This is a genomic window from Pseudomonas sp. GM25, from assembly GCF_000282255.1.
In the GTDB taxonomy this organism is placed as follows: Bacteria; Pseudomonadota; Gammaproteobacteria; order Pseudomonadales; family Pseudomonadaceae; genus Aquipseudomonas; species Aquipseudomonas aphyarum.
This window is the reverse complement of record NZ_AKJQ01000004.1, coordinates 56,797-103,356: the sequence shown is the minus strand read 5'-3', so window position 1 is coordinate 103,356 and position 46,560 is coordinate 56,797. Positions and strand designations below refer to the sequence as shown.

32 protein-coding genes and 2 tRNA genes (1 of these 34 only partly in view) are annotated in these 46,560 nt (G+C 60.6%); 28 read left to right on the top strand and 6 right to left on the bottom strand.

From position 1 onward, the window contains the following. Positions 1–37 precede the first annotated feature (37 nt). Positions 38–1,069 (bottom strand): small ribosomal subunit biogenesis GTPase RsgA, encoded by a 1,032-nt coding sequence (gene rsgA, locus PMI24_RS01420; protein WP_007950741.1) that lies wholly within the window; start codon positions 1,067–1,069, stop codon positions 38–40. Between the two features lie 107 nt (positions 1,070–1,176). Here rsgA and orn point away from each other — a divergent pair, with 107 nt between their 5' ends. The 5 genes from orn (at position 1,177) to PMI24_RS01395 (ending at position 10,556) form a co-directional block, all read left to right on the top strand. Next, positions 1,177–1,719 (top strand): oligoribonuclease, encoded by a 543-nt coding sequence (orn, locus tag PMI24_RS01415; protein WP_007950739.1) that lies wholly within the window; start codon positions 1,177–1,179, stop codon positions 1,717–1,719. Between the two features lie 83 nt (positions 1,720–1,802). Continuing rightward, positions 1,803–2,414 carry a trimeric intracellular cation channel family protein gene (locus PMI24_RS01410; protein ID WP_007950737.1) on the top strand — a complete coding sequence of 204 codons (612 nt, stop codon included), beginning with the start codon at positions 1,803–1,805 and terminating at the stop codon, positions 2,412–2,414. 298 nt (positions 2,415–2,712) lie between these two features. Beyond that, complete coding sequence (locus PMI24_RS01405) at positions 2,713–3,723, top strand: hypothetical protein (RefSeq protein ID WP_007950736.1); 1,011 nt, start codon at positions 2,713–2,715, stop codon at positions 3,721–3,723. Between the two features lie 453 nt (positions 3,724–4,176). Beyond that, positions 4,177–8,727, top strand: a complete 4,551-nt coding sequence (locus PMI24_RS01400) for an RHS repeat domain-containing protein (protein ID WP_238553803.1) — start codon at positions 4,177–4,179, stop codon at positions 8,725–8,727. Between the two features lie 338 nt (positions 8,728–9,065). Further along, the gene (locus tag PMI24_RS01395) at positions 9,066–10,556 is read left to right on the top strand and encodes a leucine-rich repeat domain-containing protein (RefSeq protein WP_045121625.1); all 1,491 of its coding nucleotides are present in this window, start codon (positions 9,066–9,068) and stop codon (positions 10,554–10,556) included. Positions 10,557–10,565: 9 nt separating this feature from the next. Here PMI24_RS01395 and queG read toward each other — a convergent pair whose 3' ends face one another. Further along, a complete protein-coding gene (gene queG, locus PMI24_RS01390; RefSeq protein WP_007950731.1) occupies positions 10,566–11,636 on the bottom strand; it encodes a tRNA epoxyqueuosine(34) reductase QueG in 1,071 nt (356 codons plus the stop codon). 63 nt (positions 11,637–11,699) lie between these two features. Between queG and PMI24_RS01385 the strand changes: the two genes are divergently transcribed. The 12 genes from PMI24_RS01385 to PMI24_RS01330 all read left to right on the top strand — a co-directional run bounded on the left by PMI24_RS01385 (position 11,700) and on the right by PMI24_RS01330 (position 26,692). Continuing rightward, the gene (locus tag PMI24_RS01385) at positions 11,700–13,199 is read left to right on the top strand and encodes a bifunctional ADP-dependent NAD(P)H-hydrate dehydratase/NAD(P)H-hydrate epimerase (RefSeq protein ID WP_007950730.1); all 1,500 of its coding nucleotides are present in this window, start codon (positions 11,700–11,702) and stop codon (positions 13,197–13,199) included. Continuing rightward, the gene (gene tsaE, locus PMI24_RS01380; RefSeq protein ID WP_007950729.1) at positions 13,187–13,657 is read left to right on the top strand and encodes a tRNA (adenosine(37)-N6)-threonylcarbamoyltransferase complex ATPase subunit type 1 TsaE; all 471 of its coding nucleotides are present in this window, start codon (positions 13,187–13,189) and stop codon (positions 13,655–13,657) included. The genes PMI24_RS01385 and tsaE overlap by 13 nt, the downstream gene beginning before the upstream one ends. A 51-nt stretch (positions 13,658–13,708) precedes the next feature. After that, positions 13,709–15,094 (top strand): N-acetylmuramoyl-L-alanine amidase, encoded by a 1,386-nt coding sequence (locus tag PMI24_RS01375; RefSeq protein ID WP_371915873.1) that lies wholly within the window; start codon positions 13,709–13,711, stop codon positions 15,092–15,094. After that, complete coding sequence (mutL, locus tag PMI24_RS01370) at positions 15,091–16,998, top strand: DNA mismatch repair endonuclease MutL (RefSeq protein ID WP_007950727.1); 1,908 nt, start codon at positions 15,091–15,093, stop codon at positions 16,996–16,998. The genes PMI24_RS01375 and mutL overlap by 4 nt, the downstream gene beginning before the upstream one ends. Beyond that, positions 16,998–17,969 (top strand): tRNA (adenosine(37)-N6)-dimethylallyltransferase MiaA, encoded by a 972-nt coding sequence (miaA, locus tag PMI24_RS01365; protein ID WP_007950726.1) that lies wholly within the window; start codon positions 16,998–17,000, stop codon positions 17,967–17,969. The genes mutL and miaA overlap by 1 nt, the downstream gene beginning before the upstream one ends. Positions 17,970–18,062: 93 nt before the next feature. Next, positions 18,063–18,323: an RNA chaperone Hfq gene (hfq, locus tag PMI24_RS01360; protein ID WP_007902656.1), complete on the top strand. Its 261-nt coding sequence runs from the start codon at positions 18,063–18,065 to the stop codon at positions 18,321–18,323. Positions 18,324–18,335: 12 nt separating this feature from the next. Further along, on the top strand, positions 18,336–19,637 hold the full coding sequence (hflX, locus tag PMI24_RS01355; protein ID WP_007950725.1) for a ribosome rescue GTPase HflX: 1,302 nt from the start codon (positions 18,336–18,338) through the stop codon (positions 19,635–19,637). A gap of 96 nt (positions 19,638–19,733) precedes the next feature. After that, positions 19,734–20,903 (top strand): FtsH protease activity modulator HflK, encoded by a 1,170-nt coding sequence (gene hflK / locus PMI24_RS01350; RefSeq protein WP_007950724.1) that lies wholly within the window; start codon positions 19,734–19,736, stop codon positions 20,901–20,903. Then, positions 20,903–21,772 (top strand): protease modulator HflC, encoded by an 870-nt coding sequence (gene hflC / locus PMI24_RS01345; protein WP_007950723.1) that lies wholly within the window; start codon positions 20,903–20,905, stop codon positions 21,770–21,772. Before hflK ends, hflC begins: the two co-directional genes overlap by 1 nt. A 313-nt stretch (positions 21,773–22,085) precedes the next feature. Beyond that, complete coding sequence (locus PMI24_RS01340; RefSeq protein ID WP_007950716.1) at positions 22,086–23,273, top strand: ATP phosphoribosyltransferase regulatory subunit; 1,188 nt, start codon at positions 22,086–22,088, stop codon at positions 23,271–23,273. A 54-nt stretch (positions 23,274–23,327) separates the two neighbouring features. Then, positions 23,328–24,617: an adenylosuccinate synthase gene (locus tag PMI24_RS01335; protein ID WP_007950715.1), complete on the top strand. Its 1,290-nt coding sequence runs from the start codon at positions 23,328–23,330 to the stop codon at positions 24,615–24,617. Between the two features lie 140 nt (positions 24,618–24,757). Continuing rightward, positions 24,758–26,692 (top strand): methyl-accepting chemotaxis protein, encoded by a 1,935-nt coding sequence (locus tag PMI24_RS01330; RefSeq protein WP_007950714.1) that lies wholly within the window; start codon positions 24,758–24,760, stop codon positions 26,690–26,692. A gap of 40 nt (positions 26,693–26,732) precedes the next feature. On the opposite strand, the gene PMI24_RS01325 is transcribed toward PMI24_RS01330, so the two are convergent. The 4 genes from PMI24_RS01325 to PMI24_RS01310 form a co-directional block, all read right to left on the bottom strand. Further along, positions 26,733–28,298, bottom strand: a complete 1,566-nt coding sequence (locus PMI24_RS01325) for an ABC transporter permease (protein ID WP_007950711.1) — start codon at positions 28,296–28,298, stop codon at positions 26,733–26,735. Next, entirely contained in the window at positions 28,298–29,308 is a 1,011-nt protein-coding gene (locus PMI24_RS01320; protein WP_007950708.1) for an extracellular solute-binding protein, read from the bottom strand. The genes PMI24_RS01325 and PMI24_RS01320 overlap by 1 nt, the downstream gene beginning before the upstream one ends. Before the next feature lie 192 nt (positions 29,309–29,500). Further along, a tRNA-Leu gene (locus tag PMI24_RS01315) sits at positions 29,501–29,587 on the bottom strand. A 181-nt stretch (positions 29,588–29,768) separates the two neighbouring features. Continuing rightward, positions 29,769–29,855, bottom strand: a tRNA-Leu gene (locus PMI24_RS01310). A gap of 225 nt (positions 29,856–30,080) precedes the next feature. Between PMI24_RS01310 and rnr the strand changes: the two genes are divergently transcribed. The 11 genes from rnr to PMI24_RS01255 form a co-directional block, all read left to right on the top strand. Beyond that, the gene (gene rnr, locus PMI24_RS01305) at positions 30,081–32,711 is read left to right on the top strand and encodes a ribonuclease R (protein ID WP_007950706.1); all 2,631 of its coding nucleotides are present in this window, start codon (positions 30,081–30,083) and stop codon (positions 32,709–32,711) included. After that, on the top strand, positions 32,708–33,475 hold the full coding sequence (gene rlmB, locus PMI24_RS01300; RefSeq protein WP_007950704.1) for a 23S rRNA (guanosine(2251)-2'-O)-methyltransferase RlmB: 768 nt from the start codon (positions 32,708–32,710) through the stop codon (positions 33,473–33,475). The genes rnr and rlmB overlap by 4 nt, the downstream gene beginning before the upstream one ends. Positions 33,476–33,781: 306 nt before the next feature. Next, positions 33,782–34,210, top strand: coding sequence for a 30S ribosomal protein S6 (gene rpsF, locus PMI24_RS01295; RefSeq protein ID WP_007950702.1), 429 nt, complete (start codon positions 33,782–33,784; stop codon positions 34,208–34,210). A gap of 28 nt (positions 34,211–34,238) precedes the next feature. Next, positions 34,239–34,469 (top strand): 30S ribosomal protein S18, encoded by a 231-nt coding sequence (rpsR, locus tag PMI24_RS01290; RefSeq protein WP_002551829.1) that lies wholly within the window; start codon positions 34,239–34,241, stop codon positions 34,467–34,469. Between the two features lie 36 nt (positions 34,470–34,505). After that, positions 34,506–35,396, top strand: a complete 891-nt coding sequence (locus tag PMI24_RS01285; protein WP_007950701.1) for a hypothetical protein — start codon at positions 34,506–34,508, stop codon at positions 35,394–35,396. 19 nt (positions 35,397–35,415) lie between these two features. Next, positions 35,416–35,862, top strand: a complete 447-nt coding sequence (gene rplI, locus PMI24_RS01280) for a 50S ribosomal protein L9 (protein ID WP_003186385.1) — start codon at positions 35,416–35,418, stop codon at positions 35,860–35,862. Positions 35,863–35,982: 120 nt separating this feature from the next. Then, complete coding sequence (gene dnaB / locus PMI24_RS01275; RefSeq protein WP_007950700.1) at positions 35,983–37,380, top strand: replicative DNA helicase; 1,398 nt, start codon at positions 35,983–35,985, stop codon at positions 37,378–37,380. 112 nt (positions 37,381–37,492) lie between these two features. Continuing rightward, positions 37,493–39,796: a YgiQ family radical SAM protein gene (locus PMI24_RS01270; RefSeq protein ID WP_007950699.1), complete on the top strand. Its 2,304-nt coding sequence runs from the start codon at positions 37,493–37,495 to the stop codon at positions 39,794–39,796. A gap of 212 nt (positions 39,797–40,008) precedes the next feature. After that, positions 40,009–43,284, top strand: a complete 3,276-nt coding sequence (locus tag PMI24_RS01265; protein WP_007950697.1) for a transglutaminase family protein — start codon at positions 40,009–40,011, stop codon at positions 43,282–43,284. An 88-nt stretch (positions 43,285–43,372) separates the two neighbouring features. After that, positions 43,373–45,859, top strand: coding sequence for a circularly permuted type 2 ATP-grasp protein (locus tag PMI24_RS01260; RefSeq protein WP_007950696.1), 2,487 nt, complete (start codon positions 43,373–43,375; stop codon positions 45,857–45,859). Continuing rightward, positions 45,859–46,560 carry the 5' portion of a transglutaminase family protein gene (locus PMI24_RS01255; RefSeq protein ID WP_007950695.1) on the top strand. It continues 189 nt past the right edge of the window, so only the first 702 of its 891 coding nucleotides appear in the window; its start codon is at positions 45,859–45,861; its stop codon lies beyond the right edge, outside the window. Before PMI24_RS01260 ends, PMI24_RS01255 begins: the two co-directional genes overlap by 1 nt.

Sequence of the window (46,560 nt, the reverse complement as noted above, 5' to 3'; positions counted from 1 at the left end):
AAACCTATTTCAGGACTAGACATGGCTATTTTAAAGCCTAGTAACCGTTTTCCGGCAGGCTGGCGATGATCGAGCGGTAGCTGTTCATTCGCTGCTGCTGCACGCGGCCGTCTTCCAGGGCCTTGAGCAGTGCGCATCCCGGTTCGCGGTCGTGTTTGCAGTCGCGGAAGCGGCAGGTGCCGAGCAGGTCGTTGAACTCGATGAAGCCGGCTTCGACGTCGGCGCGGCTGACGTGGCCGAGGCCGAATTCACGGATGCCCGGGGAGTCGATCAGTTCGCCGCCGCCGGGGAAGTGGAACAGGCGTGCGGTGGTCGTGGTGTGCGTGCCCTGACCCGACAGCTCGGACAGCGGGCCGACGCGGGTTTCGACTTCCGGCAGCAGGCTGTTGACCAGCGACGACTTGCCGACACCGGACTGGCCGACGAACACGCTGATGCGCCCGTCGAGCTGCTTCTGCAATTGCTCCATGCCGTTGCCGTGGTGCGCCGAGACTTCCAGCACCGGGTAACCCAGCGTGCGATAGACCGCCAGCAGGGCATTCAGCGCCGGGGCGTTCTGTTCGTCGATCAGGTCGAATTTGTTCAGCAGCAGCAACGGGCGGATGCCGGCGTGCTCGGCGGCGACCAGATAGCGGTCGATCAGGTTCGCATGGGGCTCGGGCAGCGGGGCGAACACGATGACGATCATGTCGACGTTGGCGGCCACCGGTTTGAGCTGGCCACGGCTGTCTGGACGGCACAGCTCGGTGGTGCGCGGCAGTTGCGCGACGATCACGCCGATGCCCTGGTTGCCGGCCCGCCAGACCACTTGGTCGCCAGTCACCAGCGCCGGCAGGTTGGCGCGCAAGTGGCAGCGGAAGACCTGGCCGGCCAGTTCGCCGTCAACGGCCTCGACCTCGACCTGCACACCGAAGTGGGCGATCACCAGGCCGTGCTGTTCCGGGCCCAGATCGCCGCCTTCGAGCGCCTCGACAGCCGAGGACTCGCGTTTGGCGGCGCGGGCGGCGCGTTCGCCCTGAATCTTTTCGATGCGCCAGTTTTGACGACGATTGAGTTGGCGTTTGGCCATGGGTGTTCCGTCTGAAGAATGCAGCGATTAGGTAAAACGGCCGCGAGTTTAGCACGCCCGGCAGGCTGCCTAGGCTAAACTGCGCAGCATTGCTCAGGAGCCGAAATATGCAAAACCCGCAGAATCTGATCTGGATCGACCTCGAAATGACCGGTCTGGATCCGGAAAACGACGTGATCATCGAAATGGCCACCATCGTCACCGACAGTGACCTGAACACCCTGGCCGAAGGCCCGGTGATCGCCATTCACCACAGCGACGAAGTCCTCGCCCGCATGGACGAGTGGAACACCCGCACTCACGGCAACTCGGGCCTGACCCAGCGCGTGCGCGACAGCCGCGTAAGCATGGCCGAGGCTGAAGCCGAAACCATCGCCTTCCTCGAAAAGTGGGTGCCGAAGGGCAAGTCGCCGATCTGTGGCAACAGCATCTGTCAGGATCGCCGCTTCCTTTATACCCACATGAAGTCGCTGGAAAGCTACTTCCACTACCGTAACCTCGACGTTTCCACGCTCAAGGAATTGGCCGCGCGCTGGGCGCCGGACGTGCGTGACAGCTTCAAGAAGGGCAGCACTCACCTGGCGCTGGACGACATCCGCGAATCCATCGCCGAGCTGCAGCACTACCGCAAGCATTTCATCAAGTTCTGAGATCGGCACCCACACCGAGGCGCCCTCTTTTGGTGCCTCGGCGAAGTGAGTAGACTGCGCGCCTTCCTGCCAGGATCGCCACCATGTTGCTGATGCTCTACCTCGTCGCCATTACTGCCGAAGCCATGACCGGCGCCCTGTCTGCGGGCCGTCGCGGCATGGACTGGTTCGGCGTGGTGCTGATCGCCTGCGTCACGGCTTTGGGCGGCGGCTCGGTGCGCGATGTGCTGCTCGGGCATTATCCGCTGACCTGGGTCAAACACCCGGAATACCTGGTGCTGACGACCATTGCGGCGATGATAACCGTGTTCACCGCACGCTGGATGCGTCACCTGCGTTCGCTGTTTCTGGTGCTCGACGCGGTCGGTCTGGTGGCATTTACCCTGATCGGCTGCATGACCGCCCTGGAAATGGGCCACGGCATGCTGGTGGCCTCGGTCAGCGGCGTGATCACGGGTGTATTCGGCGGCATCCTGCGCGATATCTTCTGCAACGACATCCCGTTGATCTTCCGTCGCGAACTGTACGCCAGCGTCTCGTTCGCTGCGGCGTGGTGCTACATGCTCTGTCTGTTTCTGAACGTGCCGAGCGAGCAGGCGATTCTGATCACGCTGTTTGGTGGCTTCCTGTTGCGTCTTCTGGCGATTCGTTTTCATTGGGAAATGCCAAAGTTCGTCTATAACGACGAGCATTGAAACCTTGCGCAAATGAACCCATAGCTGGTCTGCCAGCAAATGACTTCTTTGCTATCTGGATTGTCCGAGGCGGCCGCGTTACGTTCTTCGTGAGCTTTTTTCTTTGGATTTACATTTTATGATGAATGTATCTCGAAGTTAATATGGCCGCTTTTTTAGAATTGCCGATTCTGTATTGGTTTTAGCTACAGGTTCTTACACTTAACTTTTTGCCGGTTTGGGGTTGCATGTTATTCATGGCTTACTTCGTTTTTGCTTTGCGAGGTATGGAATGACATCAAGCACAAGGAGTAAAAGTATGAGTGAGCTTAACGAAGTATCAGGAAATCAGTTGGCCGGTCCTGGAAGATTGGACAGTATTGACTTGAAAGTGAAGTTGAATTCTTCCTCGTCCACGCGAAATAAAGTGCTGTACGGCAACGGCCGTATGCAAGTAAAGGTTCAGGTGCTGGTGTCAGGTTATGATGAAAACGGGGATCGCATTCTGGTTCCAGAAGAAGTCATGAATACGGTTGAGCTTATTCACTACAACACCGGGAGAGCCTTGCGCGACGGCTGGAGTGCCAGTATCGATCAAGGTCGATATACGCTGGAAGCGCCAGTGATTAAGGATGAGCCGGATAACGGTATCCATCCGCAAGTGCGCACATTCTGGGTATCGTCCTCGGGTAGCGGCTCGACGCAAATCGCGGCAAGCGTTTTTTTGAACGGAGTGACTATCCGAAGCAATGCAACCGGTCTTTCCGGTTTTCAGGACAGCAGTGTCACTCTGGACGCTCAGGTGCCGGTTACCTATTCGGTCGACCAGTTTCGCTGGACTTCGACCAGGCGCGGCAATGAGGAGCCGGGAAACCGGATCTGGAACTACTATCTCGGACTTGTTTATCAGGGACAGCAGATCAATCTGGTGGACTGGGTTGCTTCAAAAGGTACGGATGATGTCATGTTTGCCTATGGTAACTGGGTACATGCGTGGAAAACCAACTATCTGAAGGGAGTCATGGTAAGGCCGAACAAGACTGATATCACTGTGGCGCTACCTGTTAATGACAATACTTTTGTGAATTATACATTTCGAGATCACGCTCTGGATTCTTCGTCAAAGACCAAAGAGTATGTCGTGATAGTCAATGATCGTCACGGCGAGTTGACCGTCGTGCAGGCGCTTTCCGAGTTTGCGTACACTGCGGCGGATTCCAGCGCCGATGGCGTGTTTCCGTTTGCCGTAATCGATCAATATGGAACAGAGCACAAGTTGGCCATTCGGACCGACTCTGAAAAGCGTGAGTTCTTTCTGGAACGGGGATAAGTCCGCGGCGAGTGCAGTCACTGCTTGAGTTCTTTTCGTCGAGACCTTGCCGATTAAAAATACAACGGTGTCGACTCCTGTATTGGTTGATGGTGAGCGTGGCAGCGTGCACGTCTGATGTCGCCCGATTTGTTTTACGGTTAATGCAGCCGTTTTTTCGCAGTTTTAAATGATTGCGGAAAAGCGGTTCTTTATTGTGCGTAATTGATTCGATTTTGAAACAAATGACAGGATGTTATTTATGAGTAACCACTCTCCGGAATCCGTGCATTCGAATGCGTTCAATTTTGGTGATTTTGTAGCCGGCGGGTCGATCCCAGAACCGGCGTTTATACCTGTTCGTTATCCCTTGGGTCTATTCAGTCCGTCGATCTGAATGGCCCTTCATTCAATCTTGCGCTGAATTTCAATCCCTTGAATTCACACAATGCCGGTTATGGCGCTGGCTGGTCCTTGTCGATCACCCGTTATGACTTGCGCAGCAGAGTCATGACGTTCTCCAGCGGCGAGAGCTACAAAGCTGTGGAGTCGCGGGGATCCTTGCATTTCAAGGAAATGAAGCTGGAAAGTGCCAAGGTTCTGAAAACTGCTGATGGACGATACGAGATCCGATACAAGGATGGTCGACGTGAAGTGCTCAAGGTCCATGGGGCGACTAACATCGCGGTTCCCGAGACGATATTCGCAGCCAATGGCGTGAGTATTTCCCTGAAGTACAGGACGTTCAATGAGCAGCCGATGCTGATCGAGATCAGCGACTTCCAAAGAACGTTGCTCAAGATCGCCCGCAAAGACACAAGAGTGATTCTGACCCGGCATCCGGATACGCCCTCCAGCGCTGAGTTTGCTCTGACGCTCAGAAACGATCAGGTCAACGCCATCGATTTGCCGGAAGGCGGGGGCTGGAAGCTGCAGTACGCAGACGGTTATCTGACCCGAGTTGAATCGCCCCTGGGTGCCGTGGAGAACATTCGCTACAAGGAAGTCGGCCATCTCTTCCCGACCGTGGAGGGTGATCAAAGCCTGCCGTGCGTCATTGCCCACGATATTTACGCCAGACACGGGCAACCGAAGGTCAGCAAGATTTACACCTACTCGGACCATAATTACCTTGGGCACGGCGTTGCAGCGGATCCCCAGGACGATGGCGATCCTCTTTTCCGCGCCGTGGGTGGCTATCAGTACTCCAGCGAAGAGCGGCTGATTGTCGGGAGCATAGTCCACACCCGTATCAAGCGAACCTACAACAAGTTCCATTTGTTGATTTCCGAGGTGACCACTTGCGGTAATGCGCAAACGTCGGTTTCAACCCGATATTACTGTGACGTAAAGCTACCTTTCACTCAGCAACCTGCGCAGTTCCGGATGCCTCAAGTCCAGACCCTGACTTACGAGGACCTGACGACAAAAGAGAAGCGTTCCGAGACCTCTGTCACTGAATACGATGCCATCGGCAACCTGCTCAAACAGGTTGGGATGGACGGGGTGACAACGCGGTTTGAATACTATCCGGCGACCCAGACTCCGGATTGTCCGGCCGATCCGCTGGAGTTTGTCCGCTTCCTGAAGCAGAAAACCGTGGCCCCCGCGACGGGTGGCGGTGCGTCCACCGTCACACGTTACCGCTATGCCTTACTCCCCATGCTCGAGGGAGGGACGCTGGCCAGTGTGGTGCCTGTGGAGGAAAACTTCTTCGAGTGGGTCGCAGATCGCGAAGTCCATCGTTCGACCATTGCGCTGACTTATCTGGAAACGCCGGACAACCCGCTTACACACGGCCTCCTGAAGCAGCAGAAGGTCACCCGTAACGGCACGACGACTTGTATCAACTATGCCTACGCGACTGACGATTTCTCCCTGAGGCTGAAGACAACCTTGCAGGGTTTCGACGGTACCGCGAGTTCGACCGAGCAAACGCTTTCCACCCTGAGCGGTTTGGCGCTGTCCGAGCGCGATGCCGACGACAGTGTGGTTACATTCGAATACGACAAGCTCGGGCGTCGTGTCCGCAAGACGCTTGTCTCTGGCACGGCGCATGTCGCGTCGTACCAATGGCGTCACGAAACGGCCAAGGTAGACGTGCCGCCCACGGTGGTTCTGACCGATCCGTCGGGAGGTATGCAAAAAGTTACCTACGACGCGTTGGGGAGGGTCATCGGCGTTGAAGAAACGGATTGTGACAACCCGGATCCGGCAGGTGCATTTCCAATGCGAGTGTTCTATGCCGCGCTCCATGATCAGGTCGGACGACTGACTGAGCAGACCCGCACCGATTGGTGGGACGATGTTGCGCGCCCTGTGAAGTCGCAGTTGTTTTACGACAACTGGGGTCAGGTCAAGGAGACTCGCCATGCCGACGGACGAGTCGAGTACAACGAGTTCGATCCGGTGAAGCGCCAGCACAAGCATTGGCAGCAGGGCCTCGGTAAAACCGTCACCGTCTTCAATGCCTTCGGCAAGCCGGACAGCCTTGAAGTCTTCGACCTCAAGGCGCAAAGCCTGGGCAAAACCGTCTTTGAGTACGACGGATTGGGGCGCACCATCAGTCAAACCGATCCGGCGGGGAACAAGACCAGTTATGAGTACGATGCGTACGATCGTCTGTTTCGCAGTGTTTTGCCTGACGGGCATGCGGTACAGACCGAGTTTGCCGTCCATAGCACCGAGGCATTGCCGGTCGCCATCAGGGTCGCCGGGAAACTGTTGGGGCAGCAGGTCTTCGATGGTTTGAACCGGCTGACAGAGCATTCGGTGGGCGGGCGCAAGTCGGTTGCGGTTTATTCGGCCGGCAAGACTCAGCCCGCATCGCACACGAGCGCCGCAGGGGAAACGACCGGGTTTGTCTATTCATCGGGTCCGGGTGGGGCCTTGATTGAGCGCAAAGCGCTACCAGGCAGCGGAGTACTCACCCGTTTCACCTACGATGTACGAAACGGCAGAATGGAAAGTTGCGTCGAGCAAGGACGTGAGAATCTGTTCGAATACTTTCCTTCCGGGCGCCTGAAGTCGGAAACAACCCGCTTTGACGGGCAGCGCCGGACGACCTCCCATACCTACTCGCTGGCGGGGCGCCCTCTGGAACACGTGGACGTGTCGGGCACGCGGCACAGAACCGAGTACGACACCTGGGGGCGCGAAACCTTGCACAGGCAAGGCCCGGTAGAAACTCGATATTTCTATGGCAAGGCTGGGTTGCTCGACCGGATCGAAACCCGGGATACCCTGTCCCGGCATCAGCTCCTCACGCATCTGACTTACGATGATATCGGTCGTGAGCTGACCCGCCGTTTCGAAGTCAACGGATTGCCCTCGCAAACACTGACCTCCAGTTACACCGTGGCAGGCAAACTTGCGCAGAAGGTTCTCAGGCGCGGCTTCATGGTGTTGCGCGATGAGCGGTTCTCTTACGACGCACGCGGGCGAGTCATCCAGTACGACTGTGAAGGGCTCCAGCGACCGCGAGACCCTTATGGCAAGGAAATTATCCAGCAAACATTCACGTTCGATGCGCTGGATAACATTCTCGCCCTGCAAACCACGTTCCCTCTGGGCGTCAACGTGACGACGTTCAGTTTCAGCGAACAGGACCCGGCCCGATTGGTCGGGGTCCAACATTCTCATGCCGACTATCCGGCACCGGTCACCCTGGAATACGACGCCAATGGCCGAATGATCAAGGACGATCAGAACCGCACTCTGGCCTACGACGCCTTTGGCCGCCTGACTCAGGTGATCGATGCACATGGGGAGGTCCTGCGCGGCTACCAATACGACGGCCTCGATCGGCTGGGTGAGTTGTCGCAATCCGGGAAGTCGGCGGTGCAGCGCTTTTATCACCATAGCAAAGTGAGCAGCGAAATCAGTGGTCCTGAATCACGCAGTGTCCTGCGACACGGCCGTCTGATATTGGGACAGCAGCAACTGGGAGCGGGTGCCGGCATTCGGCTTTTCGGGGCTGATCAGCAGCAGAGCGTGCTGACTCGTTCGTACGGCGAGCAATTGCTCGACAGCGCCTACAGTCCCTACGGGCATCGGGCTGTCGAGGGAGGCCTGTTCAGTCAGGCGGGTTTCAACGGCGAGCAACTGGATGAGGTCACCGGTCTGTATCTGCTGGGCAATGGTTACCGGGCCTACAGCCCGACACTGATGCGCTTCACCAGCCCGGACAGCCTGAGTCCGCTCGATGCAGGCGGCTTGAATGCTTACGCGTATTGCCTTGGCGATCCGGTTAACCGAGTGGATCCCACGGGGCATGTTTCCTGGCAGTCGATTGCCGGGATTGCGCTGGGGTTTATCGGGGGTATTGCAAGTATCGCGACACTGGGGGCGGCCACGCCATTGGCATTACTGGCCGTGGGGCTGGGAGTCGCCTCGGGCGTTACGGCCATTGCCAGCGAGTTGGCGCATGAACTGGATCCGCAATCTTCGGTTGGCGATATTCTGGGTTACATCAGTCTGGGGCTTGGGTTGGCATCCCTTGGCGCCGGGCTGGCGGGTCAGGCTATCAAAGGTGCCAGCAGGTTGGCGGGGGCTTTCAAGTCAGGGCTGAGCAATAATCCTCGCGAGGCCGCCAGAGCCATGGCGAGTGGAATGGGGGGGCGAAGCACTTCAGGAACGAGTGCGGGGGCACGACAATGGACATACAAGACCCAAGGCTTCAGGGGGACGGTGGATGGGCAAAAAACAGGAAGAGGCGCCATTGCCGGTTTTGAAGAGCTTGATGATATTTCAAGGGATAAATTCTTCCGTTTCAAGGATGCAATCAAGGACGCAGGAAAGTCTCCAAGCGAAGCTGCCAATGGGCTTGGGGGCAAGACTTATTACAATGAGATGGTCCCTTTCAAGTCTCCCAATCCGCGTCAACTCCGCGACCCAGGTTACTTCAATGACACGGGTTACACAGAAATCAGACTTAACCAGGCCACGCGCCTGTTTTTCTTTGCGAACCATGACACCCGTACGGTGACCATGCATGCGTTTGGTCATACCGTGAGAGGCGCTTGATGGGCTTGGCATGCCATGGCCGGGAGAGCAACGCTCACTCGTGCTTTTGCCGGACATATTCTGAGGAATGATCCGGTCGCGCCTTCAACGGTTCCAGCAGGAATCGCTGAAGGCGCCTTTTCATTTTCTGGTCAGGCAGTCAACGCGCCGCGGGGTGGCGGTCTGGGCATGCAGGCTCATGCGGTAGACATACATACGACAGCCCGCAGCAAGCGCAGCGGTATGATGGTTTTCTCGAGGGCCAGACAATTCAGGTTTGGCTGACTGATCTGCGCGCTCGATACGGTTCGCGTAGAACTCCGTTATCAGTGCAACCCAATCTCAAGGATGAGAGTTTCATGGCTGACAAATCACCCAGGATCAAACCTGGCTCCAGCAAAATAAATGACTCCGCTGCCGATGGTTCTCATCGGGTGCCCAGCGGGGATTCTCCCCCCTCAGCCCTGCCGCATCGTCCGGATCCGCTACCGTCTCTTTTTCTGCCGGATCCTGTCACGAGGGCGCAGATAACCGATCCCAGGCCGAGCCTGGAGCTTTTCGCGATCAATGAAGTAGCGGGAGTTGCCTCGCCCACTTCTTTCGCGGATTACCGGGTGCCCGCCCGAAAAAATCTCGGCGCAGTCGACGCGCAGGGCGTTCGGGTGTTCAAGCAGCGCCAGTATGTAGCTGTTTCCGACGATCATTTCGTCCAGGTAGTTCGGGATGCCGAAAGCGGTCTTTTTCGCGCCACGGTCGCCAGAGAACTCAAGGCTTCCGGTCCGCTGATGGAGCCGGACGCCGAGGGCAGGTACTGGCACCCTATAGCATCAGGGAGCCCGTTGGATCGAGGCGATGCCCCGTCGGGGCTGGCGCGCAGTGTAGATGAGCGTCTGGCAACGTTGTTTCCGACCATGGCCCAGGATGCTCGGACTTCCATGCACCGCGAGCGATTGACGGGTGATCCGCTGCTGGCAGTGGCCCGGCTGGAAGCGCAACACTTCACTCTGGTGAAGGATCTTGGCGCGTGGACCGGGCAGGTGCCGTCCCGACACCCGGTCACGGGTTTGCCTCTGACAAATACCGAAATTGCTGCGCAGACAGCAAGCCGAGAGCGTTTTGCTCAGGAGCTTCAGGACAATTGGTCCCGGAAGGCAACCAGCGCCAATCCGTACACTCCATCGACGCTGGATTACGATCTCGATGTACTTGGCAGCCTGCCTCGTTTGTCGGCGGATTTCAGCCATGTTCGCGAGTTGAGTCTGACCAGCACTGCCCCGTTGGAAGCCAGCGCCTTTCTCGCGAGTTTTCCGGGTGTGCGGTATCTCACCCTGTCCGGCTTTGCGTTGAAATCGTTTCCCGCTGAGGTGTACCAGATGAGGGAACTGGTGACGCTGACCTTGGACAACTGTGACATACGGCTCAGCGAAGCCAGCGTTGAAGGCCTTGCCCACATTGAACAACTGACACTGTTGGACTTGAGCAACAACCCGCTCGGACTGTCGCCCGATCTCAGATTCATGAGGCGCCTGGACAGTCTTTATCTCTCGGATACAGGGCTGAACGAGGTGCCTGTCGGGCTATTTGAAAGCGAAAGTCTGGCATTTGCCGATCTGCGCAATAACGAAATTGCACACTTGCCAGACGAACTCTTCGAGGTGCCGGATGTTCGGCAAGTCAATTTTAACTTTCGAAACAATCCGCTGGATGAGGCTACGCTGCAGCGACTCAGGGTCTATATGGAGGCCGCTGGCCTGGACAGGAAAGTCCTGATTCAAGTTGATGGAGAAGTCCAGATGCAGCCACAAATTGCAGCATTCGAGGGTGAGGACAGTGGTGTGGAGAGCTCGTGAAGGAAAGCTTTAGGGCTTTTTATCCAGATGCTGGCGCAGTGCCCATTCGACATGTTCTCTAACCAACTCTGACGGATGATCCCGTCGCGCCTGCAATGCTTCCAGCACCGGAATCGTTGAGGGCGCATTTCCCAGCCCCACCGCCAGATTGCGCAGCCAGCGCTCATAACCGGCACGGCGCAGCGGCGAACCCTCGGTGCTGCTGAGGAATTTGTCTTCATCCCACAAGAACAGCTCTGCCAGTTCGGCGTTGTCCAGGTTGTGCCGTGGCTTGAAATCGCTTTCGCCGGACGGGCGGGCGAAGCGGTTCCACGGGCAGCAGATCTGGCAGTCGTCGCAGCCGAACACCCGGTTACCGATCAGCGGTCGCAGGTCTTCGGGGATGGCGTTCTTCAGTTCGATGGTCAGGTAAGAAATACAGCGTCGTGCGTCCAGCACATACGGGCCGACGAAGGCGTTGGTCGGGCAGATGTCGAGGCACGCGGTGCAGCGTCCGCAGTGTTCGGTGCTGTGGGGTTCATCCACCGGCAGGGGCAGGTCGACGAACAGTTCGCTGAGAAAGAAGTAACTGCCGGCCTTGCGGTTCAGCACCAGGGTGTTTTTGCCGATCCAGCCCAGCCCGGCCTGTTCGGCGATGGCCTTTTCCAGCACCGGGGCGCTGTCGACGAAGGCGCGGAAACCGAACGGGCCGATCTCGGATTGAATCTTGTCCGCCAGTTGTTGAACGCGTTTACGGATCAACTTGTGATAATCGCGGCCCAAGGCATAGCGCGAGATGTAGGCCTTTTCCGGTTTGGCCAGCAATTGCGCCATTTGCGTGTCGCCCGGCAGGTAGTCCATGCGCAGCGACACCACGCGCAAGGTGCCCGGCACCAGCTCCTCGGGGTGCGAGCGTTTGCTGCCGTGGGCGCCCATATACTCCATTTCGCCGTGGTAGCCGGCCTCGAGCCAGCGTTGCAGGTGCTGCTCGTGCTCGGCCAGGTCCAGACCGCTGATGCCGACTTGCTGGAAGCCCAGCTCGCGGCCCCAGTCCTTGATGGATTGGGCGAGGGCAGGCAGATCTGTGGTGATGGCGGACATGAGGCGAGAGAAACCGGAGCTGAGGTGCGTATAATTCTGCCAGACATCGGAGCCCGAAGACGCATGCCGCACACTAAAGATCAATTACCCGACGCGCTGTACCGTGCCGCGCAGGTGCGTGAACTCGATGCACGGCTGATCGCCGCGGGCACACCGGGCTTCGAATTGATGCAGCGTGCCGCCCATGCCACGTGGCGCGCACTGGTACGCCAATGGCCGGCCGCGAATGAAATGACTGTGCTGGCCGGGCACGGCAACAACGCCGGCGATGGTTATCTGGTGGCGGCGCTGGCCCACCGTGCGGGTTGGCAGGTTCAGGTGCTGGCTGTCGGCGAGCCGCAGCGTTTGAAGGGCGATGCCGCCGTGGCGCACGCCGAAGCCGTGGCTGACGGCGTCTCGATTGCCCAGTGGGATCTGTCCTGCGAGTTGCGCGGCATCGTCGTTGACGCGTTGCTCGGCACCGGCCTGAGCGGCGAGGTGCGTGAGCCTTACGCCGCTGCGATTGCGGCGATCAATGCCAGCGGACTGCCGATGGTGGCGGTCGATATCCCTTCCGGATTGTGCGCCGATACCGGTCATGCGCTGGGTGATGCGGTGCGCGCTGACCTCACCGTGACATTCATCGGCCTGAAACTCGGGCTGTTCACGGGCGCGGCGGCAGATCACGTCGGCGTACTGCTGTTTAACGATCTGCAGGCCTCGGCCGAAAACTTCAGTGACATTCCTGCCGCCGCTCAACGGCTCAACGCGGTTAACCTGCCGCGTCTGGCGGCCCGCGCGCCGGCCGCGCACAAGGGGCGTTTCGGCCATGTGCTGCTGATCGGCGGCGATCACGGCTTTGGCGGGGCAATTCTATTGAGCACCGAAAGTGCTTTGCGCAGTGGCGCCGGTATGGTGTCGCTTGCGACCCGTCCGGAACATGTGCCGGCGGCGCTGAGCCGAGTACCGGAAGCCATGGCGCTGGGCACTTCTTCGGCCAATCAATTGATGGGGCTGCTGGAAAAGGTGTCCGTGCTGGTGGTCGGGCCGGGGCTGGGTCAGGCCGGTTGGGGAAGGGCGCTGCTGTCGGCTGCTGCCAATGCCTCGCTGCCGCAGGTGTGGGATGCCGATGCGCTGAACCTGTTGGCCTCCGGTTTCGTCAGTCTGCCCAAGGATTGCGTGATCACGCCGCATCCGGGTGAGGCGGCGCGGCTGCTAGGGATCAGCACCGCGGAGGTGCAGGCCGATCGTCCGGCGGCGGCAGCAGCATTGAGCAAAAAATATACAGCGGTGGTGGTGCTCAAAGGCGCAGGCAGTCTGATTGCTCATCCCGATGGTCGTCTGGCGCTGTGTCATCAAGGCCATCCGGCCATGGCCACTGCCGGGCTCGGCGATGTATTGGCCGGTCTGATCGGCGCGCTGCTGGCCCAGGGCATGGACGGTTTCGATGCCGCGTGTCTGGCGGTCTGGCTGCACGCCAACGCCGGTCTGCAACAAGGTAAATTCGGCCGTGGGCTGGCGGCCAGTGATCTGATTCCAGCCATTCGTCAGTTGTTGGAGGAGCATGCACCGTGTCTGAAGTAACCCTGTACCTGGCCGATGAACAGGCCATGAGCGACTTTGGCGCACGCATCGCCCGTATCACCCAGGGCCATGGTCTGATCTTTCTCGAAGGCAATCTCGGGATGGGCAAAACCACGCTGTCGCGGGGCATCATTCGCGGTCTGGGGCACGTGGGGGCGGTGAAAAGTCCGACCTTCACCCTGGTCGAGCCCTACGAGATCGGTGACGTCCGGGCGTTTCACTTCGACCTGTATCGTCTGGTCGATCCGGAGGAGCTGGAGTTTCTCGGGATCCGCGACTATTTCGAAGACGACGCCCTGTGCCTGATCGAATGGCCCGATAAAGGTGCAGGCTTTTTGCCAAAGCCTGACCTGACCATTACCATTAGCCCGCAAGACAGCGGACGTTCGCTGACCATTTTATCCCAGGGCTCGCGCGGCGAGGCCTGGTGTGCCGCTTTGGCATTGGAAACCAATTGAATGATGGGGTTAGGTATGCGCTTTCGCGCGTTGGTGGCTGCCGCTGGACTGATGTTGATGGCAGTAACCGTCAACGCTGTGGCCGAGACGAAGGTCAACAGCGTGCGCCTGTGGCGGGCGCCGGACAACACGCGACTGGTGTTCGACCTGACAGGCCCGGTGCAGCACAGCGTCTTTACGCTGACCGCGCCGGATCGTCTGGTGATCGACATCAACGGCGCCACTCTCGGCGCGCCGCTGAATGTGCAGACCGCCAACACGCCGATCACCGCCATGCGCTCGGCCCAACGCACGCCGACCGACCTGCGGGTGGTCATCGACCTGAAAAAAGCCGTCACCCCGAAAAGCTTCTCGCTGGCGCCGAATGCGCAGTACGGCAACCGTCTGGTCGTCGACCTGTTCGACAACCCGGCTGACGCCGCACCAGCGCCGACGCCTGCGCCGACCCCAACGGTTGCGACCGTGCCTGCGGTGCCGGTCACCCCGGCCGAGCCTGCGATCAAACTGCCACCGGCCCCGGCCGGCAAGCGCGACATCATTGTGGTGATCGACGCCGGCCACGGTGGCGAAGACCCGGGTGCGTCCGGTTCTCGCGGTCAGCGCGAGAAAGACGTGGTACTGCAGATCGCCCGCGAGTTGCAGCGTCAGGTCAACGGCATGAAAGGCTTCCGCGCCGAACTGACCCGTACCGGCGACTACTTCATCCCGTTGCGTGGCCGTACCGAAATCGCCCGCAAGAAGGGCGCCGACCTGTTCGTCTCGATCCACGCCGACGCCGCGCCATCTGCAGCCGCGTTCGGTGCGTCGGTGTTTGCCCTGTCCGATCGTGGCGCCACTTCGGAAACCGCCCGTTGGCTGGCCGACAGCGAAAACCGTTCCGACCTGATCGGCGGTGCCGGCAACGTCAGCCTCGACGACAAGGACCGCATGCTGGCCGGCGTTCTGCTCGACCTGTCGATGACCGCCTCGCTGACCTCCAGCCTCAACGTCGGCCAGAAAGTCCTGACCAACATTGGCCGGGTCACCCCGCTGCACAAACAGCGCGTGGAACAGGCCGGATTCATGGTGCTGAAGTCGCCGGACATTCCATCGATCCTGGTGGAAACCGGCTTCATCTCCAACGCCAACGAAGCGAACAAGCTCTCGGCAGCGAGCCACCAGCAGGCGCTGGCGCGCTCGATCAGCAGCGGCGTGCGCCAGTTCTTCCAGCAGAACCCGCCACCGGGCACTTACATCGCCTGGCTGCGTGATTCGGGCAAGATTGCTCAAGGGCCGCGTGATCACCGGGTAGGTCCGGGTGAAACCGTGGCGATGATTGCCGTGCGGTATCAGATCTCGCCGGCCACGTTGCGCAGCGCCAACAATCTGAAAAGCGATGATCTGAAAGTCGGTCAGCACCTGACCATTCCCGGCACCGAACTGGCGTCCAAAGAATGAATCAGGTCCTGAACGCTGCCCGCATTGAACTGCTCAGCCCGCGGCTGGCGAACCAGATCGCCGCCGGTGAGGTAGTCGAACGCCCGGCCTCGGTGATCAAGGAACTGCTGGAAAACAGCCTCGACTCCGGCGCCAAACGTATCGACGTCGATGTTGAACAGGGCGGCGTCAAACTGCTGCGTGTGCGTGACGACGGCAGCGGTATTTCCGCCGATGACCTGCCGCTGGCCCTGGCGCGTCACGCCACCAGCAAGATCCGCAACCTGGAAGACCTTGAGCAGGTAATGAGCCTGGGTTTCCGGGGCGAGGCTTTGGCATCGATCAGCTCCGTGGCACGTCTGACCCTGACCTCGCGCACCCGCGATGCCGATCAGGCCTGGCAGGTCGAGACCGAAGGCCGTGACATGGCGCCCCGCGTGCAGCCGGCGGCGCATCCGGTCGGCACTTCGGTGGAAGTCCGTGACCTGTTCTTCAACACCCCGGCGCGACGCAAATTCCTCAAGACCGAAAAAACCGAATTCGATCACCTGCAAGAAGTGATCAAGCGTCTGGCGCTGGCGCGTTTTGACGTGGCCTTCCACCTGCGCCACAACGGCAAGACCATCCTCAGCCTGCACGAAGCCCATGATGATGCAGCCCGCGCCCGGCGTGTGGCGGCAATCTGTGGTTCGGGCTTCCTTGAGCAGGCGCTGCCGATCGAGATCGAACGCAATGGCCTGCATTTGTGGGGCTGGGTCGGTCTGCCGACCTTCAACCGCAGTCAGGCGGACTTGCAGTATTTCTTCGTCAACGGCCGTGCGGTGCGCGACAAACTGGTGGCCCACGCGGTGCGTCAGGCTTATCGCGATGTGCTGTTCAATGGCCGGCACCCGACGTTCGCGCTGTTTTTCGAGGTCGATCCGGCAGCGGTCGACGTCAACGTGCACCCGACCAAACACGAAGTGCGTTTCCGTGACGGACGCATGGTGCATGACTTCCTGTATGGCACCTTGCACCGTGCCCTCGGCGATGTGCGGCCGGAAGATCAGCTTGCCGGATCGGTCACCACCGCGATCGTCCGGCCAACCGGCCTTGAAGCTGGTGAATTCGGTCCGCAGGGCGAAATGCGTCTGGCGGCCAATGCGCTGCTGGAGCAGCCGCAGGCGCAACCGGTGTTCAATACCTCGTCGGGTGCCAGCGCCGGCGGCGCTTATCAGTATCAATACACGCCGCGTCCGCAATCGACCGTGCCGGTTGCCGAGGCGCAGGCTGCGTACCGCGAGTTTTTTGCGCCGCTGCCCGAAGCGAACGCCAATGCGCTGCCGGCCGGTCAGGAAGACATTCCGCCGCTTGGCTACGCGCTGGCGCAGCTCAAGGGCATCTACATTCTGTCCGAGAACGCCCAAGGCCTGGTTTTGGTGGACATGCACGCCGCTCACGAACGCATCATGTACGAACGTCTGAAGATCGCCATGGCCAGCGAAGGCCTGAGCGGTCAGCCGCTGCTGGTGCCGGAGTCGCTGGCGGTCAGTCAGCGCGAGGCTGATTGCGCTGAAGAACATGCAGCTTGGTTCCAGCGCCTCGGTTTTGAATTGCAGCGCCTTGGCCCGGAAACCCTGGCCATCCGGCAGATCCCGGCCTTGCTCAAACAGGCCGAAGCCAACCGTCTGGTCGGCGATGTGCTGTCGGACTTGATGGAATACGGCACCAGCGACCGGATCCAGGCGCATCTGAACGAACTGCTCGGCACCATGGCCTGCCACGGCGCGATCCGCGCCAACCGGCGCCTGGCCCTGCCGGAAATGAACGGCCTGCTGCGTGACATGGAAAACACCGAGCGCAGCGGTCAATGCAACCATGGCCGGCCGACCTGGACCCAACTGGGCCTGGACGATCTGGACAAACTGTTTCTGCGCGGTCGTTGATGAGCCAGCTTCCTCCAGCGATTTTCCTGATGGGCCCGACCGCTGCGGGCAAGACCGACCTGGCCATCGAGCTGACCAAGGTGCTGCCGTGCGAGCTGATCAGCGTCGATTCGGCGCTGGTCTATCGCGGCATGGACATCGGCACCGCCAAACCGTCCAAAGAACTGCTGGCCGAGTTTCCGCACCGGTTGATCGACATACTCGACCCGGCCGAAGCCTATTCGGCAGCGGATTTCCGCCGCGATGCACTGGAGGCCATGGCCGAGATCACCGCGCGTGGAAAAATTCCGCTGCTGGTGGGCGGCACGATGCTCTATTACAAGGCTTTGATCGACGGTCTGGCGGACATGCCAGCGGCTGATCCCGAAGTTCGCGCGCAGATCGAAGAAGAGGCTGCACGCCTTGGCTGGCAAGCCCTGCACGATCAGCTGGCGGCAATCGATCCAGAGTCGGCGGCGCGCATCCATCCGAACGATCCGCAACGACTGAGTCGTGCGCTGGAAGTTTACCGGGTCAGCGGTCAGAGCATGACTGAACTGCGGCTGAAACAATCTGTACAAAGTACCGAAGCGGCCGCATCGGGACTGCAACAATTGCCCTATACTGTCGCGAACCTGGCGATTGCTCCAACTAATCGGCAGGTACTGCACGAGCGCATTAAACAAAGATTCACAAATATGCTGGAACAGGGATTCATCGACGAGGTCGTAGCCCTGCGTAATAGAAGTGACCTGCATGCCGGGTTGCCGTCTATACGTGCGGTAGGCTACCGCCAGGTCTGGGACTTCCTGGATGGCAAGCTGACTTCGGCCGAGATGCAGGAGCGGGGCATCATCGCCACGCGCCAATTGGCCAAACGCCAGTTCACCTGGCTGCGCAGCTGGAAAGATTTACACTGGCTCGACAGTCTGGATTGCGACAATCTGCCACGCGCCTTGAAATACCTTGGGACGATCTCCATATTGAGCTGAGTCCTTGCAATTGCCGTCTATCCTTGGGGGTGTGGCGGCAAAAGCCATCTGTTTACCTATTTTTTATATTGAATCCTTAAAGGAGTGCGGCACATGTCAAAAGGGCATTCGCTACAAGACCCTTACTTGAATACTTTACGTAAAGAGAAAGTGGGGGTTTCCATCTACCTGGTGAACGGGATCAAACTGCAAGGCACGATCGAGTCGTTCGACCAGTTCGTTATCCTGCTGAAGAACACCGTCAGCCAGATGGTTTACAAACACGCTATCTCTACAGTCGTGCCGGTTCGTCCAATTCGTCTGCCAAGCGCAACCGAATCCGAAGCAGGTGACGCTGAGCCAGGTAACGCCTGATAGGAGTCTCCTTTGTTCTTTGAGCGCCACGGTGGTGGTGAACGAGTCATCCTCGTTCACTTGGATGGACAGGACCCTGAGGCGCGCGAAGATCCGCAGGAGTTTCAGGAACTGGCAAATTCGGCTGGCGCCGAGACCGTTGCGTTTTTTAACGTGCCGCGTCATCGGCCAACCGCCAAATACCTGATTGGCAGCGGCAAGGTCGAGGAACTGCGCGACCTGGTCCACGCCGAAGAAGCCGATCTGGTGATCTTCAATCACGTCCTCACGCCCAGTCAGGAACGTAACCTCGAACGTGTTTTCGAGTGTCGCGTGATCGACCGTACCGGTCTGATTCTCGATATTTTCGCCCAACGCGCCCGTACCCATGAGGGCAAGCTCCAGGTAGAACTGGCCCAGCTTGACCACATGAGCACCCGGCTGGTTCGTGGCTGGACTCACCTTGAGCGTCAGGGTGGCGGTATCGGCATGCGCGGCCCGGGTGAAACCCAGCTCGAAACCGACCGGCGACTGCTGCGGGTACGCCTGCGCCAGATCAAGGGCCGGCTGGAAAAAGTGCGCAGCCAGCGCGAACAGTCGCGTCGCGGCCGCTCGCGTGCGGATATCCCTACCGTGTCTCTGGTGGGATACACCAACGCCGGCAAGTCCACGCTGTTCAATAACGTGACCAAGTCCGACGTGTATGCGGCTGACCAGCTGTTCGCCACGCTCGACCCGACCCTGCGCCGTCTGGATCTGGACGATCTGGGGCCGATTGTCCTGGCCGACACGGTGGGTTTCATCCGCCACTTGCCGCACAAACTGGTCGAGGCATTTCGGTCTACGCTCGAAGAGTCGAGCAACTCCGACCTGCTGTTGCACGTGATCGATGCGGCCGAACCGGATCGCATGTTGCAGATCGAGCAGGTGATGGTGGTGCTGGGCGAGATCGGTGCCCAGGACTTGCCGATCCTCGAGGTCTATAACAAACTCGATTTGCTTGAAGGCGTTGAGCCACAAATCCAGCGCGATGAAAACGGCAAGCCCCAGCGGGTCTGGCTGTCGGCGCGTGATGGCACCGGTCTGGAATTGCTCGAGCAGGCGATTGCCGAGTTGTTGGGCAGTGACCTGTTCGTAGGAACCTTGCGCCTGCCTCAGCGGTTCGCGCGTCTGCGTGCGCAGTTCTTCGAACTGGGCGCGGTACAGAAAGAAGAACACGACGAAGAAGGGGTCAGCTTGCTGGCCGTTCGATTGCCACGCTCGGAGCTCAATCGACTGGTGAGTCGTGAAGGCGTTGTGCCGACGGAGTTCATCGAGCAACACACTTTGCAATAAAAGCCTGGCAAAGCGGTTGTGCCGCAACGGCAGGCATTCTGTAGCATTGGTCGGCGCGCCGTGGGTGCGTCTTTGCTTTATCAGATGGAGAGCGCTATGGCTTGGAATGAGCCGGGTGGCAACTCGAACAATCAGGATCCTTGGGGTGGCAAGCGTCGCAACAACGGCGACCGCAAGGGACCGCCGGATCTCGACGAGGCCTTCCGAAAGCTGCAGGAAAGCCTGAACGGGTTGTTCGGTGGTGGAAAAAAACGCGGTGATGACGGTGGTGGCTCGGGCAAGAGCGGCGGCTTTGGCGGCCTGCTCGGCATCGGCTTGGTCGTGCTGGCGGCCGTCTGGCTGTACAGCGCGGTCTACGTCGTGGACGAGCAGGAGCAGGCCGTGGTGCTGCGCTTCGGCAAGTACTACGAGACTGTCGGCCCCGGCCTGAACATCTACTTCCCGCCGATCGACAAGAAGTACATGGAGAACGTCACGCGTGAGCGTGCCTACACCAAGCAGGGCCAGATGCTGACCGAAGACGAGAACATCGTCGAAGTGCCGCTGACCGTGCAGTACAAGATCAGCAACCTGCAGGACTTCGTGCTGAACGTCGACCAGCCGGAAATCAGCCTGCAGCACGCGACCGACAGTGCGCTGCGCCATGTGGTGGGTTCCACCGCGATGGACCAGGTGCTGACCGAAGGTCGTGAGCTGATGGCCAGCGAGATCAAGGAGCGTCTGCAACGCTTCCTCGATACCTATCGCACCGGTATCACCGTCACCCAGGTCAACGTACAGAGCGCAGCGGCACCGCGTGAAGTGCAGGAAGCCTTCGATGACGTGATCCGCGCCCGTGAAGACGAGCAGCGTTCGCGCAACCAGGCTGAAACCTACGCCAACGGCGTGGTGCCGGAAGCCCGTGGTCAGGCCCAGCGTATCCTCGAAGATGCCAACGGTTACCGTGACGAAACGGTCTCGCGCGCCAAGGGTGAGGCGGATCGCTTCACCAAGCTGGTTGCCGAGTATCGCAAGGCGCCCGAGGTCACTCGCCAGCGTCTGTACCTGGACACCATGCAGGAAGTCTTCAGCAGCACCAGCAAGGTACTCGTGACCGGCAACAAGAACGGCCAGAGCAACCTGCTTTACCTGCCGCTGGACAAGATGATTCAGAACAGTTCGGGCAGCAATGCACCGGTCACCGGTTCGGCTGCCGCCAGCAACAACACGGATGCTACGCCGCATGTCACTGACGTGCCGCAGTCGCGTACAAGGGAGACCCGCTGATGAGCAATAAATCGCTGATCGCCCTGATCGTTGGCGTTGTCGTGGTACTGGTTGGCTGGAACTGCTTCTACATCGTGGCTCAGACCGAGCGTGCGGTGTTGCTGCAATTCGGTCGCGTGGTTCAGGCTGACGTTCAGCCGGGTCTGCACGTGAAGGTTCCTTACGTTAACCAGGTGCGTAAATTCGACGCACGTCTGATGACGCTGGATGCACCGACACAGCGCTTCCTGACGCTGGAAAAGAAAGCCGTGATGGTCGATGCCTACGCCAAGTGGCGCGTGAAAGATGCCGAGCGCTTCTACACCGCAACGTCCGGCCTCAAGCAGATCGCCGACGAGCGTCTGTCCCGTCGTCTGGAATCGGGTCTGCGTGACCAGTTCGGTAAGCGCACCCTGCACGAAGTGGTGTCCGGTGAGCGTGATGCGCTGATGGCCGACATCACGGCGTCGCTGAACAAGATGGCGGAAAAAGAGCTGGGTATCGAAGTGGTCGATGTCCGGGTCAAGGCCATCGATCTGCCGAAAGAAGTGAACCGCAGCGTGTTCGAGCGTATGAGCACCGAGCGTGAGCGTGAAGCTCGCGAGCACCGCGCCAAGGGTAACGAGCTGGCCGAAGGCATCCGTGCCGACGCCGATCGTCAACGCCGCGTGCTGTTGGCTGAAGCCTATCGTGAATCCGAAGAGATTCGCGGTGACGGCGACGCCCAGGCCGCTGCGATCTACTCCAAGGCCTACGGCCAGGATCAGGAATTCTACGGTTTCTACCGTAGCCTGCGTGCCTACCGTGAAAGCTTCGCGAACAAATCCGACGTCCTGGTCCTCGACCCAAGCAGCGACTTCTTCCGTTACCTGGAAAAGTCCAAGCCTTGATACGACGTTGACCTGAATCATTCCGCCCGGCGGCTAAAACCTCGGGCGGGGTGATCCTTTGGGAAAACGTGTGTATGATGCGGCAGCCGGGAAATTCCCGGCTTTTTTGCGTCTGCACGTTTGATTGCTGTTTTTGTTGCAGAAGATCGGGTTGAATGGCCCGACAGTTTTTCGAGGAAAGTGATGGGCGAAGCCGGTAACAGGCCTTTCGCCGCGTCGTTCATGCGCGTGCGTTTTGAACGGGCCGGTCATTTTCTGCTTCACTCAAGGCTCGCCCTCGGGCTGGCCGCCCGGATCTAAGGGGAATGGCGTAATGGCAACGGTAGACCGCTGGCTGCTGCCAGATGGCATCGAAGAAGTACTGCCACCGGAAGCGGCGCGCATTGAAGTCGCGCGTCGTCAGGTGTTGGATCTGTTCCAGAGCTGGGGTTACGAGTTTGTCGTGACTCCCCATATCGAGTACCTGGAATCCCTGCTGACCGGCGCGGGCCAGGACCTGGATCTGCGTACCTTCAAGGTCATCGACCCGCAATCGGGCCGGCAGATGGGTTTCCGTGCCGACATCACGCCGCAAGTGGCGCGCATCGATGCGCACACCCTGCGTCGCGAAGGCCCGAGCCGTCTGTGCTACGCCGGCAGCGTGCTGCATGCCCAGCCGCGTGCCTTGTCGTCCTCGCGCAGCCCGATCCAGCTGGGCGCCGAGTTGTACGGCGATGCCAGCCCGAGCAGCGACGTCGAAGTCATCAGCCTGATGCTGGCCATGCTGCAACTGGCCGACGTGCCGGACGTGCACATGGATCTGGGGCATGTCGGCATCTACCGTGGTCTGGCCCAGGCGGCCGGTCTGTCGGGTGAGGTCGAGCAGCAGTTGTTCGATGCGTTGCAACGCAAGGCCATCGACGAGGTCATTACCCTGACCGAAGGCCTGCCGGCCGATCTGTCCGGCATGCTGCGCGCGCTGGTCGACCTGTGCGGCGGTCGTGAAGTACTGACCGCTGCCCGCGAGCGTCTGGCCAATGCGCCGGCCCCGGTACTGGCGGCACTGGAAGACTTGCTGGCGATTGCCGAGCGTCTGTCGGTGCGTTTCCCGGAGCTGCCGCTGTACTTCGACCTGGGCGAGCTGCGCGGTTATCACTACCACACCGGTGTGGTGTTCGCGGTGTTCGTGCCGGGTGTTGGCCAGTCCATCGCCCAGGGCGGTCGCTACGACGACATCGGCGCCGACTTCGGTCGCGCCCGTCCGGCCACCGGCTTCTCCACCGATTTGAAAACCCTGGTGACCCTGGGGCGTGCTGAGATCGAGCTACCGTCTGGCGGTATCTGGATGCCTGACAGTACGGATGCGGCACTCTGGCAGCAGGTTTGCCAGTTGCGCAGTGAGGGTCAGCGTGTCGTTCAGGCATTGCCTGGACAACCTTTGGCCGCCGCCCGTGATGCGGACTGCGACCGGCAATTGATCCAGCAGAACGGGCTTTGGCAAGTATCGCCACTGGCTTCTTGAGTTTTCCTGCCGGCTGACGCCGGCACCAAGTTTGCGCGAATGAGGACAAGTGTTATGGGTAAGAATGTCGTAGTCCTGGGCACCCAATGGGGTGATGAGGGCAAAGGCAAGATCGTTGATCTGCTGACCGAACATGCTGCCGCCGTAGTGCGCTACCAGGGTGGCCACAACGCCGGCCACACTCTGGTGATCGACGGTGAAAAAACCGTCTTGCACCTGATCCCGTCGGGCGTGCTGCGCGAAGGCGTGCAGTGCCTGATCGGCAACGGCGTGGTGGTTGCACCTGACGCCCTGCTGCGCGAGATCACCAAGCTGGAAGAGAAAGGCGTTCCGGTGCGCGAGCGCCTGCGCATCAGCCCTTCCTGCCCGCTGATCCTGTCCTTCCACGTGGCGCTGGACCAGGCCCGTGAAAAGGCCCGCGGCGAGCTGAAGATCGGTACGACCGGTCGCGGCATCGGCCCGGCTTACGAAGACAAGGTTGCACGTCGCGGTCTGCGTGTTGGCGATTTGCTCAACATGCCGCGCTTTGAAGACAAGCTGCGTGAACTGGTGGATTACCACAACTTCATGCTGGTCGGTTACTACAAAGAGCCTGCCATCGAGTACGAAAAGACTCTGGCCGAGTGCAAGGAATACGCCGAGCTGCTCAAGCCGCTGATGCTGGACGTGACTGCCGAGCTGCACGACCTGCGTCGCGCCGGCAAAGACATCATGTTCGAAGGCGCCCAGGGTTCGTTGCTCGACATCGACCACGGTACCTATCCGTACGTGACCAGCTCCAACACCACCGCGGGTGGCGTTGCGACCGGTTCGGGCGTTGGCCCGATGTTCCTGGATTACATCCTGGGCATCACCAAGGCTTACACCACTCGCGTAGGTTCGGGTCCATTCCCGACCGAGCTGTTCGACGAAGTCGGTGCGCACCTGGCCAAGCAAGGTCACGAGTTCGGTGCTACCACCGGCCGTGCCCGTCGTTGCGGCTGGTTCGACGCCGTTATCCTGCGTCGCGCTATCGATGTGAACAGCATCTCGGGCATCTGCCTGACCAAGCTGGACGTACTCGACGGTCTGGAAACCATCAACATCTGCACCGGCTACAAGGATGCACAAGGCAACGCTGTTGCCCCGACTGACGCTGACAGCTACGTAGGCCTGCAGCCTGTGTACGAAGAAGTGCCAGGCTGGACCGAATCGACCGTGGGTGCCAAAACCCTGGAAGAGCTGCCGGCTAACGCTCGTGCCTACATCAAACGCGTTGAAGAGTTGATCGGCGCGCCGATCGACATTATTTCGACGGGCCCGGACCGCAACGAAACCATCGTTCTGCGCCATCCGTTCGCTTGATAAGTCGTTGATGTAAAAACACAAAGGCCCCTTCATCGGGGCCTTTGTCGTTTATGCCTGTTGGACGGCATGACCTTTGCTGTGATTCTGTCTACAAGAGTGCCATCAAATTAATGGCGTCAGAAGTAGAGGGATTCAAAGTGTCAGCCGTTCTCTCACTGTTACAAAGCCGTCTGTTGCGGCCTGTGTTCGTTACCCTTGGTATCGCCCTTTTGGTGCAAGTGCTGGTGGCCGTCGCCCTGACGCGGAGCACTGTCACCGCGCTGGAAGCCGATCTCGGCACTCGTCTGGGCGCCGACAGCCAGAAATTGTCCGGTGAGCTGGAGCAGGCCGGGCGCGAAGTCACGTCGAGCCTCGACAATCTCTCCTCAAGTACCCGTCAGCGTCTTACCGCTGGTCTTTCCTCGCGTCTGAAGGAAGAGCAGGCGCAGCTGCGTGCGACTCTGGAAAAAGACCTGAAGGATTCGGCCAATGACATGGCGCAGTTGCTGGCCTCGGTGGCACCTCGTGCCATGTGGGACAGCGACGTGCCGACCCTGTCCGAATTCGCCCGCCGGGCCCAGCGCAATCCCAACGTGCTGTTCGTGGTGTATGACGACGCCACCGGTCAGCATCTGACCCGCTACCTCAACCGCGAAAACCCGATCAACAAGGCCCTTTTGGAAAAAGGCCAGGGTGAGCGGGCGCTGGATAAAGTGCTGGATGCGGCGAAGAACGATCCTTCGGTCTACTACCTCGAAGCCTCGATCAACCCTAACGGCGTGGAAATCGGCAAGGTGCTGATGGGCGTCTCGACTGCTTCGGTCGAAACCGATCTGGCGGCGCTCGATCAGCGCTTCACGGCGTTGATTGCCAGCAGCGATCAACTGGTTGGCGACAGCCTCAAAGGCGCCGCTGCCGACAGTGCAACGGCCATGCGCGCACGCCTGCAATCGGCGCAGTCCACGGCTGCCGAGATGAAGGCGAACACCACCAGTACCGTGCAGGACGCTGCAGCAACCCTGCGCTGGCGTATCGGCATGGGCCTGGCGCTGGTCGGTGCCGGCGTGCTGTTGCTGCTGGCGGTGGTGCTCGGTCATCGAGTGGTCAATCGCCTGAAAATGCTCAACGCCGCCATGGATGATCTGGCAGCAGGTGAGGGCGATCTGACCAAGCGCGTGCAGATCAACAGCAAGGACGAAATCGGCGACATGGCGTCGGCGGTCAACCGCTTTGTGGACAAGTTGCAGCCGATCGTGCGCGAGGCCGGGGATGTGGCTCAGCGTACCGGTCTGGAAATCGGCGCCATGACCCTGCGCAACGCCGGTGCCGATGCGGCGGCCGGGATGCAGCGTGATGAAGTGGCCGAAAGTCTGCGGGCGCTTTCGCAAATGGCCGACGAAGCGCAATCGGAAAGTCATGCGATGCAGGCGGCACTGAAGCAGGTTGTGGATATTCGCCAGGCCACCGACGAAAACACTCGCACCTCGGCCAAGGTCGGCAGCCTGATCGAGGCGCTGGCGGGGCAGGTCGATACCGGGGCGAAAGTCATCGAACGGCTGGCGCAGCAGAGCGAGCAGATCGAAGTGGTGCTGACCGTGATTCACGGCATCGCCGAGCAGACCAACCTGCTGGCGCTCAACGCGGCCATCGAAGCGGCCCGGGCCGGCGAGACCGGTCGCGGGTTTGCGGTAGTGGCGGATGAAGTCCGTGCGCTGGCGAGCAAGACCCAAAGCTCCACCGGCGACATTCAGGCGCACATCGTGGCCTTGCAGCAGGGTGCCCGTGAGGCGGTGGAAGCGATCGGCCAGGCCGGGCGTCAGGCCAGCGAAGGTTTGCTGGTGCTGCGTGACAGCGCGCGGTTGCAGCAGTCGGTGCAGGCGTCGGTCGAGCAGGTGCATGCGGCGATTGGCCTGGCAACTCAGGCAGCGGCGCATCAGGCGCAAGGTGCGCAGGCCGTACGTGGGCGCGTCGAGACGATTCATGCCCAGGCCGAGAAAGCCGCTCAGGCGGTGGTCGAAACCACCGCCAGCGGCAAGGTGCTGGATGGTCTGGCGGCGCAGCTCAAGGCGAGTCTGGGGCAGTTCCGGGCCTGATAGTGCGGGCAAAAAAATCGCAGCCTCGGCTGCGATTTTTTTATCGGCTCAGATACATCCGGGTCGTCAGCAGATACACCGGCAATCCCGACACCACAATCAACAACGCCGCATAAGGCGCCGCCGCTGCGAACTCGACATTCGCGGTGTGCGCCCAGACTTCGGTTGCCAATGTGTTGAGCCCGGTCGGACTCAACAGCAGCGTCGCCGTCAGTTCTTTCATGGCATCCAGAAACACCAGCGCGAACGCCGCGCCCAGTGCCGGGAAGATGATCGGCAAGGTCACTCGGCAGAACGCCGTGAACGAAGAGGCGCCCAGCGTGCGGGCGGCTTCTTCGAGTTGCGGTGCGGCTTTGTTCAGCGCCGTGCGGATCGGCGCCTGAGCCAGCGGCAGAAACAGCAGCGCATAAGCGATCAACAATAGCGCGGAGGTCTGGTACAGCGCCGGCACGTAATGCAGGGCGAAATACACCAGCGTCAGGGCGATCACCAATCCCGGCAGGGCGTGCAGCAGATAGGGCAAGCGCTCGGCCCAGATCGCCAATTGGCCTTTGTAGCGCACCACCAGCAACCCGACCGGCACCGCCAGCACCAGACACAATCCCGCGCCACCCAGCGATAGCGCCAGCGACGACAGCAAAGCTTCGGTGATCGCCGCAACCGGGAAGGCTGCTGACGATCCCACGGCAAGCCAGTAAGCCAGCATGCCCAGCGGAACCCCGCTGCCGACAATTGCCAGCATCAGGCAGTACAGCTGACCGGCGACCGACCAAGGCCCGAGTCGCACTTGTTCAGCCCGACGCGCCGCGCCCTGGCCAGTGCGCACATGACGGCCCTTGCCGCGCACGCGCAACTCCAGCCACAACAGCATCAGGCACAGCGCCAGCAATACCGCCGACAGCATCGCCGCGTTGGCATTGCTGAATTCCAGTTCGAATTGCTGATAGATCGCGGTGGTGAAAGTTTGCAGGCCAATGATCGACAGTGCGCCGAATTCCACCAGCATGTGCAATGCAATCAGCAGCGAACCGGCCAGCAGCGAAGGCCAGAGCAGGGGCAGGGTGACCCGGAAAAACACGCCCCAGCGATTCTGGCCCAGCGTGCGAGCCGATTCCTCAAGAGAGGGATCGAGATTGCGCAGGGTTGCTGCGACCGGCAGAAAGATCAGCGGGTACTTCGACAGGCTCATCACCAGGATCGCCCCGCCGAGTCCTTCGAACTGCGCACTGAGCGAAACCCAGGTGAAGCTGCTGACAAATGCCGGCACCGCGAACGGCAGGCAAAGAATCACGCCCCACAGCCGTCGGCCCGGCAGATTGCTGCGTTCCAGCAACCACGCCAGCGACAGGCCGATCACGCCACAGGTCACGGTCACGCCAACCATCAGCGCCAGCGTATTGCGCAGCAGGCCGAACACATACGGGCGCCACAGCAAGTGCAGCGCCTCGGTCCAGCCGGCCTGCCAGGCTTTGAGCCCGACGTAGGCCAGCGGCAACAGGCTCATGACCACCAGCAACAACACCGGCAGCATCAGCCAGATCGACGGCCGCTTGAGCCGTGGCACGTAACCCCCGCGTGTAGCGGGGGCGAATAACGATGCGGTCATCAGTTCAGGCCAACTTCGCGTTCCAGCTCCAGCGCTTCCTCGGCATTACCCAGATCGGCCGGCGTGACGTCCGGCGCTTCCAGTTCGCTGAACGGTTTGAGGCCGCGATCCGACTCCATGCCTTTATGCAGCGGGTATTCGGCGGTGGTCTGGGTGATCACGCGCTGGCCTTCTTCGCTGGCCATGTAGGCGAGGAATTGCTGAGCTTCTTTTGGATGTTTGCTGGATTTCAGCACGGCTGCGCTGGACACGGTGATCAAACCGCCAACGTCACCACCGGTGAAGTAATGCAGTTTCGAATCAAGTTGGCCTTTCTCCCGTTGCAGGGCGAACCAGTAGTAATTGTTCACCAGCACGGTGGCGACTTCGCCGTTTTCCACAGCCTTGAGGGCGACCATGTTGTTGCTATAGGTCTTGCCGAAGGCGCGCAGGCCGGTCAGCCATTCTTCGGCGGCTTCACGGCCGTGTTTTTTGATGATGGCGACAGCCTGTTCCTGGAACGCGCCGCTGGTCGGTACGAAGCCGACCTTGCCTTGCCACTGCGGGTCGGCGAAATCCAGCACCGATTTCGGCAGGTCCTTTTCATCGACCAGTTTAGGGTTGAAGGCCACCACGCGAACCCGGGCGGTAACGCCGATCCACGTGCCGTTGCCGGCGACGTATTCTTTCGGCAGAACAGCCAGGGTCTCGTCGTCGGCCTTGGCCAGCAGGCCTTGCTCGCCGAGGTTGTTCAGCGGCGGGGATTCTTCGGTGTAGATGACGTCGGCGGGGGAGCGGTCGCCTTCTTCGATGATCTGGCTGGCCAGCTGATTGCTGCTGCCCTTGCGTACATTGACGTGAATGCCGGTCTTGGCTTCGAAGGCTTTGGCGATCGCGTCGCCTACTTCCTTGTGTTGACCGTTATAGAGAGTCAGGGAAACCGCGTCGGCAGCCTGGGTGAGGGGAGTGGCGAGTGCCAGGCCGAGCAGGGTGAAGGTCAAGCCGCGGCGCAGGGTATTTCGAAACATCATTCGCAGGGTTCCTCACTGTCGCATTGCAAAAACTTGCAACAATGATAAACGATATTGTTTCTCAAGTGCGCCTTGCGGGGAGGGGTTGGGTCTGGTAGGCGTTGGAGCTCAGGTTTTTCCAAACCCCGGAAACGCAAAAACCCGCTTTCGCGGGTTTTTGTGAAATTCAAGATCGTGACCTTGAATTTGAATTGGTGCCCAGAAGAAGACTCGAACTTCCACGACCGTAAGGTCACCAGCACCTGAAGCTGGCGTGTCTACCAATTTCACCATCTGGGCTTCATCTTCAGCGTTGCCGCTGTTGATGTGGCGCACTATACGGAGCGCCTTTTGATCTGTAAACCCCTGATTTGATTTTAATAAATCATTTTCAGAAAAAGGCGGGGCGCAGAATGCAAAAAAACCGCTTTCGCGGGTTTTTGTGTGAGTCTTGAAACTGATCTAGTCTCAAACTCGAAATTGGTGCCCAGGAGAAGACTCGAACTTCCACGACCGTAAGGTCACCAGCACCTGAAGCTGGCGTGTCTACCAATTTCACCACCTGGGCATCTCGTCAACGTGTGTACGTCGTCGATGGCGCGCACTATACGGAGCGCCTTTTTAACTGTAAACCCCTGCCAGCAAAAAAAATGATTTTTTTTACCAGCGGTGTTCAAAACGCCCTCCAGGCGTCGATACAAGGCTCCAGACGCGTCTTATATAGTCGGAAATTTCCCGTTTGATGGCGCCTATGCCAAACTAACCCGCATATAGACAAGGTGAAAACTCTCTAATGGCCGATTGGCAGTCCCTCGATCCCGAGGCCGCTCGTGAAGCGGAAAAATATGAAAACCCTATTCCCAGCCGCGAACTGATCCTTCAGCACCTTGCTGATCGGGGTTCGCCTGCTGCCCGCGAGCAACTGGTCGAAGAGTTTGGTCTGACTACAGAAGACCAGATCGAAGCCCTGCGCCGCCGCCTGCGCGCCATGGAGCGCGACGCTCAACTGATCTACACCCGCCGTGGCACGTATGCGCCGGTGGACAAGCTCGACCTGATCCTCGGTCGCATCAGCGGTCACCGCGACGGCTTCGGCTTCCTGGTACCGGATGACGGCTCCGACGATTTGTTCATGAGCCCGGCGCAAATGCGTCTGGTGTTCGATGGCGACCGTGCCCTGGCCCGTGTTTCCGGCCTGGACCGTCGCGGTCGTCGCGAAGGCGTGATCGTCGAAGTGGTGTCCCGTGCCCACGAAAGCATCGTCGGCCGTTACTTCGAAGAAGGCGGTATCGGCTTCGTCGTTGCGGACAACCCGAAGATCCAGCAGGAAGTGCTGGTTACCCCGGGCCGCAACGCCAATGCCCAGATCGGTCAGTTCGTCGAGGTGAAAATCACCCACTGGCCGACTCCGCGCTTCCAGCCGCAAGGTGACGTGATCGAAGTCGTCGGCAACTACATGGCGCCGGGCATGGAAATCGATGTCGCCCTGCGCACCTACGACATTCCGCACGTCTGGCCTGAAGCCGTTCTGAAGGAGGCCGGCAAGCTCAAGCCGGAAGTCGAAGAGAAAGACAAAGAGAAGCGCGTCGACCTGCGCCATCTGCCGTTCGTCACCATCGACGGCGAAGATGCCCGCGACTTCGACGACGCGGTCTACTGCGAAGCCAAGCCAGGCAAGCTGCGCCTGTTCTCCGGGGGCTGGAAGTTGTACGTGGCGATTGCCGACGTTTCCAGCTACGTGAAGATCGGTTCGGCCCTGGACAACGAAGCCCAGGTGCGCGGCAACTCGGTGTACTTCCCCGAGCGCGTGGTGCCGATGCTGCCGGAGCAGCTCTCCAACGGCCTGTGCTCGTTGAATCCACATGTCGATCGTCTGGCCATGGTTTGCGAGATGACCATCTCCAAGTCCGGCGAAATGACCGACTACTGCTTCTATGAAGCAGTGATCCATTCCCACGCCCGTCTGACCTACAACAAGGTCAGTGCGATGCTGGAAACGCCGAAGGCTACCGAAGGTCGCAAGCTGCGCGGTGAATACACCGACGTCTTGCCGCACCTCAAGCAGCTCTACGCGCTGTACAAGGTGTTGCTGGCTGCCCGTCACGTGCGCGGCGCGATCGATTTCGAAACTCAGGAAACCCGGATCATCTTCGGTTCCGAGCGCAAGATTGCCGAAATCCGTCCGACCACCCGTAACGACGCGCACAAGCTGATCGAGGAATGCATGCTGGCGGCCAACGTGGCCACTGCCGAATTCCTGAAGAAGCACGAAATCCCTGCGCTGTACCGCGTCCACGACGGCCCGCCACCGGAGCGTCTGGAAAAACTGCGTGCGTTCCTCGGTGAGCTCGGCCTGTCCCTGCACAAAGGCAAGGATGGTCCGTCGCCGAAGGACTATCAGGCCCTGTTGGCCAGCATCAAGGACCGTCCGGATTTCCACCTGATCCAGACCGTGATGCTGCGCTCTCTGAGCCAGGCGGTGTACAGCGCCCAGAACGAAGGCCACTTCGGCCTGAATTACGAAGCCTATACCCACTTCACCTCGCCGATCCGTCGTTACCCGGACCTGCTCACGCACCGGGCGATCCGCAGCGTGATCCATTCGAAACAGGACACTCCGCACGTTCGTCGTGCCGGTGCGATGACCATTCCGAAGGCGCGCATTTATCCGTACGACGAAGCGGCGCTGGAGCAACTCGGCGAGCAGTGCTCGATGAGCGAGCGCCGCGCCGACGAAGCGACCCGCGACGTGGTGAACTGGCTCAAGTGCGAGTTCATGAAGGACCGCGTGGGCGAATCGTTCCCGGGCGTGATCACTGCCGTGACCGGTTTTGGTCTGTTCGTCGAACTGACCGATATCTACGTCGAAGGCCTGGTGCATGTCACCGCACTGCCGGGCGACTACTATCACTTCGACCCTGTGCACCACCGCCTGGCGGGCGAGCGCACCGGTCGCAGCTTCCGTCTTGGCGACACCGTTGAAGTGCGCGTCATGCGCGTCGATCTCGACGAGCGCAAGATCGACTTCGAGATGGCTGAAAAAACCATCAGCGCGCCGATCGGCCGCAAGAAGCGTGGCGCCGAGACGACCGCTCCTGCAGCGAAGGTTGTGGAAGAAAAGGCTACGGCAAAAACCGCCAGTCGTCGTCCTGCCAAAGAAAAGGTTGCCGAGGCTTATCGTCCAAGCGATGCCGTGGCGAAAAACGCCGAACTGCGCAAAAGCCGTGAAATGAAGAAGGCCTTGCTGGCCGACGCCAAAAACGGTGGTAAAGCGGCGTCCGGGGGAAAGACCGGACGGTCGGCGCCTGAAAAGGCCTCCGGCGGCAAGCCAGCCAAACCGAGCAAACACCGTAAAGGCCCGCCGAAAGCGGGTTCCGCTCCAGCCAAAAGTGGCGGGGCGCGTAAACCGAAGGCGAAGTCATGAGTCAGTTGGAAAAAATCTACGGCGTTCACGCGGTAGAAGCGTTGCTGCGTCACCACCCTAAACGCGTCAAGCAGATCTGGCTGGCTGAAAGCCGCAACGATCCGCGCGTGCAGACGCTGATCGAACTGGCCAACGAAAACCGGGTCCAGATCGGTCAGGCCGAGCGCCGCGAAATGGACGCCTGGGTCGAAGGCGTGCACCAGGGCGTAGTGGCGGACGTCAGTCCGAGCCAGGTCTGGGGTGAAGCGATGCTCGACGAGCTGCTCGATCGCACCGAAGGCGCGCCGCTGTTGCTGGTGCTCGACGGCGTGACCGACCCGCACAACCTGGGCGCCTGCCTGCGTTCGGCGGATGCTGCCGGTGCGCTGGCGGTCATTGTGCCAAAAGACAAGTCGGCCACCCTGACACCTGTGGTGCGTAAAGTGGCTTGCGGCGCGGCGGAAGTGATTCCGCTGGTGGCCGTCACCAACCTTGCGCGCACCCTGGAAAAGCTCCAGCAGCGTGGTCTGTGGATCGTCGGCACGGCGGGTGAAGCCGAGGTCAGCATCTATGACCAGGATCTGACCGGCCCGACCATCCTGATCATGGGCGCCGAAGGCAAAGGCATGCGTCGCCTGACTCGTGAGCATTGCGATTACCTGGTGCACCTGCCGATGGCCGGTAGCGTCAGCAGTCTCAACGTTTCGGTTGCGACCGGCGTGTGCCTGTTCGAAGCCCAGCGCCAGCGCGGTGCCAAGGCCAAGGCAGCTGCCAAGAAGGCTTAAGCCTTATGCGGTCATAAATGTGGGAGCGAGCCTGCTCGCGAAGCGGAGTTACATTCAGCATCATTGTTGGATGTTGAGCCGCCATCGCGAGCAGACTCGCTCCCACAGTGTTTTCTGGTGTGGCAGAAAGTGTGACTGTTCAAATAATCACCAATTGCCTTGCACCTCTTCAGTCCCTTCTCTACAATTGCGCCCCTTGCTGTGGCGGCAGGCATGCATGTGTCCCGCGCCAGCAAGTCCATAAGTGTCATTCACTCCTTGTCTGACCGTTTTTGAGCGGCAGGCTACAACCCGTAAGGAGCATTCATGCGTCATTACGAAATCATCTTTCTGGTCCACCCTGACCAGAGCGAGCAAGTCGGCGGCATGGTTGAGCGTTACACCAAGCTGATCGAAGAAGACGGCGGCAAAATCCACCGTCTGGAAGACTGGGGCCGTCGTCAACTGGCCTACGCAATCAACAATGTTCACAAGGCTCACTACGTGATGCTGAACGTTGAGTGCACCGGCAAGGCCCTGGCCGAGCTGGAAGACAACTTCCGCTACAACGATGCAGTGATCCGTAACCTGGTCATCCGTCGCGACGAAGCCGTTACCGGCCAGTCCGAGATGCTCAAGGCTGAAGAAAACCGCAGTGAGCGCCGTGAGCGTCGCGAACGTCCTGAGCACGATGGCAGCGCCGATGGCGATGACAGCGATAGCGACAGCGACAACAGCGATAACGCTGACGAGTAATCCACGGACCTTTTAAGGAGCCTATCAAATGGCACGTTTCTTCCGTCGTCGTAAATTCTGCCGCTTCACCGCTGAAGACGTGAAGGAGATCGATTACAAAGATCTCAACACTCTGAAAGCCTACGTATCCGAGACCGGCAAAATCGTTCCAAGCCGCATCACCGGTACCAAAGCTCGTTATCAGCGTCAGCTGGCCACCGCTATCAAGCGCGCCCGCTTCCTGGCCCTGCTGGCCTACACCGACAGCCACGGCCGCTGAGACCGGGCAGTCGACAAGTAGCAAAGGATTGAATGCATGCGTGCCTTAGCTGAGTTCATCATGCGCGGCCGTATGCAGGCCACTCTCGTAGTGGCCGGGTTTGCAACATTGCCGTTGTTGTATTGGTTGGGTGCTGCCGCCGGGAGCCTGGTGCTTCTGCGGCGCGGATTGACCGACGCCCTGGGCGTCGTGTCGCTGGGACTGCTGCCGGCATTGATCTGGTGGTTGTATGCCGATGACCCACGGGCACTTCTGGTGCTGCTGGGTTCTTCGGGGCTTGCGCTGGTGTTGCGCGCAAGCGAGTCCTGGGTCCGTACGCTGCTGGTCAGCGTAGCCATGGGGCTGGTGTTTTCAGTGGTGCTCGGGGCGGCGTTTGCGCCCCAGATCGAGATGCTGGCGCAGGCCTTGGTAAAGGTCATGCCCGCGCTTCTCGGTGATGCCTACCAACAATTGTCGGTAGACGAGCAGGCGCATTTCGCGTCGCTGATCGCACCGGTCCTGACCGGCCTGATTGCGGCTTTGTTGCAGATCGTCAGCGTGCTGAGCCTGATTGTCGGGCGTTACTGGCAGGCGTTGTTGTACAACCCGGGTGGTTTTGGTCGCGAGTTTCGCGCCATCCGGATCCCGCTGGGGCCGGCGATGTTACTGCTGGCGTTGATGCTTCTGGGCCCGAATCTCGGTGCACAGATGGCCATGTTGACGCCGTTGTGCAGTGTACCGCTGGTGTTCGCCGGGCTGGCCCTGATTCACGGGCTGGTGGCGCAAAGGCGACTGGCCGGTTTCTGGCTGGTGGGGTTGTACGTGACGCTGTTGCTGTTCATGCAGCTGATCTATCCGTTGCTCGTGGTTCTGGCCATTGTCGACAGCCTGATTGATTTTCGCGGTCGGGTGTCGAAAGACACCGATAACGTGAACGGTGAAGGTTAAAAGTTAAGAGGATTTCCACATGCAACTGATCCTTCTGGAAAAAATCGCCAACCTGGGCAACCTGGGCGACAAAGTAAACGTTAAGGCCGGTTACGGCCGTAACTACCTGCTGCCTTTCGGCAAAGCCACCGCTGCGACCGCTGCCAACCTGGCTGCGTTCGAAGAGCGTCGCGCTGAGCTGGAAAAAGCCGCCGCAGACCGTAAAGCATCGGCTGAAAGCCGTGCTGCCCAACTGGCCGAGCTGGAAGTGACCATCACTGCCACCGCTGGCGACGAAGGCAAGCTGTTCGGTTCGATCGGTACTCACGACATCGCTGACGCACTGACCGCCTCCGGCGTTGAAGTTGCGAAAAGCGAAGTTCGTCTGCCGAACGGCACCATCCGCAACGTGGGTGAATTCGACGTGGCTGTGCACCTGCACGCCGAAGTTGAAGCCACCGTACGCGTTGTCGTGGTAGCAGCTTAAGCAACACCCTGATCGACTGGCGGCTTGTCCGTCAGACGGTTAACATCGGGCACGATCCTGTTTACAGGTCGTGCCCTTTGTCTTTCTGCACTCCCTGCTTTTCCTGATTAAAAAGTGGCCATGAACGAAATCTCCGCTCCCGAGCAATACGATCTGCAAACCGCCGCGCTGAAAGTGCCGCCGCATTCCATCGAGGCCGAACAGGCCGTGCTCGGTGGTCTGATGCTGGACAACAACGCCTGGGAGCGCGTGCTCGATCAAGTCTCCGACGGCGATTTCTACCGACATGACCACCGTCTGATTTTCCGTGCGATCGCCAAACTGGCCGATCAGAACATGCCGATCGACGTCGTGACCCTTGCCGAGCAACTGGACAAGGAAGGTCAGACCTCGCAGGTCGGCGGCCTCGGTTATCTCGGCGAGCTGGCGAAAAACACGCCGTCCGTCGCCAACATCAAGGCCTATGCGCAGATCGTCCGCCAGCGTGCGACGTTGCGTCAGCTGATCGGTATCAGCACCGAAATTGCCGACAGCGCCTTCAACCCCGAAGGCCGCACCGCCGAGGAAATCCTCGACGAAGCCGAGCGGCAGATTTTCGCGATTGCCGAGGCCCGGCCAAAAACCGGCGGTCCGGTGGGCGTGAATGACCTGTTGACCAAGGCCATCGACCGCATCGACACCCTGTTCAACACCGCCGACTCGATCACCGGCCTGTCCACCGGCTATACCGACCTCGACGAGAAGACCAGCGGCCTGCAGCCGGCCGACTTGATCATCGTCGCCGGCCGTCCGTCGATGGGTAAGACCACCTTCGCGATGAACCTGGTGGAAAACGCCGTACTGCGCAGCGACAAGGTGGTGCTGGTGTACTCCCTCGAGATGCCAGGCGAATCGCTGATCATGCGTATGCTGTCGTCCCTCGGTCGTATCGATCAGACCAAGGTGCGTTCCGGCCAGCTGGAAGACGACGACTGGCCGCGCCTGACCTCGGCGGTCAATCTGCTCAACGACCGCAAGCTGTTCATCGATGACACCGCCGGCATCAGCCCGTCGGAAATGCGTGCCCGGACCCGGCGTCTGGTGCGCGAGCACGGCGACATCGGCCTGATCATGATCGACTACCTGCAGCTGATGCAGATCCCGGGCTCCAGCGGTGACAACCGGACCAACGAGATTTCCGAGATCTCCCGATCCCTGAAGGCCCTGGCCAAGGAATTCAACTGTCCGGTAGTTGCCCTGTCGCAGCTCAACCGTTCCCTGGAACAACGTCCCAACAAGCGTCCGGTGAACTCCGACTTGCGGGAATCCGGAGCGATCGAGCAGGACGCCGACGTGATCATGTTCGTGTACCGGGACGAGGTGTATCACCCGGAGACCGAGCACAAGGGCATCGCCGAGATCATCATCGGCAAGCAGCGGAACGGCCCGATCGGCTTCATCCGCCTGGCCTTCATCGGCAAGTACACCCGCTTCGAAAACCTCGCGCCGGGCAGTTACAACTTCGACGACGACGAGTAAGTCCGTCCTCGTCTGACAGCCTCTGATATTTCCGACCACAGCCGTCGGAATTGGTCATTTTTTGTGCTATATTCCGCGCCCGCGATTTTGCACCTCAACACCGGTCATCGACATGCAAGCAGCCAAGCCGTTATTTGACTATCCAAAATACTGGGCCGAATGTTTCGGGCCGGCGCCATTCCTGCCGATGAGCAGGGAGGAGATGGATCAGCTTGGCTGGGATTCCTGCGACATCATCATTGTTACGGGAGATGCCTACGTCGATCACCCGTCGTTCGGCATGGCGATCATTGGCCGGCTGCTGGAGTCGCAAGGCTTCCGCGTCGGGATCATCGCGCAGCCTAACTGGCAGTCCAAAGACGACTTCATGAAACTTGGCGAGCCGAACCTGTTCTTCGGTGTCGCGGCCGGCAACATGGACTCGATGATCAACCGCTACACCGCGGACAAGAAAATCCGTTCCGACGACGCCTACACCCCGGGTGGCATGGCCGGCAAACGTCCGGACCGCGCGAGCCTGGTTTACAGCCAGCGCTGCAAGGAAGCCTACAAGCACGTGCCGATCGTGCTCGGGGGCATCGAAGCCTCCCTGCGCCGCATCGCCCACTACGACTACTGGCAGGATCGCGTGCGCAACTCGATCCTGATCGACGCCAGCGCCGACATCCTGCTGTACGGCAACGCCGAGCGGGCGATTGTCGAAGTCGCCCAGCGTCTGTCCTACGGTCACAAGATCGAAGACATCACCGATGTGCGCGGCACCGCGTTCATCCGTCGCGACACGCCGGCGGGCTGGTACGAAGTCGACTCCACGCGCATCGACCGTCCGGGCAAGATCGACAAGATCATCAACCCGTACGTCAATACCCAGGACACTCAGGCTTGTGCGATCGAGCAGGAGAAGGGGCCGGTTGAAGATCCGGAAGAAGCCAAGGTCGTACAGATCCTGGCCAGCCCGAAAATGACCCGCGACAAAACCGTGATCCGCCTGCCGTCGATGGAAAAGGTGCGTAACGACCCGGTCCTGTACGCCCACGCCAACCGCGTGCTGCACCTGGAAACCAACCCGGGCAACGCCCGTGCGCTGGTGCAGAAGCATGGCGAGATCGACGTCTGGTTCAACCCGCCGCCGATTCCGATGACCACTGAAGAAATGGACTACGTGTTCGGCATGCCTTACGCACGTGTTCCGCACCCTGCATACGGCAAGGAAAAGATCCCGGCCTACGACATGATCCGTTTCTCGGTGAACATCATGCGTGGCTGCTTCGGTGGCTGCACCTTCTGCTCGATCACCGAGCACGAAGGCCGGATCATTCAGAACCGTTCCGAAGAGTCGATCATTCGCGAAATCGAAGAGATCCGCGACAAGGTGCCGGGTTTCACCGGCGTCATTTCCGACCTCGGCGGCCCGACCGCGAACATGTACCGCATCGCCTGCAAGAGCCCGGAAATCGAATCCGCGTGCCGCAAGCCGTCCTGCGTGTTCCCGGGCATCTGCCCGAACCTGAACACCGACCACTCGTCGCTGATTCAGCTGTACCGCAGCGCCCGTGCGTTGCCGGGTGTGAAGAAGATTTTGATCGCCTCCGGCCTGCGTTACGACCTTGCGGTCGAGTCGCCGGAGTACGTCAAGGAGCTGGTGACCCACCACGTTGGTGGTTACCTGAAGATCGCCCCGGAACACACCGAGGAAGGTCCGCTCAACCAGATGATGAAACCGGGGATCGGCACCTACGATCGCTTCAAGCGCATGTTCGAGAAGTACACCAAGGAAGCCGGGAAAGAGCAGTACCTGATTCCGTACTTCATCGCCGCGCACCCGGGCACCACCGACGAAGACATGATGAACCTGGCCCTGTGGCTCAAGGGCAACGGCTTCCGTGCCGACCAGGTGCAGGCGTTCTATCCGTCGCCGATGGCCACCGCGACCGCGATGTACCACTCCGGCAAGAACCCGCTGCGCAAGGTCACCTACAAGAGCGACGGCGTGACCATCGTCAAGAGCGAGGAGCAGCGTCGTCTGCACAAGGCGTTCTTGCGTTATCACGACCCGAAAGGCTGGCCGATGCTGCGTGAAGCGCTGACCCGCATGGGTCGCGCCGACCTGATCGGGCCGGGCAAGAACCAGTTGATCCCGCTGCACCAGCCGGCCACCGACAGCTACCAGAGTGCCCGTCGCAAGAACTCGACACCGGCTGGCAGCCACAAGGTCGCGAAAGAGAAGACCACCAAGATCCTCACCCAGCACACCGGTCTGCCACCGCGCGCCAGTGATGGCGGCAACCCTTGGGACAAGCGTGAACAGGCCAAGGCCGCGGCATTCGCCCGCAACCAGCAGGCCGCCAAGGAGCGCAAGGAAGCCGCGAAAGGCAAAGGGCCGAAACCGGCACGCAAGCCGGTCGTACCGCGCTAAAACGCACTTGAGCTCAAACAGAACGCCAACCTTCGGGTTGGCGTTTTGCGTTGTGCCTCGCAACATTTGCGTGCAACTGTGCCAAACCATTTCACCGCATCGCCCGATTTTGGTGCTGTACTGCCCTAAGCATTCCGGGAAAGCGCCCAAGCCTCTGCATGGCATAAGTCTTGCGCGCTTTCGAATACGCTTGGGCTCGCAGGAGGCACGCCGTGTCGATTCATGTCGCATTGCATCACGTCACGCATTACCGCTACGACCGCGCTGTCGAACTCGGCCCGCAGATCGTGCGTCTGCGCCCGGCTGCTCACAGCCGCACGCGGATTCTGTCTTATTCACTGAAAGTCTCGCCCGAGCAGCACTTCATCAACTGGCAGCAGGATCCTCAAGGCAACTACCTTGCACGGCTGGTGTTCCCCGAGAAAACCGCCGAACTGCGGATCGAGGTCGATCTGCTGGCCGAGATGGCGGTGTTCAACCCGTTCGACTTTTTCCTCGAGCCCTACGCCGAGAAAATCCCTTTCGCCTACGCCGCCGATGAACGCAAGGAGCTGGCGCCGTACCTCGAAACCCTGCCGCTGACGCCGAAATTCAAGGCCTATCTGGACGCCATCGACCGCACGCCGTTGCCGGCCGTGGATTTTTTGGTGGCGCTCAATCAGCGTCTTAGCGAAGACATCAATTACCTGATTCGCATGGAGCCGGGTGTGCAGACCCCGGAACATACCCTCGAACACGCCTCCGGTTCCTGCCGGGATTCGGCGTGGCTGTTGGTGCAACTGCTGCGCAATCTCGGGCTGGCGGCGCGTTTCGTCTCCGGTTACCTGATTCAACTGACCGCCGACGTGAAAAGCCTCGACGGCCCGTCCGGCACCGAAGTGGACTTCACCGACCTGCACGCCTGGTGCGAGGTGTATTTGCCCGGCGCCGGCTGGATCGGCCTCGACGCCACGTCCGGATTGTTCGCGGGGGAAGGGCATATCCCGCTGGCCTGCAGTCCCGATCCATCGTCGGCGGCGCCGATCAGTGGTTTGGTAGAGCCCTGCGAATGTGAGTTCAGCCACGAAATGTCCGTGGAGCGGATCTGGGAAGCGCCGCGGGTTACCAAGCCCTACACCGATGAGCAATGGCTGGCGATCCAGGCGCTGGGCCGACAGATCGATGCCGACCTGCTGGAAGGCGATGTGCGCCTGACCATGGGCGGCGAACCGACCTTCGTGTCCATCGACGACCCCGACGGTGCCGAATGGAATACCGCTGCGCTGGGCCCGGACAAGCGCCGGCTCTCCGCCGAACTGTTCCAGCGCATGCGCAAACATTACGCGCCCAAGGGGCTGGTGCATTTCGGCCAGGGCAAGTGGTATCCGGGTGAGCAACTGCCGCGCTGGTCGCTGAATTGCTACTGGCGCCGCGACGGCGTGCCGATCTGGCACAACAACGCGTTGATCGCCGATGAGCAGCAGGATTACGGCGCCACGGGTGAAGTGGCCGGGCGCTTTCTGGCGAGTGTCGCCGAACGCCTGAAACTGCCGACACGTTTTGTATTCCCGGCCTACGAAGACCATTTCTATTACCTCTGGCGCGAGGGCGCCTTGCCGAGCAACGTCTGCGCCGAAGACTCGCGTCTGGAGGAACCGCTGGAACGCGCGCGACTGCGCAAGGTGTTCAGTCAGGGGCTGGACAAGGTCATCGGCCAGGTGCTGCCGCTGGCGCGCACCGCCAAGGGCGATCAATGGCAGAGCGGGCGCTGGTATCTGCGCGATGAGCATTGTCGCTTGGTGCCGGGGGATTCGCCGCTTGGCTATCGCCTGCCATTGGGTTCGCAGCCCTGGGTGAAGGCGGCGGAGTATCCGTTCATTCATCCGAACGATCCGAATCAGGACTTCCCCGAACTGCCCGAAACATCGCAGCTCAACGAACACGGCGAGCCCGCTCCGGCGGACGAGCGTGTGCCGAAGATCGACGAGTCCGCCGACTGGCTGACCCGCACCGCGTTCTGCGCCGAGGCCCGGGAAGGCCGGTTGTACCTGTTCATGCCGCCGCTGGAGCGGGTCGAGGATTATCTGGAACTGGTGGCCGCCATCGAAGCCACTGCCGAGGAGCTGCATTGTCCGGTGTTGCTGGAAGGCTACGAGCCGCCGAGCGACCCGCGCCTGAGCAATTTCCGCATCACCCCGGATCCCGGCGTGATCGAGGTCAACGTGCAGCCGTCGGCGACCTGGGACGAGTTGGTCGAGCGCACCGAATTTCTGTACGAAGAAGCGCGCCAGACCCGACTGTCCACCGAGAAATTCATGGTCGACGGACGACACACCGGCACCGGCGGCGGCAACCATTTCGTGCTCGGTGGCGCGACACCGGGCGATTCACCGTTTCTGCGCCGTCCGGACCTGCTGCGCAGCCTGATCAGCTACTGGCACAACCATCCTTCGCTGTCCTACCTGTTTTCCGGCCTGTTCATCGGCCCGACCTCTCAGGCACCGCGAGTCGATGAAGCGCGCAACGATGCGCTGTATGAGCTGGAAATCGCTTTCGCGCAGATGCCGGCGCCGGGAGAGGAATGCCCGCCGTGGCTGGTGGATCGACTGCTGCGCAATCTGCTGATCGACGTCACTGGCAACACCCATCGCGCCGAGTTCTGCATCGACAAGCTGTATTCGCCGGATGGCGCCACCGGGCGCCTCGGTCTGCTGGAGCTGCGCGCGTTCGAGATGCCGCCCCATGCGCGCATGAGCCTGGCTCAGCAGCTGTTGTTGCGGGCGCTGGTGGCGCGGTTCTGGCGCGAGCCTTATGCTCCGCCGAAACTGGTGCGCTGGGGCACGGAACTGCACGACCGCTTCCTGCTGCCGCATTTTATCGAGCAGGACTTTGCCGACGTCATCGTCGAACTCAACAACGCCGGTTATCCACTGCGCGCCGAATGGTTCGCGGCGCATCTCGAGTTTCGTTTCCCCAAGGTCGGCGACTACGCCGTCAACGGTATCGAGCTGGAATTGCGTCAGGCCCTTGAACCCTGGCATGTGCTGGGCGAGGAGGGCGCGGCGGGCGGTACGGTGCGCTACGTCGACTCATCGCTGGAGCGTTTGCAGGTCAAGCTTACGGGGCTGCCGCCGCAGCGTTATCTGCTGACCTGCAATGGCATCCCGGTGCCGTTGCAACCGAGCGGGCGGGTGGGCGAGTTTGTCGCCGGCGTGCGTTTCCGCGCGTGGCAACCGGCCAACTGCCTGCAACCGACGATCCCGGTGCATGCACCGCTGGTGTTCGACTTGCTTGATACCTGGATGCAGCGCTCGCTGGGCGGTTGCCAGTACCACGTCGCCCATCCGGGCGGGCGCAATTACGAGACGCTGCCGGTCAACGCCAACGAAGCGGAGAGTCGACGCATGGCGCGTTTCTTCCGCATCGGACATACGCCGGGGAAACTTCCGATACCCAATGTCGAAACGAACGACGAACTACCGATGACACTCGATTTACGACGTTTCTGAATCAGGCACGACGCCCGGATTTTTCGTATATCCGGGCGTCATGTGCCTGCGTTAGTCTGACCGCTCCTTGCCGGCTGCCGAGCTTTCCATGCCTGACCTGCTTGACCGCTACCCGCTGACAGCGGGCACCTATCACGAACTGCTCGACGACAGCGGGGCGGTGCGCCCGCACTGGCGGCGACTGGTCGACCAATTGCAGCGCAGCACCCCGGCGCAACTGGTGCAGCGTCAGGCTTTGCTGACCCGGCAGATTCAGGAAAACGGTGTCACCTACAACGTGTATGCCGACCCCAAGGGCGCGGATCGTCCGTGGGAGCTGGATCTGCTGCCCCACGTGATCGCCGCCGATGAGTGGCAACAGCTGTCGGCCGGAATCGCCCAGCGTGCACGTTTGCTCAATGCGGTGCTGGCGGATCTGTACGGCCCGCAGCGGCTGATCAGCGAAGGGCTGCTGCCGGCAGAACTGGTGTTCGGCCACAACAACTTCCTCTGGCCCTGTCAGGGTATCTCGCCACCGGACGGGGCCTTTCTGCATCTGTATGCCGTGGATCTGGCGCGCACGCCGGACGGGCGCTGGTGGGTGACGGCGGATCGTACCCAGGCGCCATCGGGCGCCGGTTATGCGCTGGAAAACCGCACCATCGTGTCCCGCGCCTTCCCCGAGTTATATCGGGATCTGAAAGTGCAGCACCTGGCCGGCTTCTTCCGCACCTTGCAGGAAACCCTGGCCCGTCAGGCCCCCTGCGACGATGACGCGCCGCTGGTGGTGTTGCTGACCCCGGGGCGTTTCAACGAAAGCTATTTCGAGCATCTCTATCTCGCCCGCCAGCTCGGTTATCCGCTGGTTGAAGGCGGCGACCTGACGGTACGCGATGCCACGGTCTACCTGAAAACCCTCAGCGGCCTGCGTCGGGTACACGCGATCATGCGTCGGCTCGACGATGACTTCTGTGATCCGCTGGAGCTGCGCACGGATTCGGCGCTCGGCGTTCCGGGATTGCTGGAGGCGGTGCGTCAGGGCCGGGTGCTGGTGGCGAACGCGCTGGGCAGCGGCGTGCTGGAGTCGCCGGGGCTGCTGGGTTTCCTGCCGAAGATCAATCAGTACCTGTTCGGCGAAGAGCTGATCCTGCCGTCCATCGCCACGTGGTGGTGCGGCGAAGCGCCGGTGTTGGCCCAGGCCCTGGAAAAACTGCCGGAGCTGTTGATCAAACCGGCGTTCCCATCGCAAAGCTTTACACCGGTGTTTGGTCGGGATCTGAGCGAAAAACAGCGTGAAAGTCTCGCTGCGCGCATGCAGGCGCGCCCTTATGCGTATGTCGCGCAAGAACTCGCCCAGTTGTCCCAGGCGCCGATCTGGCAGCCCGAGGACGGGCAACTGCAACCCCGGGCAATCGGCATGCGCATGTACGCAGTGGTCAGTCACGATGGATATCGGGTGCTGCCCGGTGGCCTGACCCGGGTCGCGGCCGAAGCCGATGCCGAAGTGGTGTCGATGCAGCGCGGTGGCGCGAGCAAGGACACTTGGGTGCTGGGGGATCGACCGCCGAGCGGTGAACAGTGGAAAGCCCAGCGCAACATCGGCGTGCCCGATCTGGTGCGCCGCGATCCGTATCTGCCGTCGCGGGTGGTGGAAAACCTGTTCTGGTTCGGCCGTTACTGCGAGCGTTGCGACGACAGCGCGCGGCTGCTGCGGATCATGCTGGCGCGATACGTCGACGGCGATGACCCGCAAGCCTTGCAGGCTGCGGTAGATCTGGGCGAGCGGCTGATGCTGCTACCGGACGAAGGTGAACTGCCGGAGCGATTGCTTGCGGCGCTGCTCGGTGAGGACTGGTCATTCAGCCTGCGTTCCAATCTGCAACGTTTGCAGTGGGCGGCATCGCAGGTGCGCGGCAAGCTCTCACGGGAAAACTGGCAGGCATTGGTGGAACTGCAACGCGAGGCTTCGGAGCTGGACACCGACGAGCCGGATTTCGGCGAGTTGCTGGATTTTCTCAACCGGTTGGTGATGTCGCTGGCGGCGTTGTCCGGGTTTGCCCTCGACGACATGACACGTGACGAAGGCTGGCGCTTCCTGATGATCGGTCGGCGGATCGAGCGTCTGCAATTTCTCAGCAGCAGCCTCGCGGGTTTCTTGCGTGGCGCCGGGGCGTTCGATCAGGCCGGGCTTGAGTGGTTGCTGGAGCTGGGCAACAGCAGCATCACTTACCGCTCGCGTTATCTGGCGGTGGCGCAGTTGATTCCGGTGCTCGACCTGTTGCTGCTGGATGAGCAGAACCCCCATGCGGTGCTGTTCCAGTTGAAGCTGGTGACTCGCACCCTGAAGCGTCTGAATGATGACTTCGGTGTGCCGAGAGAGGCTGGGTTGCCGCCGCTGGTCGAGCGTCTGGCGCGTTTCGATCTGAGCTGTCTGGAGAATCCGCTGTTCGGTGAATCCAGCGTACGCGCGGCCCTCGACGGTCTGGCGGACCTGCTGCAGGAAATCGCCGACGCCAGCAGTCAGGTGTCGGATCGTCTGGCCCTGCGCCATTTCGCCCATGTCGATGATGTCAGCCAGCGCACGGTGTCCGTCTGATGAGCGCCCATTACCAGATCCTTCACGACACCTGCTATCGCTACGACAGCCCGGTGTCCCTGGCCCAGCAACTGGCGCATCTGTGGCCGCGCGAATGCGAGTGGCAGCGCTGCACCGAACAGCAACTGCTGATCAGTCCGGAGCCGACCACCCGCCGTGACGAGCAGGATGTGTTCGGCAATCCGTTGACCCGCCTGGCCTTCGAACGGCCCCACGATGAATTGCAGGTCAACGCACGGCTGACAGTCGAAGTGCTGGCGCGGCCCGTGGTGGATTTCCATCAGTCACCGGCCTGGGAACTGACCCGTAATGCGTTGACCTACAGCAGCCAGCCGTTGTCCGCCTCGTTGCTGGAAGCCTGTCGCTATCGATTCCAGTCGCCCTACGTGCATCTGAAGCGCAGTTTCGTCGAGTTCTCGGAGAGCTGTTTCCCGGCTGGCAGGCCGTTGATGCTGGGCGTGCAGGCCCTGATGCAGAAGATCTTCAGCGAATTCACCTTCGATGCCGAAGCGACACAGGTCGCGACGCCGCTGGTGGAGGTGCTGGAGCGGCGGCGCGGGGTCTGTCAGGACTTCGCGCACCTGATGCTCGCCTGTGTACGATCACGCGGGTTGGCGGCGCGTTACGTCAGCGGCTACCTGCTGACTCAGCCGCCACCGGGGCAGCCACGGCTGATCGGCGCCGATGCGTCCCATGCCTGG

What these genes read in the sequence shown, in the direction of transcription:
- PMI24_RS01320 (WP_007950708.1), bottom strand. Translation starts at nt 29,308, where the DNA reads ATGATGTTTCGAAATACCCTGCGCCGCGGCTTGACCTTCACCCTGCTC.
- rpsR (WP_002551829.1), top strand. Translation starts at nt 34,239, where the DNA reads ATGGCACGTTTCTTCCGTCGTCGTAAATTCTGCCGCTTCACCGCTGAA.
- mutL (WP_007950727.1), top strand. Translation starts at nt 15,091, where the DNA reads ATGAATCAGGTCCTGAACGCTGCCCGCATTGAACTGCTCAGCCCGCGG.
- rnr (WP_007950706.1), top strand. Translation starts at nt 30,081, where the DNA reads ATGGCCGATTGGCAGTCCCTCGATCCCGAGGCCGCTCGTGAAGCGGAA.
- PMI24_RS01325 (WP_007950711.1), bottom strand. Translation starts at nt 28,298, where the DNA reads ATGACCGCATCGTTATTCGCCCCCGCTACACGCGGGGGTTACGTGCCA.
- PMI24_RS01395 (WP_045121625.1), top strand. Translation starts at nt 9,066, where the DNA reads ATGGCTGACAAATCACCCAGGATCAAACCTGGCTCCAGCAAAATAAAT.
- PMI24_RS01385 (WP_007950730.1), top strand. Translation starts at nt 11,700, where the DNA reads ATGCCGCACACTAAAGATCAATTACCCGACGCGCTGTACCGTGCCGCG.
- rpsF (WP_007950702.1), top strand. Translation starts at nt 33,782, where the DNA reads ATGCGTCATTACGAAATCATCTTTCTGGTCCACCCTGACCAGAGCGAG.
- PMI24_RS01335 (WP_007950715.1), top strand. Translation starts at nt 23,328, where the DNA reads ATGGGTAAGAATGTCGTAGTCCTGGGCACCCAATGGGGTGATGAGGGC.
- hfq (WP_007902656.1), top strand. Translation starts at nt 18,063, where the DNA reads ATGTCAAAAGGGCATTCGCTACAAGACCCTTACTTGAATACTTTACGT.
- rplI (WP_003186385.1), top strand. Translation starts at nt 35,416, where the DNA reads ATGCAACTGATCCTTCTGGAAAAAATCGCCAACCTGGGCAACCTGGGC.
- rsgA (WP_007950741.1), bottom strand. Translation starts at nt 1,069, where the DNA reads ATGGCCAAACGCCAACTCAATCGTCGTCAAAACTGGCGCATCGAAAAG.
- PMI24_RS01375 (WP_371915873.1), top strand. Translation starts at nt 13,709, where the DNA reads ATGTTGATGGCAGTAACCGTCAACGCTGTGGCCGAGACGAAGGTCAAC.
- dnaB (WP_007950700.1), top strand. Translation starts at nt 35,983, where the DNA reads ATGAACGAAATCTCCGCTCCCGAGCAATACGATCTGCAAACCGCCGCG.
- hflK (WP_007950724.1), top strand. Translation starts at nt 19,734, where the DNA reads ATGGCTTGGAATGAGCCGGGTGGCAACTCGAACAATCAGGATCCTTGG.
- PMI24_RS01410 (WP_007950737.1), top strand. Translation starts at nt 1,803, where the DNA reads ATGTTGCTGATGCTCTACCTCGTCGCCATTACTGCCGAAGCCATGACC.
- orn (WP_007950739.1), top strand. Translation starts at nt 1,177, where the DNA reads ATGCAAAACCCGCAGAATCTGATCTGGATCGACCTCGAAATGACCGGT.
- PMI24_RS01405 (WP_007950736.1), top strand. Translation starts at nt 2,713, where the DNA reads ATGAGTGAGCTTAACGAAGTATCAGGAAATCAGTTGGCCGGTCCTGGA.
- rlmB (WP_007950704.1), top strand. Translation starts at nt 32,708, where the DNA reads ATGAGTCAGTTGGAAAAAATCTACGGCGTTCACGCGGTAGAAGCGTTG.
- PMI24_RS01270 (WP_007950699.1), top strand. Translation starts at nt 37,493, where the DNA reads ATGCAAGCAGCCAAGCCGTTATTTGACTATCCAAAATACTGGGCCGAA.
- PMI24_RS01340 (WP_007950716.1), top strand. Translation starts at nt 22,086, where the DNA reads ATGGCAACGGTAGACCGCTGGCTGCTGCCAGATGGCATCGAAGAAGTA.
- PMI24_RS01260 (WP_007950696.1), top strand. Translation starts at nt 43,373, where the DNA reads ATGCCTGACCTGCTTGACCGCTACCCGCTGACAGCGGGCACCTATCAC.
- hflC (WP_007950723.1), top strand. Translation starts at nt 20,903, where the DNA reads ATGAGCAATAAATCGCTGATCGCCCTGATCGTTGGCGTTGTCGTGGTA.
- miaA (WP_007950726.1), top strand. Translation starts at nt 16,998, where the DNA reads ATGAGCCAGCTTCCTCCAGCGATTTTCCTGATGGGCCCGACCGCTGCG.
- PMI24_RS01285 (WP_007950701.1), top strand. Translation starts at nt 34,506, where the DNA reads ATGCGTGCCTTAGCTGAGTTCATCATGCGCGGCCGTATGCAGGCCACT.
- queG (WP_007950731.1), bottom strand. Translation starts at nt 11,636, where the DNA reads ATGTCCGCCATCACCACAGATCTGCCTGCCCTCGCCCAATCCATCAAG.